This is a genomic window from Paenibacillus sp. GYB004 (assembly GCF_036577605.1).
In the GTDB taxonomy this organism is placed as follows: Bacteria; Bacillota; Bacilli; order Paenibacillales; family NBRC-103111; genus Paenibacillus_AB; species Paenibacillus_AB oceani.
Genome location: NZ_JARBDB010000040.1, coordinates 346,030 through 403,700, shown reverse-complemented (window position 1 = coordinate 403,700; position 57,671 = coordinate 346,030). Strand labels below are relative to the sequence as shown.

The 57,671-nt window shown below is 52.3% G+C and carries 45 protein-coding genes and 2 pseudogenes (2 of these 47 only partly in view); 34 read left to right on the top strand and 13 right to left on the bottom strand.

The annotated features are described in order from the left end of the window. The 3 genes from PV433_RS17940 to rlmD form a co-directional block, all read left to right on the top strand. Positions 1-697 carry the 3' portion of a sirohydrochlorin chelatase gene (locus PV433_RS17940; RefSeq protein ID WP_332073461.1) on the top strand. It extends 92 nt beyond the left edge of the window, so only the last 697 of its 789 coding nucleotides appear in the window; its start codon lies off the left edge, out of view; its stop codon occupies positions 695-697. 93 nt (positions 698-790) lie between these two features. Continuing rightward, positions 791-1,699, top strand: a complete 909-nt coding sequence (locus tag PV433_RS17935; RefSeq protein WP_332073429.1) for a diacylglycerol kinase — start codon at positions 791-793, stop codon at positions 1,697-1,699. Between the two features lie 22 nt (positions 1,700-1,721). Further along, positions 1,722-3,302 (top strand): 23S rRNA (uracil(1939)-C(5))-methyltransferase RlmD, encoded by a 1,581-nt coding sequence (gene rlmD / locus PV433_RS17930; protein ID WP_442951540.1) that lies wholly within the window; start codon positions 1,722-1,724, stop codon positions 3,300-3,302. A gap of 7 nt (positions 3,303-3,309) precedes the next feature. On the opposite strand, the gene PV433_RS17925 is transcribed toward rlmD, so the two are convergent. Further along, on the bottom strand, positions 3,310-4,845 hold the full coding sequence (locus PV433_RS17925; RefSeq protein WP_332073427.1) for a recombinase family protein: 1,536 nt from the start codon (positions 4,843-4,845) through the stop codon (positions 3,310-3,312). Then, the gene (locus PV433_RS17920; protein ID WP_332073426.1) at positions 4,845-4,997 is read right to left on the bottom strand and encodes a hypothetical protein; all 153 of its coding nucleotides are present in this window, start codon (positions 4,995-4,997) and stop codon (positions 4,845-4,847) included. The genes PV433_RS17925 and PV433_RS17920 overlap by 1 nt, the downstream gene beginning before the upstream one ends. A gap of 123 nt (positions 4,998-5,120) precedes the next feature. Between PV433_RS17920 and PV433_RS17915 the strand changes: the two genes are divergently transcribed. The 3 genes from PV433_RS17915 (at position 5,121) to PV433_RS17905 (ending at position 6,789) form a co-directional block, all read left to right on the top strand. After that, entirely contained in the window at positions 5,121-5,429 is a 309-nt protein-coding gene (locus PV433_RS17915; RefSeq protein ID WP_332073425.1) for a MazG nucleotide pyrophosphohydrolase domain-containing protein, read from the top strand. Positions 5,430-5,614: 185 nt separating this feature from the next. Further along, positions 5,615-5,905 carry a transposase gene (locus tag PV433_RS17910; protein ID WP_332073424.1) on the top strand — a complete coding sequence of 97 codons (291 nt, stop codon included), beginning with the start codon at positions 5,615-5,617 and terminating at the stop codon, positions 5,903-5,905. Between the two features lie 23 nt (positions 5,906-5,928). Continuing rightward, the gene (locus tag PV433_RS17905) at positions 5,929-6,789 is read left to right on the top strand and encodes an IS3 family transposase (RefSeq protein ID WP_332073459.1); all 861 of its coding nucleotides are present in this window, start codon (positions 5,929-5,931) and stop codon (positions 6,787-6,789) included. Positions 6,790-7,261: 472 nt separating this feature from the next. Here the strand turns inward: PV433_RS17905 and PV433_RS17900 are convergent, their stop codons facing one another. Further along, a complete protein-coding gene (locus PV433_RS17900; RefSeq protein ID WP_332073423.1) occupies positions 7,262-7,501 on the bottom strand; it encodes a hypothetical protein in 240 nt (79 codons plus the stop codon). Then, positions 7,494-7,697 (bottom strand): helix-turn-helix domain-containing protein, encoded by a 204-nt coding sequence (locus tag PV433_RS17895; protein ID WP_332073422.1) that lies wholly within the window; start codon positions 7,695-7,697, stop codon positions 7,494-7,496. Before PV433_RS17895 ends, PV433_RS17900 begins: the two co-directional genes overlap by 8 nt. A 405-nt stretch (positions 7,698-8,102) precedes the next feature. Between PV433_RS17895 and PV433_RS17890 the strand changes: the two genes are divergently transcribed. From PV433_RS17890 to PV433_RS17800, 19 genes are all read left to right on the top strand, one after another. Further along, complete coding sequence (locus PV433_RS17890) at positions 8,103-8,984, top strand: aminoglycoside 6-adenylyltransferase (protein ID WP_332073421.1); 882 nt, start codon at positions 8,103-8,105, stop codon at positions 8,982-8,984. 468 nt (positions 8,985-9,452) lie between these two features. Next, the gene (locus PV433_RS17885; RefSeq protein ID WP_332073420.1) at positions 9,453-9,599 is read left to right on the top strand and encodes a hypothetical protein; all 147 of its coding nucleotides are present in this window, start codon (positions 9,453-9,455) and stop codon (positions 9,597-9,599) included. Further along, a complete protein-coding gene (locus PV433_RS17880) occupies positions 9,596-10,663 on the top strand; it encodes a Gfo/Idh/MocA family protein (RefSeq protein WP_332073419.1) in 1,068 nt (355 codons plus the stop codon). The genes PV433_RS17885 and PV433_RS17880 overlap by 4 nt, the downstream gene beginning before the upstream one ends. Positions 10,664-11,071: 408 nt before the next feature. Further along, positions 11,072-11,740, top strand: a complete 669-nt coding sequence (locus PV433_RS17875; protein ID WP_332073418.1) for a GntR family transcriptional regulator — start codon at positions 11,072-11,074, stop codon at positions 11,738-11,740. Between the two features lie 157 nt (positions 11,741-11,897). Continuing rightward, on the top strand, positions 11,898-13,010 hold the full coding sequence (gene menC / locus PV433_RS17870; protein ID WP_332073417.1) for an o-succinylbenzoate synthase: 1,113 nt from the start codon (positions 11,898-11,900) through the stop codon (positions 13,008-13,010). 33 nt (positions 13,011-13,043) lie between these two features. Further along, the gene (locus PV433_RS17865) at positions 13,044-14,168 is read left to right on the top strand and encodes a M20 family metallopeptidase (RefSeq protein WP_332073416.1); all 1,125 of its coding nucleotides are present in this window, start codon (positions 13,044-13,046) and stop codon (positions 14,166-14,168) included. 69 nt (positions 14,169-14,237) lie between these two features. Further along, positions 14,238-15,521, top strand: coding sequence for a hypothetical protein (locus tag PV433_RS17860; RefSeq protein WP_332073415.1), 1,284 nt, complete (start codon positions 14,238-14,240; stop codon positions 15,519-15,521). Positions 15,522-15,786: 265 nt separating this feature from the next. Continuing rightward, positions 15,787-17,220: a hypothetical protein gene (locus PV433_RS17855; RefSeq protein ID WP_332073414.1), complete on the top strand. Its 1,434-nt coding sequence runs from the start codon at positions 15,787-15,789 to the stop codon at positions 17,218-17,220. Positions 17,221-17,273: 53 nt separating this feature from the next. Continuing rightward, positions 17,274-19,622: an AraC family transcriptional regulator gene (locus PV433_RS17850; RefSeq protein ID WP_332073413.1), complete on the top strand. Its 2,349-nt coding sequence runs from the start codon at positions 17,274-17,276 to the stop codon at positions 19,620-19,622. Positions 19,623-19,844: 222 nt separating this feature from the next. Further along, on the top strand, positions 19,845-21,149 hold the full coding sequence (locus PV433_RS17845; protein WP_332073412.1) for an ABC transporter substrate-binding protein: 1,305 nt from the start codon (positions 19,845-19,847) through the stop codon (positions 21,147-21,149). Positions 21,150-21,370: 221 nt separating this feature from the next. Continuing rightward, positions 21,371-26,584: a carboxypeptidase regulatory-like domain-containing protein gene (locus tag PV433_RS17840; protein ID WP_332073411.1), complete on the top strand. Its 5,214-nt coding sequence runs from the start codon at positions 21,371-21,373 to the stop codon at positions 26,582-26,584. A gap of 313 nt (positions 26,585-26,897) precedes the next feature. After that, on the top strand, positions 26,898-27,401 hold the full coding sequence (locus PV433_RS17835) for a MaoC family dehydratase (RefSeq protein ID WP_332073410.1): 504 nt from the start codon (positions 26,898-26,900) through the stop codon (positions 27,399-27,401). A gap of 20 nt (positions 27,402-27,421) precedes the next feature. Then, on the top strand, positions 27,422-28,609 hold the full coding sequence (locus PV433_RS17830; protein ID WP_332073409.1) for a CaiB/BaiF CoA transferase family protein: 1,188 nt from the start codon (positions 27,422-27,424) through the stop codon (positions 28,607-28,609). A 60-nt stretch (positions 28,610-28,669) separates the two neighbouring features. Then, positions 28,670-29,788: a citrate synthase gene (mmgD, locus tag PV433_RS17825; protein WP_332073408.1), complete on the top strand. Its 1,119-nt coding sequence runs from the start codon at positions 28,670-28,672 to the stop codon at positions 29,786-29,788. Positions 29,789-29,938: 150 nt separating this feature from the next. Then, the gene (locus tag PV433_RS17820; protein WP_332073407.1) at positions 29,939-31,384 is read left to right on the top strand and encodes a bifunctional 2-methylcitrate dehydratase/aconitate hydratase; all 1,446 of its coding nucleotides are present in this window, start codon (positions 29,939-29,941) and stop codon (positions 31,382-31,384) included. 67 nt (positions 31,385-31,451) lie between these two features. Then, complete coding sequence (prpB, locus tag PV433_RS17815) at positions 31,452-32,375, top strand: methylisocitrate lyase (RefSeq protein WP_332073406.1); 924 nt, start codon at positions 31,452-31,454, stop codon at positions 32,373-32,375. Positions 32,376-32,475: 100 nt separating this feature from the next. Then, the gene (locus PV433_RS17810; protein WP_332073405.1) at positions 32,476-33,348 is read left to right on the top strand and encodes an HpcH/HpaI aldolase/citrate lyase family protein; all 873 of its coding nucleotides are present in this window, start codon (positions 32,476-32,478) and stop codon (positions 33,346-33,348) included. Between the two features lie 866 nt (positions 33,349-34,214). Then, positions 34,215-34,802 (top strand): TetR/AcrR family transcriptional regulator, encoded by a 588-nt coding sequence (locus tag PV433_RS17805; protein ID WP_332073404.1) that lies wholly within the window; start codon positions 34,215-34,217, stop codon positions 34,800-34,802. A 55-nt stretch (positions 34,803-34,857) separates the two neighbouring features. After that, positions 34,858-35,292, top strand: a complete 435-nt coding sequence (locus tag PV433_RS17800) for an SRPBCC family protein (RefSeq protein ID WP_332073403.1) — start codon at positions 34,858-34,860, stop codon at positions 35,290-35,292. A gap of 446 nt (positions 35,293-35,738) precedes the next feature. Here the strand turns inward: PV433_RS17800 and PV433_RS17795 are convergent, their stop codons facing one another. The 3 genes from PV433_RS17795 to PV433_RS17785 form a co-directional block, all read right to left on the bottom strand. Beyond that, on the bottom strand, positions 35,739-36,134 hold the full coding sequence (locus PV433_RS17795; RefSeq protein WP_332073402.1) for a RidA family protein: 396 nt from the start codon (positions 36,132-36,134) through the stop codon (positions 35,739-35,741). 620 nt (positions 36,135-36,754) lie between these two features. Further along, positions 36,755-37,882 (bottom strand): response regulator, encoded by a 1,128-nt coding sequence (locus tag PV433_RS17790; protein WP_332073401.1) that lies wholly within the window; start codon positions 37,880-37,882, stop codon positions 36,755-36,757. Then, complete coding sequence (locus PV433_RS17785) at positions 37,863-39,623, bottom strand: sensor histidine kinase (protein WP_332073400.1); 1,761 nt, start codon at positions 39,621-39,623, stop codon at positions 37,863-37,865. Before PV433_RS17785 ends, PV433_RS17790 begins: the two co-directional genes overlap by 20 nt. A gap of 30 nt (positions 39,624-39,653) precedes the next feature. Here PV433_RS17785 and PV433_RS34150 point away from each other — a divergent pair. The 9 genes and pseudogenes from PV433_RS34150 to PV433_RS17745 all read left to right on the top strand — a co-directional run. Next, positions 39,654-40,862: pseudogene (locus tag PV433_RS34150) on the top strand (RCC1 domain-containing protein); the annotation flags it as partial. A gap of 90 nt (positions 40,863-40,952) precedes the next feature. After that, positions 40,953-46,367: a DUF5018 domain-containing protein gene (locus tag PV433_RS17780; protein ID WP_332073399.1), complete on the top strand. Its 5,415-nt coding sequence runs from the start codon at positions 40,953-40,955 to the stop codon at positions 46,365-46,367. 209 nt (positions 46,368-46,576) lie between these two features. Then, a complete protein-coding gene (locus PV433_RS17775) occupies positions 46,577-47,125 on the top strand; it encodes a hypothetical protein (protein WP_332073398.1) in 549 nt (182 codons plus the stop codon). Positions 47,126-47,230: 105 nt separating this feature from the next. Beyond that, complete coding sequence (locus PV433_RS17770; protein ID WP_332073397.1) at positions 47,231-47,809, top strand: DUF4256 domain-containing protein; 579 nt, start codon at positions 47,231-47,233, stop codon at positions 47,807-47,809. Between the two features lie 258 nt (positions 47,810-48,067). Then, a complete protein-coding gene (locus PV433_RS17765) occupies positions 48,068-48,388 on the top strand; it encodes an ATP-binding domain-containing protein (protein ID WP_442951539.1) in 321 nt (106 codons plus the stop codon). A 152-nt stretch (positions 48,389-48,540) separates the two neighbouring features. Continuing rightward, entirely contained in the window at positions 48,541-48,771 is a 231-nt protein-coding gene (locus PV433_RS17760) for an AbrB/MazE/SpoVT family DNA-binding domain-containing protein (protein WP_332073396.1), read from the top strand. After that, positions 48,765-49,106, top strand: coding sequence for an endoribonuclease MazF (gene mazF, locus PV433_RS17755; protein ID WP_332073395.1), 342 nt, complete (start codon positions 48,765-48,767; stop codon positions 49,104-49,106). Before PV433_RS17760 ends, mazF begins: the two co-directional genes overlap by 7 nt. Positions 49,107-49,196: 90 nt before the next feature. Beyond that, positions 49,197-49,741: pseudogene (locus PV433_RS17750) on the top strand (histidine phosphatase family protein). Positions 49,742-50,103: 362 nt separating this feature from the next. Next, positions 50,104-51,390, top strand: a complete 1,287-nt coding sequence (locus tag PV433_RS17745; protein ID WP_332073394.1) for a leucine-rich repeat domain-containing protein — start codon at positions 50,104-50,106, stop codon at positions 51,388-51,390. Between the two features lie 55 nt (positions 51,391-51,445). On the opposite strand, the gene cntE is transcribed toward PV433_RS17745, so the two are convergent. The 6 genes in view from cntE to cntA are tightly spaced (at most 54 nt apart) and all read right to left on the bottom strand, a layout consistent with a single transcriptional unit that may run on beyond the window. Further along, the gene (gene cntE, locus PV433_RS17740; protein WP_332073393.1) at positions 51,446-52,657 is read right to left on the bottom strand and encodes a staphylopine family metallophore export MFS transporter CntE; all 1,212 of its coding nucleotides are present in this window, start codon (positions 52,655-52,657) and stop codon (positions 51,446-51,448) included. 40 nt (positions 52,658-52,697) lie between these two features. Beyond that, complete coding sequence (locus PV433_RS17735) at positions 52,698-53,453, bottom strand: ABC transporter ATP-binding protein (RefSeq protein ID WP_332073392.1); 756 nt, start codon at positions 53,451-53,453, stop codon at positions 52,698-52,700. Then, on the bottom strand, positions 53,440-54,261 hold the full coding sequence (cntD, locus tag PV433_RS17730) for a staphylopine uptake ABC transporter ATP-binding protein CntD (protein WP_332073391.1): 822 nt from the start codon (positions 54,259-54,261) through the stop codon (positions 53,440-53,442). The genes PV433_RS17735 and cntD overlap by 14 nt, the downstream gene beginning before the upstream one ends. Beyond that, entirely contained in the window at positions 54,261-55,154 is an 894-nt protein-coding gene (cntC, locus tag PV433_RS17725; RefSeq protein WP_332073390.1) for a staphylopine uptake ABC transporter permease subunit CntC, read from the bottom strand. The genes cntD and cntC overlap by 1 nt, the downstream gene beginning before the upstream one ends. Next, on the bottom strand, positions 55,155-56,087 hold the full coding sequence (gene opp1B, locus PV433_RS17720; protein ID WP_332073389.1) for a nickel/cobalt ABC transporter permease: 933 nt from the start codon (positions 56,085-56,087) through the stop codon (positions 55,155-55,157). Positions 56,088-56,141: 54 nt separating this feature from the next. Continuing rightward, positions 56,142-57,671: the 3' portion of a staphylopine-dependent metal ABC transporter substrate-binding lipoprotein gene (gene cntA / locus PV433_RS17715; protein WP_332073388.1), read on the bottom strand. It continues 78 nt past the right edge of the window; the window shows 1,530 of its 1,608 coding nt (coding positions 79-1,608); its start codon lies off the right edge, out of view — the gene reads right to left on this strand; its stop codon occupies positions 56,142-56,144.

Below are 57,671 nucleotides of genomic sequence, written 5' to 3'. Positions count from 1 at the left end.
TGTCGGATGGACCGGAGCGGTACCGGTTGTCTCTTCGTTTCTGGAGATTGTGGAGGGCCGGCTTATTCAGGACGGGATCGATACCCTGGAAGCGCAGGGCGTTACCGATCTGATCGTCATACCGCTATTCGTCTCGTACGGGAGCACGCATGTGGACGAGATTCGCTGGGCTCTGGGCGATTTGCCCCGGCCATCCTCGGAGACCGATCTGCAGCCTTTTCGTCTGAACGCCCGGGTGTGGGTATGTCCTCCGCTGGATGACGACCCGGTGGTCGCTGAGATTATGTATGAACATATACGGGACTTGTCGGTTCGTCCGGAACGGGAAGCGGTTCTGCTGATCGGACATGGCAGCGGGCTGTCTTATTTTTATAAGAGGTGGAAGCGCGGCATGGAGCGGGTGGCGGCCGATCTGAAGGAGCTGGGAGGCTTTGCAGAGGTGCGGAGCGCCTTGCTGCTGCCGGATGAGACGGCGGACGTGCTGCACAGCTGGAAGCGGGAAATGCCGGAGCGGGACGTGATTGCGGCTCCGCTGTTTTTGAGTGAAGGCTACTTTACAGAGCGGGTCATCCCGGACAGGCTGGGAGGCCGCGGCTGCCGGTACAACGGACGAGCCCTGCTGCCGCATCGTGGAATCTCCCACTGGATGGAGCGGCAAATCGCCGAGATGATGGACAAGGCGGGTTTGCGGGTGTGACGCTCGTGGGCTCCGTATAAGGAACGGCTGGAATGAAGCATAAGAACGACTTTGATCATAGAACGATATAACGGAAAATGGGGGAATGGGTCAATGGCCAAACGTGCCAGACTGATCTACAACCCGACGTCCGGTCGGGAAGAGATGAAGCGAAGGCTGCCCGAAATCTTGCAGCGGCTGGAGAGAGGCGGACTGGAGACGTCCACCCACGCTACGATCGGAGAAGGGGACGCAGCTATTGCCGCGGCGGAGGCGGTGGAGCGCGGGTTCGACGTCGTGATCGCCGCAGGCGGGGACGGCACGCTGTATGAGGTGATCAACGGCATGGCCGAGAAGCCGAACCGGCCGCCGCTCGGCATCTTGCCGCTCGGTACGACGAACGATTTCGCGCGGGCGCTCGGGATTCCGAAAAATTGGGAGTTTGCGGTCGATCTGATCTTGCAGCAGCATACCCGGAATATCGATGTCGGCCGGGTGAACAAGCGGTATTTCATCAATATCGCGGGTGGCGGCTCGATGACCGAGCTGACCTACGAGGTGCCGAGCAAGCTGAAGACGGTGATCGGACAGCTCGCGTATTATATGAAGGGACTCGAGAAGCTGCCCCGGCTTCGTCCGACCGAGCTGTGCTTCCGCTGGGAGGATCAGATCGTCCACGAGGAAGTGATGATGTTCCTGATCTGCAACAGCAACTCAGTCGGCGGCTTCGAGAAGCTCGCTCCGGAGGCGAGCCTGAGCGACGGGTTGCTGGACGTGTTTATTTTGCGCAAATGCAATCTGGCGGAATTCATCCGCATCGTCTCGGCGGCGCTGCGCGGCGAGCATATGAACGATCCGCATCTGATTTATTTCCAGACGCAGAGCATTCAGGTGACGTCGCCCGACTACGTGCAGCTGAACCTGGACGGGGAGTTTGGCGGTACGCTGCCTTGTACGATTTCGGTGCTTCCGGATCATCTGCAAATTTTCGTCGACGAGTCCGGCAATTCGACATACAAATAAGTCAGGTTGGAGTGAACGTCTAGTGGCAAAAGGAACAGGCCGGGGCGGCCGATCGAAACGAAGCGGCGCGTCCGGCGGGCGGGGAAGAAACGGTGCACCGTCCGCAAAAGCGCAGGCTGTGGCCAAGGATACGGCCAAGGCGCCGGTGACGCTGCAGGAAACGTATATCGCCGATTGTATCGGGATCGGGCACGAAGGGGAAGGGGTAAGCCGGGTGAACGGCTTTACCCTTTTTGTTCATGGAGCGCTGCCGGGAGAGAAGGTCAAGGTACGGGTGACCGGGCTGAAGAAGCAGTACGGGTTCGCCGAGCTGCTTGAGGTCGTGGAGCCGAGCCCGGACCGTATCCAGGCGCCTTGTCCGGTCTATGCGGAGTGCGGCGGCTGTCAGCTCCAGCATCTCGATTATGCGGCTCAGCTGCGGCTGAAGCGGCGAATGGTCGCCGACAATCTCGAGCGGATCGGGAAAATCCGCGTGGCCGGGTATGACGCGGCAGGCGGAGATGGGGCTGAAGCCGGAGCCGGTGCTGATGCCGGTTCGCTGGGGAGCGGTGAAGCGGAGGACGGCGGGGTTGTCGTTCATCCGACGATCGGGATGGACGAGCCGTGGCAGTATCGCAACAAGGTGCAGGTGCCGGTCGGGGAGCAGGAGGGCGGGCTTGTCGCCGGCTTTTATGCGGGCGGCAGCCACCGGATCATCGATGCGGAGCGATGCCTGATCCGCAGCGAAGACGCCGACGGGATCGTGCAGGCGGTCAAGAGCGCCGCCCGCGAGCTTGGCATACCGGCGTATAACGCCGAGAAGCGCGAGGGCGTGCTGCGCCATGTGATAATTAAGTCCGGCTACCGCACCGGCGAGACGATGATCGTTCTGGTTACGGCGGGGCCGGAGCTGCCGCATGGACCGGAGCTGGCGGAGCGGATCGCACAGACCTTGCCCGGCGTGGAGAGCGTGTGCCACAACGTCAACGACGGTGCGCCGGGCAGCGTCATGGGCCCGCGCACGAACGTGCTGTGGGGACGCGACCGGATCTACGATGCGATCGGCGACATCCGGTTCGCGATCTCCGCGCACTCGTTCTACCAGGTCAACCCGCTGCAAACCGAGGCTTTGTACCGCAAAGCGCTCGACTATGCCGGGTTGACCGGCAGCGAGACCGTGATCGACGCCTATTGCGGCGTCGGCACGATCTCGTTGTTTCTCGCGCGGCGCGCGAAGCGGGTGTACGGCGTCGAGATCGTCCCCGAAGCCGTCGAAGACGCCCGCCGCAACGCGGAGATGAACGGCTTGGCGAACGCGGAATTCACGGTCGGCAAGGCCGAGGACGTGCTCCCCTCATGGCGGGAGCAGGGCATCCGCGCCGACGTCATCGTCGTCGACCCGCCGCGCAAAGGCTGCGATGCCGCCTTGCTCGAGACGATCGTCGCGATGCGCCCGCAGCGCGTCGTCTACGTCTCGTGCAACCCCTCGACGCTCGCGCGCGACCTGCGCGTGCTCGAGGATGGCGGCTTCCGCACCGTCGAGGTGCAGCCGGTGGATATGTTTCCTTGGACGGCGCATGTGGAGGTTACAGTGAGACTTGAAAGAAAAGATACAGTCCAATAAACTGTACCTAATTTGAGGGGAGAGGGGCGGAGAGATTATAGTGAATCTTAATCTTTCCTCCCTCGAATACTTCGATTTTGTGGATGAGCCTTTGTAGAACTTGCTTCATGACCTGTTCATCGTCAATGTCAAGGTTCGTGAAGCGTTCTACTTCATTCCTAAAGGCTTGTAGTTGTTCGTTGAGGTCTTTCTTGGCATCTAGTGATGATTGTAATTCAGCTTTCTTATTTGCTAGTTCTTGTTGTTGTTGAGTAATACGCTCATTTTGTTGTTTGAATTGCTCCGTAAAGATAGCCCCTTCAAGGTGAAGACCCAATAGTCTGTCAAAGCGTTTGTCAAGTTGGGCTAACTCTCTGTCAAGTCGCTTTAGTTCTTTTGTGGTAGAGGATTGTAATGCCTTCGCTTTTTCCTCCGCTAATCCGTAAAGATGCTCTATCTTTACCCTGTCCTGTATCAACGCTTTTAGGTCATTCTTTACGGTCTGTAACAGGACTTGTTCCTCAATAATATGGGAGGAACAGTAGGAGGATGTAAATTTCACATAGCCGCCGCATACATACGCCCCATTGCGTCTATCAGGTTTGAAGTGCATACCGCTTCCGCAATCAGGGCATTTCACGATATAGGAAAACAGACTTTCCTTGCCGTTGCTCTTATGTTTGCCTTTCTTTTTCATGAGTTCCTGAACAGCGTTATAATCATCATCTGAGACGATAGCAGGGTGGGAGTTCTCAATGACAATTTGCTTCTCATTTTCTACATCTCGTCTTATCTTGTAGAGTTCAGACTCGGCTAGAGTCCCTGTAGTTTCTTCCCGATGGAATACGAGTTTGCCTGTATAAACAGGATTGTTAAGGATACCTTTGATAGAGTTTTGATGCCATTTTGTTCCTGCATTTGCCGCCCCTGTTGTGGCTCTTGGTGTAGGAATACCTCTTTGCATGAATAGGTTACAAATTTTGAACATCCCCCTACCTTCATGCAAATACAGTCTGAAAATCTCTCTTACGATGGAAGCGGCTGTCTCGTCAATCTCTAGCTTTTTAGTGACTGGATTTACAGCATAACCGTAAGGCGGTAAGGATACTCTACGTTTCCCTTGTTTAGCACTAGAGCGTAAGCCAAGTTTAATCCGTTCAGAGAGTTTGGCATTTTCTTCCTCGGCTAAAATAGCCTTTAGATTAAACATAAACCTGCTGTTGCTCGTTTCAGTGTCATAGTTATCTTCGGGCAAGATTAGCCGAACAGGTATTCTTTCGAGTTGGTCAGCCATTTCCATACTATTTCGTGGATTCCGTCCAAGACGTGAAACAGACTTTGCGATAATCACATCGAACTTCTTCTTTTTAGCGTCCTCTACCATCTGTAAAATCTCAGAACGGTTTCTTATACCTGCACCGCTTATTCCATTGTCAATGTACCGTGCAACCACTGTAAAGCCTTGTTCCCTCGCTATGCTTTCAGCTAGGGCAATTTGATTTTGTAGACTGTTCTGTTGTTCTTCTCTTCTCGTACTGACACGAGCATAGATAGCACATTTCATTATTCCGCCACTCCTTCCGAATCAGAAGGAATGACATTTGCTCTATCATCATCGTACTGATTGACTTTAATACTGTCAAATTGGTGACTCAGAATGGAGGATAAAATGTCCTCAAGGCTTGCTGTTCCTATAAATGTACGCTCTACTTGCATTGTTAACTTCCCCCTCTCGGGCTAACCATCGTTGCAAGGTGGGGGATAGTTGTGATGAAAATATCTACATAATATGGAAAAGACTTTATGATACATATAGTTTAGGTAAATGGAGGGCAAGGAATGAAGGAGAGTATGTCGTTAAAGGCTCTTCAGGCCTACATCAAGCAAAAAGATTTTCATCCGGAACATAGACAAGCTTATTTCTTTAAGTTAGTAGAAGAGGTGGGGGAACTTTCAGAGGTAATTCGTAAGGATTTACGAATGGATGAAAGTCAGAATATTAAGGGTACTATTGAAGAAGAACTTTATGATGTTCTTTATTACACTATTACTTTGGCTAATCTATATGATATTGATTTAGAACAATGTCACTATCTTAAGGATGAACTTAATCTTAAGAAGTACGGTTCTAATAGTGCTAAAAGCTAAACCAATTGTCATTTCCCCACCCCTTCGGGGTGGGTTACTGTCTTCTAGTGGTCGCTCCGCTTCGCTCCGCTTCGCTTCGCTCGGGGCTGTCGCCCTGATTTTCAGATGGAGTGCTACGATAAAAATGCAGTCGAAAAACACCCTCGTATGAAATAAAATGAAAGGTAACGAGGGAGCAAACGACAATGAATAAGTACGACAAAGCATTCAAAGAGGAAGCAGTACGGTTGAGCGATGAGGTTGGGCCCAAGAAAGCGGCCGAGCAGTTAGGCGTAGCCTACTACACCTTGCAGGAATGGAGAAAACGAAGAACCCTGCACGGTGACGGAGCGCATATCGGGAGCGGACGCGCTTACGCGTCTGCTGACAAGACTGCGCGTGAAATCGAATTAGAAAGAGAAATAGGTGAGTTGCGCCGCGCGAATGAAATTCTCAAGGACGCACTCGGTTTTTTCGCAAAAGACCGGAAGCGGTAAAGGCATGCCAGCTCTACGCTTACATCCGTGAACGACGGGATGGATGGACCGTCAAGGAGATGTGCAAAGTACTTGCAGTCAGCGAATCGGGCTATTACCGTAGCTTGAAGCCCACACCCAAACAAGAGCGGCAGCAACGCCTTCTGGTCAAAATCAAAGACATCATCGGAGCGCATGAAGACAACAGTAATTACGGCGTCCAGCGTATCGTGCTGGCGCTGGCGCAAATAGAGATTCCGGTCAGCTACAGCACCGTCTATCGCATCATGAAGCAGCACGGACTGCTGAAGAAGCCCAGGCGTCATCCGAACGGCATTACACGCGAGGACGCCACTGCACACAAGAGCGAGAACCTAATTCGAAGAGACTTCAAGTCTTCAGCCCCCAACAAGAAGTGGCTATCGGATATCACCGAAGTCCCTTGTTCGGATGGCAAACTGTATCTGTCCGCGGTAATGGATTGTTTCAACGGAGAGATCGTCGGCATTGCCATGGACGACAACATGCGCAAGGAGCTCTGCATCGAAGCTTTTGAGAACGCCTGTAAAGCAAGAAAGGCTCGCAGCATGATCTATCACAGCGATCGAGGCAGCCAATTCACGAGCCATGCTTTCCGGAAAAGTCTGGCTAAACGTGGTGCCGTTCAAAGCATGAGCGGCACGGGGCGCTGCTATGATAACGCGAGGATTGAAAGCTTTTTTGCTACGCTGAAGAAAGAAAAGCTGTACAAGATCCGCACAGAGCAATATCCGATGGCTTATATAAAATCGGTCATCTTCAGGTACATCATGGTTTACTACAACAGGCGGCGGGTCTACACCTCGAATCCAGGGGGATGGCCCCCAGCTATTTATCGCGAAAGAATGCTGTCTCAAGCTGCGTAGAAACGGAATTTCTGCATGAGTGTGTTTTCAAACTGCACTTTTCTTGACAACTCCAAGATTACTATTTATTTTGGAAACACAGGTGGGTAAGGAAACATTATTCCCCCTAGTGGGGTGGGGGAAGGAAAACACATGTGGGTTTAGGTTTCCTACATGACATCTGACGTGCTCAGGTACGGCTTTACCACGTGCATGATAAACATGCTCTGTCATGAATCCCTCGCCTTTGGGCGACCGTGACGGGGCTACAAATGATTGTAGTATCTGAGGATGAAGCACAACTTCAAAATAAACTACCTATCCATCTAACGGAGCAACACCTACTTGTGAACGCAGGGGCATTTTTTTACGTGTTCTTCTGCGACCACGTGTAATGCTACATGTGAAGTTTTCTCCATAATATTAATCGTTACAATTAGCAAATAAGTTTCGTTGTTGCCCCCACCAACTAAAGTGGGGGCTTCTTCGCTTTCTACTGAGATGTAGGAAAGAGGGAAACGACATCAAATCCCTTTTCACGTAATACATCAATAAGGTGGGATTCTTCTACCACATAAGGATATTTGCCGTATCCTCGCTCATTGTAGGGGATTCTTTGAACCTGTAATTGACCAGTTTTAACCCATTGATAAACAGAGTCTTCAGATACAAACCGACCACGGTTGGAAGCCGACAGCTTCCGGGCGATAGTTGCCAAAGTGTAATTAGCCACGTTGTATTCCTCCAATTCGATTTTGTCGTTTCCTTGCATAGTTCATCACTTCATCAGGCTCAAGCCGCCATAGACTTCCCACCTTTAACGCCGCTAGTTCGTTGTCGTGAATCTTGCGGTAAAGCGTTCGTGGTGACAAGTTTAGGAAGTATGCCGCTTCTTCAAGAGTCAGCAGTCTGTCACTCTTAATGACCATGTTCTTCTCACCCCCTCGTATTTCATGATAAGGAGGGGGTGTCATGCTTTAACATGAACATGGTAACGATGTCTTAAGTAGACTTACAGAAGCCTCATGAATCTGTAAATAACGGGAGAAAACGAAAGTAACCTTTTCACGCTTTGTAATGGTAGGAACTGGGGATTTTGGGGTGGAAGATTAGAATGGAATTTTGAGAATTAGGTTATAAAATTGAACTCATTAAATTACAGGGGGAGTATTTTGGAAAAAAATTTTCACGGAGCAAACAAGGGTAAACTTTATTGAGCAAATAAGTTGCCTTACACTAGGCACTGGGGTATACCTATCTGAGAAGATGCAAGTAAAAATATCCCAGTTATGCTATGCTATGTTTAGTATGTTTGAAGATTTGGAGGGGAATACATGAGAACTGAAAAAGAAATGTTTGATTTAATACTTGGGGTTGCTCAAAAGGATGAACGAATCCGTGCTGTATACATTAATGGTTCACGTACCAATCCTAACGCTTCCAAGGATATTTTTCAGGATTATGATATTGTTTACGTAGTAACTGAAACTTCATCTTTTATAAAAGACGAGACATGGGTAAATGTATTTGGTGAATTGCTTATGATTCAAGAACCTGATAAAAATAACCAGTCTATGGGTATAGATATGGATTTTACTCGGTCTTACGCATATTTAATGCTATTTACAGATGGAAATCGTATAGACCTTCAAATAGAAACTAAAGTAGCTATGCTTGAAGGATATGTTAGTGATAAATTGACAGTTCCTCTATTAGATAAGGATAACTGCCTGCCAATCATTCCTGCCCCCACGGATATCGACTATCATGTAAAAAAGCCTACGGAGCAATTGTTTTTGGGTTCTTGTAATAATTTTTGGTGGTGCCTGCAAAATGTTGCTAAAGGAATTTGGCGTGATGAATTACCTTATGCGAATCAAATGTTTGAGCATGTCATCAGACCTCACTTGGATGAGATGATTTCATGGTGGGTGGGCACCAAAAATGATTTTCAAGTTTCTACAGGGAAAATGGGAAAATACATGAAAAAGTATCTTCCCGAATCATATTGGGAAATGTATAAGGCTACTTATTCGGATAGCAACTATGAGAATATGTGGAACTCGGTATTCACAGCTTGTGAATTGTTTAGGATTCTAGCAAAAGATGTTGCCGAGTATTTTCAATATACTTACAATGTTAAAGATGATACCAATATGACTAAGTATCTTAAGCATGTTAGGGTATTGCCTATTAATGCAAAAGGTATTTATTGAATGTCATTGAGCAAATGCCATTCCTTCGATTAAGTACATTTGTACTCCCTGTCACCTCGTCACATGTGGAGTGTTGTGTGTCGCTTGCATGTAATAAATAGCATTTACAGAGCAGCCGGATACAACGAATTTGAACATTTAGTTGTTCATCTACAACAAGGATCAAACTGGGCCATTTATTTATTGATAGCTCACTTTTATCTATTAGTTTGGTGGGTTTTGTTCTTTGTCAAAAGGAGAAATTAAAATAACATTGAGTTGATCTCACAAGCTTAGAAACGGTAAAAGAAACGCTGAAAAAGTGTTATTTATAAATAAGTCAATAAGTCCGACATCGGTTGTGGACATCGACTTTTTCCTTTCCAATATGTATACAAATATGTATACTGAACATCGAAATCGAAACGCTCCAGGCACCTTTATGCCAAAGGGAACTTTGCGGGCGAATTAGCGAAGGGGAGACTTGCGATGATAATCAAGCAAGTAGAGTTTAGAAGACTGTTTGTACTGCTGAAGGCGTCGTTCGAAACTAGGCACGATATGCCCGCTACGTTGCACGGCATTATTGCCAAAACGCTTCTTCCATGGAAGGAAGGGGTGGCAACGAAGCTGTGAAACAAAAGTTGAATGTCGGATATGTCGGCTGCGGGGTAATGGGCCAAGTATATTTGCAGGCGGCACAATCGATTCCGTGTATTCATTCCGTCGCGGTAGCGGATGCGGTAGAGGACAGCGTCAAGAAAGCGGCGGAGACGTTCGGCATCCCCGCCGTCTATACGGATGCGGAGGCGATGTTCGCCGATCCGAACATCGATGCCGTGGTTTTGGCGCTGCCGGCCATCGCGCGAACCGAGCTTGCGGTCCAGGCTTTTCGCGCCGGCAAGCATGTGCTGACCGAGAAGCCGGTGGCCCGCAATTCCGACGAGGTCCGCAGACTCATCCGAGAAAAAGGCAGCCTGATCGCGGGATGCGCTTCCTCCAGAACCAGGCTGCTCGATTCTGCAGCGGTAGTGGCGGATACACTCGCGCAAGGGAAGCTCGGCACGCTTCGGATTATGCGCTGCCGCTGGCATACGAGCGCCAAGCCCAAGCCGGAAGTGATGCCGCCGTTATGGCGTTTCTCCAAGAATGTTAATGGCGGAGGCAACCTGGCCAATCTCGGTACGTATATGCTCGACTATTTCCTTGGCATTAATGGGTGGGGGCTCGAACCGGACACGATCCTAGCCCGAACGTGGACGATCGCGGATTCGTTCGCCGACCGCGTGCCTGCAGGCTCGGACGGTGAAACGTTGACCTCCGCGCTGATCAGCTTCAAGAACGGCCCGGTGCTGATGATCGAACAAGGCGAACATTACGTCGGAGATCGGATTCATGAGTGCCAACTGATCGGTACGGATGGTACTTTGACATTTTCAGTCGTGCCGTCGAATTCCCGTGTCGTGCTGAATCAATACGCGGACGGAGGCATAACCGAGCGGGTGCTGTGGGAAGGACAGGAAAGCTTCAACACGGCCCACCGACGGGTATTTGCAGACTTTGCCGAAGCCGTACTGGAAGGACGTCAGCCGAGCACGAGCTTGGAGCAAGCACTTATCGTGCAGAACATTATCGACGGCATATATGAATCGGCGGAGCGAGGGGAAGCGGTGCGTCTCGATTCGTCTTGCTATGGGTGAAGCCCGACCGTTCGGAGAGGGATAATCTAGAAATTCGAGTATATTGTGACGTCTGCAAAATAAAATCATGATCGGCACATGCACAGCGGTAGATTCACAGCGGGAGATTAATTGCCGTCTAAGGCGGTGCACGTATCACGGTTCGGCTTAAACACGTGATACAAGCAACTGACGCTGGGAATATAATCATCATGAGTGAATAAGAGCGGACTTTCGTTCGAGTTCGATGAACTCGAACGGAGGTCTGCTTTGCATTTGTACAACAACGAGATGAAAAGCGGGCCTGAGATTGACGAGGTGACTTTTTCAACTTAAAATGTAAAAAAACAATATTGTACACAAAGCCTATACGGATCAAACAACACGGTGTTCAGACAGACCTTAGCTGGATAAAGGAGCGATTGGAGATTGGAGCAGACAAAACGCAGAAAAGCAAGCGATGCTATATATACCGAGATTAAGCGAAAAATCATAGAATTCGAATATGAGCCGAACGAACACCTTAGTGAGGAGCTGTTGGCCAAATCGCTGGAGGTAAGCCGTACGCCGCTGCGCGAAGCGTTTCACAGACTGGAGCTAGAGAAGCTAGTTACGAAGCTGCCTACCGGACGAATCGTAGTTGCGAAACTGACGATCGCCGAAGCGGAGGAGTTGTTTCAGGTAAGAGCTGTTCTGGAAGGACTGCTGACCCGGCATGCGACTCGGAATATGAACGACATGATCCTAGAAAAGCTGGAGGAAGTGATGCAGCATATGGAAGCCGCTGCCAGTTCCCAACAGCATGTCGAAGTTGTGCGCCTCGGGAGCGCGTTCCACAACTTGCTTTACCAGTTATCGCAGATTGAAACGGCAAGCGGTTTCCTGGAGCAGCTCAAAAGCCGGATTGAACGATATAGACGAATCGGAGGATACAGGCACCCGCATTATACGGCCAACCTTCCGGTCGAGGAGCACCGGACAATATTGACCTATGTTCGTTCAGGTGACGCCGATGGAGCCGAGCGTGCGATGGTGGCTCATGTCAGCAGAAGCCTGGAAATGGTAAAAGAAACGCTGCAAATGTATTTTATAAAATAAGTAAGTTTGTCAGACATCGGTTGTGGATGTCGACTTTTTTCTTCCATAATTGTATACAAAGATGTATACTGAATATCGAGATGAAAACGCACGCTTCAGGAACCCTTTGATACAAAGGGTTCCTGAAGCGTGCGAAATAGCGAAGGGGAGACTTGCGATGAAAATCGAGCAAGTAGAGCTTAGAAGACTGCATGTACCGTTGAAGGCGCCTTTCGAAACAAGCTTTGGCCGGTTTACGTTCCGGGATTGCATCCTCGTCGGCGTATCGAGCGAAGGGGAGACAGGTTACGCGGAAAGCGTTGCCATGCCGACTCCCTACTATAATGAAGAGATGACCGATACCGTCATCTATTTACTAAAGCATTTTCTCATTCCGCAATTGGTTGGCCAGCACATTGATAAACCGGAGCAAACGGCAGAGCTGTTCGCATCGGTTCGCCGCAACTATATGGCCATATCCGCACTGGAAGGAGCGGTGTGGGATTTGTTATGCAAGGCGCAGGGCATCTCGTTGTCCGCTGCGCTGGGCGGAACGCGCTCGGAAATCGATGTCGGCGTAAGCATCGGAATCGAATCATCAGTCGATCACGTTTTGCGCAATGTCACGCGTTTTTTGGAGGAAGGGTATAAAAAAATCAAAGTGAAAATTAAGCCGGGCTTCGATATTGAGCTGATCGATGCGATCCGGACTCGATTCGGGGCTGACGTTCCGTTGATGGCGGATGCCAATTCGGCCTACACGCTTGAGCACATTCCGTTGTTAAAGCAATTAGACCAATACGGCTTAATGATGATTGAACAGCCGCTTGCCCACGACGACATCGTTGATCATGCGACGCTGCAGCGTGAGCTTTCTACGCCGATCTGTCTGGACGAAAGCATACACTCCGTTGAAGATGCGCGCAAAGCGATCGAACTGGGCAGCTGCCGGATTATTAACTTAAAGATTGGCCGAGTAGGAGGACTGACGCATACGAAAAACATTCACGACCTATGCGCGCGGCATGGCATTCCCGTCTGGTGCGGCGGCATGTTCGAGATGGGAGTTGGACGCGCGCACAATATCGCCATCGCATCGATGCCCAACTTTACGATTCCCGGAGACACATCTACATCCAAACGTCATTTCGAGGAAGATATCGTTGAGCCGGCGGTCGATTTTAGCAAACCGGGAACACTCGCGGTACCGACAAAGCCGGGCATCGGTTACGATCTGAATCGGAAAGCGGTGGAGAAGTATACCGTTAGCAAGGAAATTTTTAAGCCATGAGTTCAAATTTATTCCATGTTGGGAGTGTTTGAGATGGATCCCGTTTGGGGCTATTTGCAAGCAAATCGAAGTGACATCGAGGTGGATCTGGAGCGTTTGGTCAAAGCGGAATCGCCGTCGCTCGACAAACGGCTGTCGGACCTGTGTGGGGAAGAACTTAAGAAATTGTTCCGGGATCGTCTCGGGCTCGAAGCAGTCATGTTTCCACAGACGGTCGTTGGCGACAATATGCGGTTTACATATGGAGAAGGCGATTCGCAACTGCTCATTCTCTCCCATTTCGATACGGTATGGCAAGCTGGCCGTCTAACGTATCGGGTTGAAGGCAACAGGGCTTACGGGCCCGGTATTTTGGATATGAAGGGCGGAATCGTACAGTCGATATGGGCGGTGAAAGCGCTGAAAGAATCCGGGTTGATGCCTGCTAAGAAAATTGTGTTTTTATGCACGAGCGACGAGGAGATTGGCAGCAACTACTCTCGGGAACTGATCGAGCAGGAATCGAAGAGAAGCGAAGCCGTGCTTGTTCCCGAACCGTCAATCGCTCGAACGGGAGCACTGAAGACGTCGCGTAAAAGCATGAGCAGATATTTTATTCGTATACGTGGTAAAGCCGCCCATTCCGGCAATCATCATGAGGACGGGATAAGCGCGTTGGAAGAAATGGCGCGTCAGATCGTCTATTTGCACTCGCTGACCGATTATTCCAAAGGAACGACGATCAACGTTGGAGTTGCCGGCGGCGGAACGTGCTACAATGTAGTGGCTGAGCTTGCGGAGCTGGATGTCGACGTGCGCACTGTTAACTATGAAGAGGCGGAACGGATCTATAAGCTGATGATGGGCCTCTCGCCTGTCTTGCCCGGGATACAGTTGCAAGTGGAAGGGGGCATCACCCGACCTCCGATGGAACGGACTGCGCATACAGAGAGACTGTTCCAGCTGGCCGCACAATGCGGGGCGGAACTTGGACTATCGCTGAAGGAAGGCTCCGCCGGCGGCGGGAGCGACGGCAATTTTGCAGCGGCTCTCGGCATCCCGACGTTGGACGGCTTGGGCGCTGTCGGAGAAGGGCCCCACGCCGAATATGAGCATGTAGAGCTCGATGGGCTGCCGGTCCGGGCCGCATTGCTCGCCAAACTGTTGACCCGTCTGTAACGATCGTGGGATGGAGAAGAAGGGTCAATCGATAACATCCGGAATAGGGATGAGTGAAAAGGTGATTTTATGATATACTGCGGAATGAAGGAAGTAGTCATCACACCTTCTCCAGGCAGCGTTATGCCCGGATATTTTAAGGAGCGGCGGCTGACTGCACTAAAAGACGACTTATACGTGAAAGCGCTTGCGATAGAATCGGACGGAGCCGTTGTCGTTTTTGTCGTCATTGATGCTTTGTTCATACTTAGCCGTGAGGTGGAGCTTATTCGGGAACGGATTCGCCGGACAGTGAACATCCCGCCGGAACGTATTCTCGTATCCGCAACACATACGCATACCGGGCCTCCGATCTGGCCCGGTTTGGATGATGCGTATTTGGCTCGTCTTGCGGAACAAGCCGCGGACACGGCGATCGACGCGTACAGGAACCGCCGTCCCGCCCGCATTGGCTTCGGTAGCGGAAGCGAGAATGAAATCGCCTTTAATCGCCGGTTTTGGATGGCGGACGGCACGGTCCGTACAAACCCGGGTTTTGTTCATCCCGAGACGGTCCGCCCCACCGGACCGGTCGATCCGGAGGTGCTTGTAGTCCGGATCGACGACGAGCACGGTCAGCCGATCGGCGTATTGACGAACTTTGCCTGCCATCCCGATACCGTGGGAGGGACTGAGGCTTGCGCCGATTATCCCGGAGAGCTGAGCCGAACGCTGAAACAATTATTAGGTCGTGATGTGGTCAGTTTGTTCATCCAAGGCGCGAGCGGGAATATTAACCATTGCGATTATACAAAGCCGAAGGCGGTCGCCCCGGACCACTATCGAAAGATGGGGCGAATATTGGCTGGAGAAGTAATGAAGGTACGAGAGAAAATACGACTTTCGGAAGATTATGATGAGTCGGTTCCGATCGAAGCGGTAAACAGTCTGTTCTCAGTCGAGCTGCGCAAGCCGACGGCGCTAGAGGTGGAGAAGGCGAGAGATTCGCTCGCTTCTCCAACTGCAACGGAAATGGAACGCCATTTGGCCGTCCGTTTGCTGCAAGTGCTGGATAATCCCGAGAGTATGGCTCGGATGGAGGTCCAGGTCGTTCGCATCGGCCAGCTTGTGGTGATCGGCTTACCTGGCGAAATTTTCTCCGAGTTCGGGCTGCAGCTCAAACGCGAATCCGGTTTCAAACATACGATCATCAACACACTGTGTAACGGAACGAATACGGGCTATGTTTGTACACGCGAGGCGTATGACCAAGGCGGATACGAGCCGACGCTGCGTAATTTAAGCCGGAATACGCCGGAGACTGGAGAGCTTTTTGTGCAGCAAGTCCAGAAGTTGCTGCTTAAGCTGGCATAGGCTTTAGCCGTGTCGGCGTATTAAAGTCTTTCCTGCCGTCAAGGCGGGAAAGACTTTGTATTTGCAGTAAACGAGGGAGACGGTAGGCGCATCGAATTGTAAGCGTTTATAAATTGTTGTTCTTAAATCGGGAGTGGAACCTATGAACCGATATGTAAGAGCTGTCGGCGTTGCGCTGACTAGCATCATGCTCACATCATGCTCAGTCATTTGCAGTATGGACGCTAAACGGCAGTCAAATAAAAGTCAGGCAAATGGTGAACGAATGTCGCTGACATGGCTCATTCCAGGGGTTGCGGATATCCAGCTTCCGAGTGAAGAAAACGATTTTGTTTTACGCACGATCGAGAGCAAGTTTCAGGTCGACTTAACTCTGAATATATCTACCTTCGATTACGTCAATAAGCAAAACGCAATGCTCGCTTTCTCGCCACCGGACATGTGGTACGACAAAACTAGCGACGGCGGCCAGCAATATGCGAGGGACGGGCTGCTAGCCGATATGTCCCCGTTAATCAACAGCGATACGATGCCGAACTATTTAAAGTATTGGGTCAGCAATGACCAGTTGATGGCATACGGCATTCTGGAAGGGAAATTCGTACGAGCTCCGATTCCGTACGATCGAATGTCGTACCGTGCGTATTATATTCGGCGCGATTGGCTGAACCGGCTTGGCTTGTCAATTCCCGACTCTTACGAGGAGTATTTGAACGTTCTGCGAGCGTTCCGCAATGACGACCCCGATGGTAACGGCAAAAAGGATACGTACGGATTCTCTCTCTCCGCCGGTGGAAATTCTATCGGGTTCGATTGGCCGGAATATGTCAAAAACGGCTTTCCGTACGGCGGCCATGTCGGGTACGGTCGATGGATCGAAAGCGGGTTAAGCCTGGAGATGGGACACGTCATTGACGATATAAGGCATGTGCTGAATGAAGATTTGATCGATCCGGACTGGTTTCTGAATCGAGGGACGCAGCATATCGAAAAGGCGATCCAAGGGAAAATAGGTATCCTATTGCAATCTTCGCTCGAAGCCGTACTCGATTCCAACTCCAATGGCCTGCAACAGCGAACCCGGCAGCTAAATCCAAACGCGGTCTGGGTTCCGTTCACGATGTTTCCCGGGAAGCCGCTGCGAAGTGAACCGAGCCCGGGCAGTCCGTTTTTATTCGCAAAAACGACAGCTGAGCAAAACCCGGAGAAGGCGAAAAAATCGATTCAAATACTGGATTGGCTAGCAGGAGAAGAAGGTTTCCTGCTGACGCACTACGGCTTGGAGGGAACGCATTATACGCGTGATGGCAACCAAATTATGCTCATTCGCAATAGCTTAAATGACGACGACAAGCTGGACTTTTTGCGGATATGGAGTTTTTTTACGCCTAATACGCCGGATCTGCTCGGACTGACGGTTGTAGACCCGCTGGAGACGGATCGCGATAAAGAGATCAAATCGATTTTGCGGTCTTTACCGCTGCTCCCGAATATAGGAACCCCGTTAATCGCTCCTCCCGCATTCGATCTTGTCGATTTCCGAAACCGGCAGCAGCAATTTTTAATTAAAGCATTGTTAGAAGACAAATCCAGTGCGAACTGGGCGCAATATTTGCACGATATTTTATACAAGTACAAGGGCATGGAATTGAACAAGACGTATGAGGAACAGATTCGGTCCGCAGGAATGATCAAATAGCCCATCTTCGGTTTAAGTTGTTGATGCAATATTTTTTGTGGAGGAGGGGGCCGATGAACAACCGATGGAGACGATGGCGGCAGCCGCTATATCGATTTACATTTAAAAGGAAACTGCTGCTCTACTTGCTTCTTTTGGGGGTCCTCCCGGTTTTTGTAGTCGGGTCGATTGCATCCGGGTTTATGACGAAAAATATTCAGGACGAAGTCAACAACAATCATCGTATTATATTGCGCCATCTGGGTGAGCAAATAGACGATATGCTGCTCGGATTCGATCGGACGATCGTGCAGCTTGCCGGCTCCCGGGCAATCCAGCAATCGCTGATAAACGGAATGGGGGCCGACCAGCTGCAGTTGTCGCAGAGCATGATCGATACGATGATGGGGGCGCTGGCGCATGAGCAGATCCCGCTGAAAATGTCATTGTACTATACGCGTTACAGTGCGATGTATTCCACGCAACACGGAATAGTACGGGATATCGACTATCCCTATAGCGCGATCGTTCGCGCGGCACAAGTGGCATATGGCGGTTCATTTTATATTTCTCCGAATACATACCCGAATGTGGAGGATATGTTTTTTGTACGGGCCGTTCCGCTTCATTCAACGGATCCGCTTGGCTTTCTGATCGCTCAGCTGAACAAAGACGGCCTTCGTCAGTTTCTGGACAAATTGGAATTGGGCGAGGGCCGGAAGGTGATGATCGTTGACGATAAAGGCGAGATTGTGGCGAAACAGCACGTACCCGGTGTTGGAGAGCGGCTGCAGCGGGCGGGTGAGTTATACCCGTTCTGGGAAGGGGGCCAGCCTTATACCGGTACGATCAAGATCGACTCCGTATCGTATAATGTAACGACAATTCCGTCATTGGTGATGGACTGGACTTTTATTGCGCTTACCCCGGTATCTGAGCTGTCGGCGAAAGCGAACAACATTTTGCTTCTGACCCGTACGATCATCGTCGGTATACTTCTCGTATGGACGATCGCGGCTGCCATCGTCTCCAGAAGTTTATATCGTCCCATTCAACTGCTAGCGGAGAAGTTCTCGTCCGCTTCCCAAGGGAAGGATAAGGACATACTGCGGGTGCTCGACACGATGATGGAAAGCATGAAGAATCGCAACGAGCGGCTTCAACTGGAATTGAACGACCATAAGCCATACAGGAAAGAGCTGATTTTGCAGCATTTGTTGATTGGCGCCACAACGCGCGAGGAGACGAATATTGCAGCGAAAGAGTTTGAACTGTTTATGGAAGAACGGTGGTTTTATATTGCCGTGGCGCAGTTCGAGCATGAACCATTTTTTGCTATGACGGGGACCGACAAAGAACGTGCCCAATATATGCGGAAGCTTTACCGATTTGCGGAACGATCGTGCGAATCGTTGGAAAACCAGGCATATGCCGTTGCAATGCCCGGTCATGTCGCGATGTTGTTTGGCGTTCCCGAGCTGGGTGGCAAGCTATTTACCGACTTTTTGGAGATCTGCGACAACGTTCGAACGTTTGCGAGCACCACTTTACAAGTTCCGGTTTCTGTCGCGGTGAGCAATCCCCGTTACACCTGTTCCGGCATTTCCGAATGTTATCAGGAGGCGGTCGGATTCCTAAAATACAGGTGGACGTTAGGTTACCGGACGACGATCAACTCTTCCTTCTTAGCACGGTCGGAGCCCAAATCGCTTCGCATGCTGGCCAGATGGAAAACGTCGGTAGTAATAAGTCTTATGCAAAACGACGTAGCTGGGGCGACGGAGCATTTATCCCGCCTGGTTGAGTCGCTTCCGGACTCCTTGCGTCAATCGGATGCGGCTGCGGGTGTATTTTCGATGATTGCATCTGAAATCGGCCAGTCCTTGAAGGAACGGGGGGACGAAATAGATGAACTGTTCGAATACGATATATCGGAGTATATTTGCCGGCTGCGAACCCGCGAGGAAATGATGGAGTGGTTCGAGAAAGAACTGTTTCCGACCGTTGCCTCGTGCTTAACCGAGCTCCCTGCCGAAGGGCGGCGTACTGTTATGCCTACCGTATTGGCGTATATACATGCCCATTACGAATCCGATATTTCTCTGCAAAGGCTGGCAGATATCGGGCAAGTTTCAACGACGTCGCTCAGCCGTATGTTCAAGGAAGAAATGGGTATCAATTATTTGGAATATGTGATCCATTTGCGGATGAATAAGGCCAAGGAATGGCTCGCCGATACGGAGCTGTCGATCAATGAAATTGCTCAAAGGTTGCAGTATACAACCGTCCAAAACTTTAATCGGATATTCAAACAGACGACCGGCGTTACGCCGGGAATGTTTCGAAAGCTAGCGGGGGAGGCGACCGGCAAAAACTTAACGCCGGACGACTCGCCTTCGCGACGCCGGTCAAAAACCATATAATCAAACGAAGACCTTTATTCCGCTCTCCTACCGGATGAAGGTCTTTTTTTTATTAATCGAAGCGATGTTCTTTTTTTGCGTTTTATCTTTTTTTTCAGATAAGCATGCTGCACAGAATGAACATTGCCGGTCAAACGAATAGGCCATTACGATAAGTAAGGGCTGCAATCCCGTTAACATACAGACAGGGTGTCATAAGTAAACGACAAGGAGGATTTCAAGATGAACAGAAAAGGCATCACATGTATGCTGGCACTGACAGTATTGGTACTGTCCGCTTGCGGCAAAACGGACACGGAAGTTTCGTCGAAGGAGGCGACTGCGGAAAAACCGAAGGAACCTTTTACGATGGTCATTCACGGGGGAAATTTCAATGAAGATTTTGGTGTAAGATTCGGCAAGATGCTGGCTGAGAAATTTCCGCACATTAAGTTCGAGTTTATAAAAGGGGAGAAAGGGGAAACGATTCAAGATTTGGCGCTGGCCGGCAAAATACCCGATTTGATTCGCAACGATCCGCCTGTAATGAAGGCCAATTATTTCGACTTGCATCTAGAGTACGATTTGCGCGAACTGATCAAAACGAACAAGTACGACTTGAAGCGCTTCAACTCAGCGTTCATCAATGAGATAACTGATATCGGCGGCAATACGGGCGCCATTTACGGATTGCCGGTATCCCCTTATTTGCCAACCGTGCTGTATTACAATAAAGATTTGTTTGAGAAATTCGGGGTGCCGTACCCGAAGGATGGAATGAGCTGGGATGAGCTGTACGAATTGGCGAAAAAAATGACACGTGTCGATGGCGGTCAAGTATACAGAGGCTTCAGCGCAAGTATCGCCAATGTCACCCGGGACAATCCATATTCGCTGCCGATCGTTGATTCTAAAGTAGACGGTCTGTCCGCCCCAGAGGTGTGGACGAAAATATTTAACAATCTAAAGCGCTTCTATGATATCCCGAGCAATACGATCGGCGAAAACGGGGTTAAGGAACGAGACGCCTTTGCGGCTGGAAACGTCGCCATGCAAATCAATCAAATCAACGTATATTTGAACTTGCCGGAAAATGTGAAATGGGACATCGTCTCCGTTCCGTACATGCCGGATGCGCCAAAGAAAATGCCGATCCGAGGACCCTCGTACTGGTCCATCACGCAGCAAAGCAAGCATAAGGAGGAGGCGTTCCAGGTCATAGCGGCAATGTTGTCCGACGAGGTGCAAATGCGCGATTCTCGGAACGGAATGCCGACGACATTGAATAACAAGGAGATTCAAGATGCGCTAGGCAAAGACAATCCGATGTTTCAAAATAAAAACATGAATGCGGTTAACTATTATCCTCCGGCTGATCTTCCTCCGCGCCGGGCCAGTGGCCTTGTCAACATTTCCGAGAGCAGTCAGGCGACGATCATATCCGAGCAGTTGCAAAAGGTGGCCCGCAATCAAGCCGATGTGAATACATCTTTGCGCGAAGCGGATGAACGGATTCGGAAGCTGATCGAACAGGAGAAGAGTAAGTAAGCAAGTCGGCATGATGGAATGCGGTGCTTATCGCAATGGGAAGTTGTCGCATTACGCTTCTTTACCTGGTAAATGGAAGACAGCCTGTATATGGAGGGAGAATGACACGCATGCGCAGATGGATATCAAAGGTGACCGCCTGGGTTTTGCTGCTATCGAGTTTCTCGTTTCCCGTTTCCGTACAAGCGGAGTCTATATCGCCTTTTCAGGAGGAAGGTCCTGTGCACGCCAATACAAACAAGCTGATTGTCCTGCCAGAATGGAGTCAGGCTCCCGCCCTGGACGGAGAGTTGAACGATGCTGCCTGGAACGATGCAGCGACGCTCGACGATTTTCGGACCGCCTATTCCTACGAGCCGGCCTCGGGTGATATCGCTTACAAAATGGCCTACGACGATACGAATCTGTATATCGGAGGCACTGTTTCGCTGGAGGAAATACAATCGCTTTCAAGAGTGGAGATCGTTTTGAGCCCAGGCTCCTCGGGCACACTCCACTACGTAGCCGGCATACCGATCCAACCGAACCGGGCACTGACGACCGAATGGTACCGGACAATCCATATGCCGGAAACGCCGCAGCGAATTGACCTGACCAGCTTCGCGAGCGAAACATTCGCGGACGCTGGAGCTGGAACATTTTCGCTTGAGGCAGCAATCCCGTTTTCATCGTTCGGCCCGCCCTCTGTATCCGTCGGCGATGAGTGGAGAATAAATATTATTCATATCCACAATTTCAATACAAAGCCGATGTCGTCCTGGATCCCGATTCGCAATTCCCGCTTCATGGACAGATCGGGCGATACGATTGCATACTCGGCCAACGTAGTCGACCAGGGGAGGCTCGGCAGTGTCTTTTTCAAGAAAGCTCCGCAAGGCGATTTGTGGAAGCCGGATGGCTGGGAACTAAATTTTACCGACTTTGCGCAAAAACGGTTGACCTTTGCACAGCCTGTATCGCCTCGGAATGATTTTGTACTCGAATGGAAAGAACCGAATGCAGATTGGCAACTGCTGAACGAACTTGACGCCATGGTGAACAGTTCGCTAGTTTCTTTGACATTCGAGCACCCGGAGCCGCTGCGGGACGGAATGTACCAGTTGCGCCTTACCGCAAGCTCCGGCAACCCGAACGACAACCTGCTGGCGATTTTTACGTTTGATCGGGAGCAACTGATCGAAGCAGGGACAGCCGCGTTAGACTATACAATTCCGACCGGCGGAGGCCCGACCGAGGTAACGTATGCGCCGGCTTCCGCGGAAGTGGAAGCGGTGATGACTCTCATCCCGGATCAACCCGGATTTCGCTATGTCGGACTGCCGGAAATGCCGCAATTAACACCGGACGGACAGTACACGCTGTCGGCAGACGGCCAGAGAATCATTTCCAAGCGTACTGGAATGTCCTATCCGAGTGGAGCATATCCGGAGACGAACTCCTTAACCGTCATCGGCCGCAATGGGACTGCTGTTAATTATCCATATTACGAGGACGGACAGGGGAAACGTTATTTTTTGAGCGCCCATCTCTGGTATTTGCAGCGTCAGAGTGCGCTGACGAAGACGGAGACTATCTCCCGAAGAGACCCGCTGGGAGCCGCCCGTCTGCTGTACCGGTTCGCGCAGGCATACGATACCTATATGCCGACGACGGATGAAGCCTGGTACACGATCCCGATGAATATAACGAGCGGTCCGCCGTATAATTATTGGGGCGGTATGTGGGAACGCTGGAATTTAAATGATCTGTCCAATTTGCGGCCGCTGCTGCAAGCTTACAACAGAGTAAAGCAAACCGACGCGCTGCAAGTGCTCGGAGCGGAAATCGGAATTGATGTGGAGAAGAAGCTGATCGAAGACATGTTCCTCCCTTCCATGGATTACGTGTTCAGCTTTCCGATAACGCTCGGCAATATGGATGCCTCGACTTGGCAAGGGCTGATTGAGGCAGGGCGAGCGCTTGGGCAGCCGGAATACATTCATAAAGCTGTGGAATGGATGAACGACTATGCCGGGCAACGATTTTTGTCGGACGGTTCCTGGTACGAGGTAACGACCTCCTATCATGATCAGGCTATCTCGGGGCTCATAAGCGCTATTAACTTGCTGCAAGGCTACAGCGATCCGGTTGGATATGTATCACCGCGAACAGGCAGGCGGTTCGACAACCTGGATTTGTACAGCGAATTTCCGATTCTTGAGAAAGCGCGGCAATTTTCCAAGAATTTGGCCTATCCGAACGGCAAGGCGGTGCCGATCCAGGATACGTGGGCATCGGGGTCGGTAGCGCAGCCAATTCCGGAAGCAGGTCCGCTGCTGCTGCCATCGGCAGGCATAGGGCGTCTCACGTCAGACGAAAACGCCGATCAGACGCAGCTGTATATGCAATTTACGCCGAAATACGGGCACAATCATTACGATCCGTTAAGTCTGAATGTATTTGCGGAAGGCCAGGAGTTATTGCCCGACTTGGGCTATACCCATTCGAAATACCGATATTTCACCGTCTCGACGATCGGACATAATACGGTTGTCGTAAATAGCCGGAATATGACGATCGACAGCGAGTCGAAGCATGGCGGACGAATCGAGCAATTTGCTCAGGCTGATAGCGGCTCGTTTCAGGTCATGCGGGCAGAAGAGAAGCGCGCTTATCCGGAGACGACCGAGTATAGCCGAGAACCGTGGCTGATTTCGTTTCCCGATGACAGCGGAAAAGGTTATGTTCTTGACTTGTTCCGAGTATCCGGAGGGGATCGGCACGAATATACGCTGCAGGGCGACGCCAATGTCGATTCCTATTTTCGTACCGACATGACGCTTGCCGATTACGGACCGCGCTTGCTACCGCCTGGGGTTGAGGCGTCGGAAGCGACAGACCAAGGTGATAGCGGCAGCGCAGAAGGACATTATCCCGGCTATATTTACATTAAAGACGTGAAGCAAGCGGTGCTGTCGGGAGACAAGTACAATGTAACGCTGGATACGTACGACGGTATCGGGGAAAAGGCGAAGCTGAACGTAATCGGTTTACTGGAGAGCGGCTCGAACGAACTGTATTTGGGACGATCGCCATCGATCCGCTCAACCCGCTTGAACGGCAGTTCGAAGGACGACAATGTCGATGTTTCGCTCCACGATATGCCGAAACTTGTGCTGCGCCGGGACGGAAACGATGTGACAAGCACGTTTGTTACGCTGTTGGAGCCGTATGGCGCGACCGCAACAACCCGCGTCGAGGCGGTCGATCGGCTTGTGCCGGATCAGTCGCCAGCAGGGGCGGTCATCATTCAGATCGCTTACGGGAACACGACCGATATTGTCTTGAGCAACCCGCGTCATCCGGGGGGCCTGCTCACGGTCGGCGATATCGCGATGCGCGGCGAGTTGGGCTTTATCCGACTTGTGGATGGCGCGCTGACAGAAATGCAACTGACCGGCGGCACATCTTTAAAGAAAGGAAATGTGGAAATTACCGGACAGGGTATCGTTACTGGAACGATCACAGGCACAAAAAGGAGCGTTAGTGGGGATACGTACGATGCGCTTGTCACGGAAACGGAGGTCGGCAATGATGTTGTCGGCAGCTATGTGATCGTCACTCATCCCGACGAAAGCACACGCGGGTTCAAGGTCAGTGATACTCGGCAAGTCGGCGGCAAGACAGAGATCGTACTGGCGGATCAGGACCCGGGCTTCGAAATTCGCGAAGACGGAAGCTCGAGGCAAAACTATTACCCGGCTAAGGAGTGGACGGGCTTGCATACGTTCCGCATCGCCGGAACGGCGGCTTATGATGGTGAACCCGTGCCGGATACGGGTCCAACTGGCAACGTTACCGGCACGGTATATGACCCGTATGGGGCACCGCTCAGTGGAGCGGCCGTAAACGTGAGCGGTTACGCATCGATCGCAACTCATACGGATCCTAATGGACAATTCATCTTGTCTAATGTGCCGAAAGGAGTCCGTCATGTAAAAGCGAAGAAGGCGGAATACGCACAGGGCGTGTCCGATGCCGTATATGTCCAAGCGGGTCAAACTATGTCTGTCTCTATAGTGCTGCCGAAAGAATTGCCACCGGTGTTGTCGGAAGTAACGGAAATAGCAGGTGCCGGCGATCCTGTCCGGGCGACCAGCTCAAAGGACGGCAATATGTACCTTGTTCCGGCCGGGACCTTGCCGAATCCGGCCAATATCGAAACAATTGCCGCGACTGTCGGCACCGCCGTCTACGGAATCGCCGCCGGAATTCCGGTTTTGCTGGACACGACGGGCTTATCGCCGGGACGATACCACGTCTTCTCGATCGATGCGCACGACGGCGTATCATCCAGCGCTTCCATACAGTTGATCCCGATCGATAAGTCTATATTGGAAGATGGGGATGAAGATATTGTTTATACGGGGGCCTGGACGCAATATTCCAACAGCGCCTATTCCGGCGGCACGGTAAAACGGGCTGGCACGGCAGGCTCCCAGGCGCGAGTTTCCTTTTACGGCAGTAAGGCGAAAGTGATCGGAACGACAAGTACAAGCAACGGATACGCTGATATATTCGTGGACGGAGTGTTCCAGACGAAAATCGATACATACAGCTCCTCGACCCGCTATCAGCAAGTCCTCTATGAAACCGACACTTTGGCTGAAGGCGTTCATACGATTGTGATCGAAGCGACCGGAGAGAAACGGAGCGCCGCAGCGAATGCTTATGTGACATTAGATGCAGTGCAAATCTTACACGAGGATGAACTGCCTTACCAGCTGACCGGTATAACAAACGGCCCATTGATCGCAGGACAAACGGTTGCAGCGACGAGCCCTAGAGATGGTGCGCTTTATCTTGTGCCTTCGGCGACTGAAGCAACGAAACCGGCGATCGAGGCGGGCGCAGCGTCTTCCAATGGGCGCTCGGCCGTTGTGACGGCAAACGTATATGGCATGCTGGATACGACCGGGCTGGCTACGGATCGGTATCGTGTGTATGCGATCGATACGATGGGGTATGTATCCGAAGGCTCGAGTGGTATCTCGATATTAGATCCGGCAATGGTATCCGTGGATGATGATGAAGCGATCGTGGCCTATACAGGCGATTGGAAAAGCTTTGACAACACCGCTTACTGGGGAGGCACCGTACGCCGCGCACAGTCAGCCGGTAGCTATGCGGATATTCCGTTTTACGGGACCAAGGCGGTTCTACTCGGCAGCCGCAGCTTTAATAACGGGAAAGCGCATATTTATATCGACGGCGTCTACCAGACGACGATTGATACGTACAATCCAACCGTCCAATATCAGCAAGAGCTGTTCGTGTCCGATTCTTTGGAGGAGGGACTGCATATGATCCGGGTGGAGGCAGCTTGGACGCGAAATCCCGCTTCGTCGAACTATTACGTTAGCATCGACGCACTGCAGTTGAATGTAGCCGATTAGCGGAAGCCTAATTCAGCAATGAAGCCGAACGTTTTCGTTACTGCAAGAACTTCGGCTTCTTGCCTTGCTGAAGGCGACCATGGCTGATCGTCGGGATTCAAAAATAAATATATCCAAGTATGCAAAAAGATCTAATTTAATGTATACAATATTGTGTTCATTATTTAAAAGTGATGGAAAATAAGGGCTAGTTGATCGGGGTATGGATGACCGCAACCAGATGGCGAGCTGCATTGCTCAGAGTTGCGGGCATAGTTGACGCTGCGAAGCTTATTTAAGCATACAGGATAAGCAAGACGGGAGGAGAATACGAATGGCAGAACTACATACGCCATACGGAAGGGTATTCGAAGATTTCGAATCTGGAGATATCATCTATCACTGGCCGGGCCGCACGATCACTCAGTCGGACGATTTACTGTTCAGTTTGCTCAGCCTGAACCAGCATCCGCTGCACATCGATACGCATTATGCCTCACAGACGAGTTTCGGGAAAAACGTCGTCAATGGAACGCTCGTCTTCTCAATCGGCGTCGGCTTGACGGTCAACGATATAAGCGGGGCGGCAATCGCCAACCTCGAATACGAGAACGTGACGCATCTGCTTCCTACGTTTCATGGGGATACACTGTATGCGAGAACAGAAATATTGGGCAAATCGGAGTCGAAAAGCAAGGAGGATCGCGGAGTCGTCTACGTCGAGACGATCATAAGCAACCAGCGGAACGAAGATGTGTTGCGCTTTCGCAGGAAATTGATGGTGCCGAAACGGACATTTGCGATTCGTCCGCATACGCATATCCGTCCGACGTGTTGACTGAGAAAGGGGATAAAGGCATGAAACCGTTGGAAGGCATTCGTGTGTTGTCCATCTCTCAATACGGCGCTGGACCTTACGCGACATTGCATCTGGCCGACCTTGGCGCGGAAGTGATCAAGATTGAGGACCCGCATACGGGCGGCGACGTATCGCGTTCGGTCATCCCCTATGCGGAGCAGGGCGACAGCTTATATTTTCAGGCATTGAATAGGAACAAGAAAAGCGTCACGCTCGATCTGAAATCGGAGACCGGGCGAGCGCTGTTTCGGCAGTTGGCGGCCAAGTCCGACGCCGTGTTCAACAATTTGCGAGGCGATGTGCCGGCAAAGCTGGGGCTTACGTACGAGCAGTTGAAAGACGTCAACCCGCGCATTGTGACATGCTCTCTGTCCGGATTCGGCACAACCGGCTCGATGAGAGCGGAGCCTGCCTATGATTATTTGCTTCAGGCAATGCTCGGTCATATGTCACTTACCGGCGAACCGTCCGGCCCTCCAGAGAAGTACGGCGTTTCAATGATCGATTTTTCTACCGGCATGATGGCCGCGCTCGGACTAATGGTCGGCTTGTTCCGGGCGAAGTCGCAGGGCGAAGGCTGCGATATGGATGTGAGCTTGTTTGATACGGCGGCGTCGGTGCTTAATTATTTGGCCATCTGGAATTTGAACAAAGGATACGTTCCGCAAAAGACGGCGCACTCCGCTCATCCGAGCCTCGTTCCGTCCCAATTGTTTCCGACGAAAGACGGACACATCGTCATTATGTGCAACAAAGAAAAGTTTTTCCCGGCGTTGAGCCAAGCGATCGGCGCCCCGCATCTGGCGGAGGATGCGAGATATGTCAACTTCGAGTCCCGATTCGCGCACAAAGATTCGCTCGTGGCCGAGTTGATCGCCATCTTCGCCCGGGAAAAGACGGCATATTGGCTGGAAAAACTGCAGGGCGTAGTGCCCGCCGCCCCGGTGAACACTGTCGATGAGGCGTTGAAGCATCCTCTGCTGCGGGAGCGGGACATGATAGTTAACGTAGCCCATCCCGGCTTTGGGGACGTGAGTATGATCGGGACACCGATCAAAATAACGGGTGAGAAGCCGAATTACCTCGCTGCGCCTGCTCTCGGCGCGAACAATGAGGAAATATTCGGCGGCTTGCTTGGTCTGTCCCGCAGTGAGCTTGAAAGGCTGACTGCGGAGCGGGTTGTGTAAAAAAGGCAGTCACTTCGGCTTATGCCGTTAATCGAAAAAAATAACGAGGAGTGAAGGTCGATGACTGAAAAATTTCGCCCCGGACTTGAGGGCATTATTGCCAGTGAAACTACCATTTCGTATCTGGATGTGGCGGCCGAGCAAATCGTCATCCGCGGTTACGATCTGATCGAGTTAGCGCGGACCGTTACCTATGTCGATGTCGTCGGACTGCTGTTGGACGGGACTCTGCCCGATTCGGCACAGCGGTCGAAGCTGGAGGCGGAGCTGGCCGCGGAAGCGGAGCTGCCGGACGAAATATGGCCAATCGTCAGTTTCCCGGCGCCGCACAAGGAAGCGATGGATATTTTGCGGACGGGCATATCCGCTCTCGCTGCCTTCGACGAGGAACTAGGTGTCCGGTCGCCGGAGGCAAACCGCCGCAAAGCATTACGCTTGCTGGCCAAAGTGCCAAACCTTGTGGCTAACGGGTACCGGCTGCAGACGGGTAAAGCTCCGATCGAGCCGAAAAAGGAGTTGTCCTACAGCGCCAACTTCCTGTACATGCTAACAGGAAAGCTGCCTGATGAGCGGGAAGCGCGTGCGTTCGACCAGTCGCTAATCGTGTACAGCGAGCACGAGATGCCGAACTCGACGTTCGTCGCCCGAGTGATCGCCTCAACGCATTCCGATCTATACGGAGCGCTGACCGGCGCCGTTGCTTCGCTCAAAGGAACGCTACATGGCGGGGCGAATGAAGCGGTCATGTACATGCTGCAGGAAGCGAAAACGCCGGAAGGGTTGGAGAAGCTAATGAAGGGCAAGCTTGCCGCCAAGGAACGGATAATGGGCTTCGGTCATCGTGTATACATGAAGAAAATGGACCCGCGCGCGCTGATGATGAAGGAAGCGCTTGCCGTTCTGTCCGAGCAGCGTGGCAGTCGCGAGCTGTACGAGATGTGCGATCTGGGCGAACGGATCATGCGGGAGGAGAAGGGGTTGTATCCGAACCTGGACTATTACGCCGCGCCAGTCTATTACATGCTCGGCATCCCGATCGACCTGTATACGCCCATATTCATGGCCTCGCGAACGGTCGGAATCGGCGCTCATGTCATGGAGCAGCATGCGAATAACCGGCTGTTTCGTCCGCGTGTGTTGTATAGCGGTCCGCGGGGATTGCGTCCAACTATACAATGAAGCGGCAATTGTTTGAACGTCGCCATGCAACGCCACACCGCGCGCCATGAGGTGTGCGGTGTGTGAAAGTGCGGATATGAACGGGTCTACGCTGACGATACGGCTGGCCCGGTATCGAGAATCAGTTACTATGGAAGGAGCATGTTGCACATGCATCATGAATTTGCGAAGCAATTCCGCGGAACGCCGGATGAACTGCTAGTCCGGCTCGCCGATTACGTCCTCGATAAACGGATAAAGAGCTCAGAAGCTTACAATACCGCGCGTTATGTGTTGATGGATACGCTCGCCTGCGGTTTCTTGGCGTTGCGTTATCCCGAATGTGCCAAGCACCTCGGACCGATCGTTCCGGGTACCGTCGTTCCGAACGGGGCGCGCGTTCCCGGGACGCAGTATGTGCTGGATCCGATCCATGCGGCGTTCAATATCGGGTGCATGATCCGCTGGCTCGATTACAACGATACGTGGCTGGCGGCGGAATGGGGGCACCCGTCGGATAACCTCGGCAGTATTCTCGCGGTATCCGACTATATCAGCCGTCAGCGTGCTGCCCGGGGAGAAGCGCCGCTTACCGTGCGGGATGTGCTTACGGCCACGATCAAGGCTCACGAAATTCAAGGCGTGCTCGCGCTCGAGAACAGCATGAACCGGGTCGGTCTCGATCACGTTCTGTTTGTGAAAATTGCGTCGACCGCCGTTGTAACCGCTCTGCTGGGCGGAACCCGGGAAGAGGTCATCAACGCGCTATCCAATGCCTGGATCGACAATGCCAGCCTGCGCACGTACCGGCATGCCCCCAATACGGGCTCGCGGAAATCGTGGGCGGCGGGCGACGCTACGAGCCGAGCGGTGCGGCTCGCGCTCATGGCGCTGAAGGGCGAGATGGGGTATCCGAGCGCGCTGACCGCGAAAGGCTGGGGCTTCCAGGATGTGCTGTTCAAGGGCAATACGCTGACGCTTGCCCGCGAGATGGACGCTTACGTCATGGAGCGCGTACTGTTCAAAATTTCTTTCCCGGCTGAGTTCCATGCGCAGACGGCCGTCGAGTGCGCCTTCCGCTTACATAGGGAAGTGAAGGACCGACTGGATCTTATTGACAGAATCGAGATGACGACACACGAGTCGGCGATCCGAATCATCGACAAGAAAGGGCCGCTGCACAATCCGGCGGACCGCGATCACTGCCTGCAATATATGGTCGCGATCGGCTTATTGTTCGGCAATTTGACCGCCGACCATTATGAGGACGAGATCGCCGCAGATCCGCGTATCGACGCGATTCGCGAGAAGATGGTCGTCAGCGAGAACCCGCAATACAGCCGCGACTACCTCGATCCGGATAAACGGTCGATCGCCAATGCGGTGCAAGTATTTTTCCGGGATGGGACGTGTACGGAAAAAGTCGAGTGCGAATATCCGATTGGCCATCGGGAACGGCGGGTAGAAGGCATGCCGAAGCTGGTGGAAAAATTCGAAAGCGCCATTGCCACCCGATTCCCGAAAAAGCAGCAGCAGGACATCATTCGAATGTTTGCCGATACGGAGAGACTGGATGCGATGCCGGCGCATCATTTCATGGAACAATTCGTAATATGATCGCAAAGGAAGACGGAGGGTGCGGACATATTCCGTCACGCCCGTCTTTCCTCAGGAGGGATACGACTTGACTTGGTTTATGGAACGAGACGTAACGCAGCGGGAACTGGCCGAGCGTTTCATGGCGCTCATACAAGGTCCCGCGGCATTGAAGCTGCCGGGCGCTCACGACGGGTTGGCGGCGCGGATGGCACAGCTCTCCGGATTTGAGGCGTTGTATTTGTCCGGGGCGGCGTACACAGCCAGCCGCGCATTACCGGATCTTGGCGTCGTCGGTTCGGCGGAGCTGGCGGACAGGGCGCGTGAGCTTGTTCGCGCTACTGGCCTGCCGCTTCTTGTGGATATCGATACGGGATTCGGCGGTGTATTGAATGCGGCGCGTACCGCGAAGGAAATGGTTGAGGCGAATGTGGCCGCTGTGCAGCTAGAGGATCAGGATTTGCCAAAAAAGTGCGGACACTTGAACGGAAAGAAGCTGGTGACGCCGGAAGAAATGATTCAAAAAATACGTGTCATCAAAGAGGTGTGCCCGTCCCTAATTGTCGTCGCCCGCACCGATGCAAAGGATGTGGAAGGGATGGACGCGGCGATCTCACGGGCGCAGCGATACGTCGCTGCAGGAGCGGACGCGATATTCCCCGAGGCGCTTGCGACGGAAGAGGAATTCCGCCGGTTCAGCGCCGCGATTCATGTACCGTTGCTGGCCAATATGACTGAATTCGGTCGTACTCCGTACTATACGGTGCAGCAGTTCGAAGCGTGGGGATACCGGATGGTGCTGTTTCCGGTTACATCGCTGCGTGTGGCAGCCAAAGCTTACGAGCTTGTGTTTCGCGAAATTATGGAGCTGGGAACCCAGGCGGGGGCACTCGAGCGGATGATGACCCGCAAGGAGTTATATGAAGCGATCCGATATTACGATTACGAGAAGTTGGACGCGAGTATCGCGGCTACCATCCTGCCTGGCTCGACAGAGGAGCCGGAACGGTAGCTCAAACGGTAGTTGACTATAACGCTGCTCCATAATCAGCAAGCCCCCCCTATTTCCCATTGAATCGGCTTTCTAAACGGTTCGTCAAGGAGTGCTTGTCATGAGTTTGGTTTATTTGTTCACACCCGGCGACAGCCGGATTAAGCTGGAGAAAGCGGCAGGCAGTGATACGGATGTTGTCATCATCGATCTGGAGGACGGGGTATCCGCTGCCGACAAGACTTTCGCCCGTCAGCAGACTTACGCCTTCCTAGAGGAGAAGCGGAGAGAAGCCAGCCGGAACAAGCCGTTCGTCATTCGCTGCAATCCGGCGAATAGTCCGCATTTTGCCGAGGATATGCGGCTTGTTCGCGAGTGTGGCGTGGTCGGAGTGATGATTCCGAAGTGCGAAGGTGCGGAAGAGCTGCGGGCGGCGAACGAAGCGGCCCCGCTTGCAGAGCTCATCCCGCTCATCGAGTCGGCCCGAGGCGTGCAGCAGATGGAAGAAATCGGCACCGCTAGTGATCGCATCGGCAAGGTCGCCTTCGGCGCGGTTGATTTCGCACTCGATATCGGGGCGGGATGGAGTGAAAGCGGCGAAGAGCGGCTGTATGCGATGGGCCGAATCGTACTGCTGTCGCGGGTAGCGGGACTAGAGCCGCCGATCGACGCTGTATTTCCGCTGCTTGACGCCAAGGAATCGTTCATAAAGGATGCGAAGCTTGGCAAGCAGGTCGGCTTTTATGGGAAAATGATCATTCATCCGCGACATATTGAATGGGTCCGGGATGCCTACCAGATACCGAAGGAGGAACTAGAGTGGTGTCGCAATGCGGTCCGTTTGTACGAAAGCATGCCTTCGGGCGGATCGGTTAAACTGGACGGCAAGCTGATCGACATGCCGGTATATGTGAACGCGAAGCGCAGGTTGGGCGCCCTGACCGTACAGCAGGAGGGCGGGACCGTTGGCGAGGTAAGCCCGGAAGGAAAATGACCGTAGATACTCGCCGTGGAGAATGATTCCGCGTGTTAAGTGAAGTATTTTGAGACCGCTCATATGAGCGGTTTTATAATGAGTAATGAAAATATAAGTTTTCAGCGAAGCTGATACTTCTGCTCGTAAGTAAAACTACCTCTTACGCAGGGTCATTCGTCGTGGAAAAGAGATATGCGGCATGTGGAGCCGTCCTGGATTCTTGCTGAAGAAGGAGTGCGAAGAGAAATGGTGCCTAGCATGGGATTGATTGACCAAATGAAGAAAAGTAGTTTCCCAATAATCGGATTTAGGTATTTGAAACCCAAAGTAAATTGTTATTTATTGGGTTAAAGGGCGAAAGTTCAACTTCCAAAATTAGTATGTCCAAATAAAGGTAAGGAGAATGAAATCAATAAAATGGAGACCTTTCATCCACAAAAAATTGCAATCAAAGTGTGGAACAATGTACTAAAGTTCTTGTCATTTATGTATCAAAGTTCTTGTCATCCGACAACATACAAAGTCATACATAGAATGGGATAAATCTGATTTGAAGACATATGTACAAAATACTAATTTATTTTTATACATATATAAGAAAATCGAAAATTCCCTTCATTCGACAGTAAGTACCAACAATCGTGATTTTTGATATTGACTTGAGTTATTCCGCCGAATCTGGTTGACATGATTATCCCTTCAATTATGCCGGACATACAGAAAAATGGAGCTGTCCAGAAAGTCAACCATTACTGACTTCCTGGACAGCCCCTTTTAAAGTTGCTTTTGAAGATATTGACATTACAGCCGAATAACCTTATTATAAAAAAAGAATGTTAGTTAGTGCTAACTATTATATATTGAATCGAGTTGGGAAGATACTTATGGAGAATAAGGTGGTCTTGGACACAAGAACCAAATTGATGAACGCGGCCATAGACCTGATGGCTGTCAAAGGCTATAAAGGCGTATCTACGAAGGAGATTGCAGCAACGGCAGGCGTGAGCGAGATGACCTTGTTCCGTAATTTCGGCAGCAAGCAAAACCTGCTGGAGAAAGCAGTTGACCACTATCATTATTCGATTGAGATGACCCACATTTTTAACGAGAACGTGATCGGGGACCTGAGATCGGACTTGCTGATGATTAGCCAAATGTATCATGAATTGATGGAGCGGAACCGAAAGTTGTTCCTTATTGTATTGAGCGATCATGAATTGGTTGAAATCCGCGAAAAGGCGCAGAAGCATCCTCGGAAACTGTTGGAGTTGTTGACGAATTATTTCAAGGACATGGAGAGAAAGAACAAACTTGTTTCAACCGATGCGGAGATGCAAGCGATCACTTTCATGTGGATGAATTACGGGGCTTTCCTTTCGCAGTTATTTGTCAAATCTGAGCTTACTGCCAAATCCAAGCAAGATTTTATGAGATCCAGTGTTGAGTTGTTCGTGAGGGCGTTAAGCCCTTAATTTTTCATAATCAATGATAGTTAGCGGTAACTAACCATTTTGAGGAGGTGCCCCTATGAAACATCAGAATATGGAATCGCGCAAGCTTGTCGGTCAAACGGTATCTACCGGTTTTCAAGTCGGTGTCAGGAGGACGTTTCCCATCTCGCCAGAACAGGCGTGGACGTTTCTTACCTCTCCTGAAGGAATGAAATTGTGGCTTGGCAACGTACCCCCTCTTGCAATTACGAAGGGAGAGAGTTTTACCTCCGATGAGGGAATCTCGGGTCAGCTCAGGATCGTAAAGCCTCTCAGCCAGCTTCGCTTAAAGTGGGGCAAGAAGGAGTGGGAGAAACCGTCCACGCTGCAAATCCGGATCTTGTCTAATCGCCCTGACAGAACAACGATTAGCTTCCATCAAGAAAATTTGGATCATCCGAACACGCGGGAAGAGATGAAGCTGTATTGGGAAAACGTTCTGAATATCGTCGGGCAGCAAACAAGCACGTAACTGATGAAGAGGAGATGGATCATTATGAGTAGATTTAGTCATATCGACCTGAGAGTAAACGATTTGGAAAGGCCTTAATTACAAACCATAGAATCTCAGCAGGCAATCGGCATATCTTCTATCAGTGCTACCCAGCTACCCAAAAAGAACAACAAGTTGGATCCGGAAGTGCTGCAAACCATCTTACGCGATCTGATGGTAAACCCGAGCATGAAAGTCGCTTCCGATCCGCTGTTGCCGGCCGGCTATTGATAGTTGTCCTGTGTCGTACCCCCAGTGCTTAACGAAATAGGTATTGCATCTGAGCCGACGGTAAGGGTTGCCGCAAAATAAAGGAGCGTGTCTTCGCCATTCGGGACTTGATATCGCCTAAGCTGGTCGCAATAACAAAAACCATGAACTTTGCAAGGTTCATGGTTGGGATGAAGTGTGCGGATGGGACATTGTTATACTTTAGCAGCCCATATTTCGATTTCAATTTTAATCTCAGGCAAGCCTAATTCTGTAATATAGCCAATTGTCATCGCAGGATATTCTTTCCCGAATAATTTGTCCCACTCTACGTCAAAGAAATCCCAATCGATCTGTTCAGTGGCCCAAATATTCACTTTGATAATATGTTCACTACTCAAATTTTCCGATTCCAGAACGGTCTTAATGTTAGCAAACGTATGAACCACCTGCTCATTCAAAACAGTTGGTATCTCCCCCTGAGCGTTTACTCCGATTTGTCCCGATGTAACAAACAGTTCTGCACCTCTTGGAATTTTTGTGATGTGCGTGTAATTCCCAACCGGCGCTGGCATAGTTACGGGATTTGTTCTGGTAATTTTTCCGTTCATTTTAGCGACACCTCGTCATTTTGGATTGATTGCTGTATTCATTTTGGGAGCCACTTGGATACACTTCACCCGTAATACATGACTCCTAGAAAAAAACAGCAATGGAGTATCCATAACCGGATGATAAGCTTTTACGCGCTCTCTTTTTCATCTTCGGATGCTCCCTCCCTCTCAAAATGATAAAGTTTTTCTATAGTATACTAGATCATAGGGTATAGTCAAAACAGTCAGCACTTACCGTCAGTATCAGTATATTATACTCGACAAACCTCATCCCGCCTATACCGACGAGACCTTTTGGACATCTTCTTCCTAGATGAACAGAAAGATCGGCTTGAACTGGTTTTTCTGCCGCCTTGCAGCTCGTCCTATACCTTCCTTCCAACACTGGATATTGGAAAGGGGGGATTGTTGTTCAGCCATGTTTCTATTGCGAGCACAACACAGCGGGCATCCCTATCAGAAAACAAGCTGGACATCCATACCGCAGCTCCTACCCTAATTGAAAGGTGGGGGCTGTTTGCCGCTTACTTTAAAGAAGAAGAAATACGCTTATGGGCGGTGCAACAAAAAGGAAAGCTTTTTGTCCAGGATCTTGACAGAGGTTCCAAGTCACTTCGTTATACCTCACTAGCCAACAATCGATCGTACCACTCGGCCAGCTCTGCCGAAGGCTGGATATGGAGTTCTTGCTTCAACAGCGCTTCATACTGCTTGTATTGCAAGTGGAGGGACCGCCTGTCCTTCAAAGCGGCAAACCCGTGCATAAGCAGCCTGTTCGCTTCTTCATCCAATTCGTTGCGGCGCACCAGCTTTTTGGCAATCTGAACAGCCTGATGAAGCTGATTATTTTCGAGCAGCCATTGGGCCAGACGTTTGGCAAACGCCTCATACACATCGCTGAGCCGCTCGCGCTCGGCAAGCGCCCACCCGTACGGTTTGTCTTCGTACAAATCGCCGGTATACATGCTCTCGACGGCAATTGCGGCCTCTGCATTGGACTCATCGACGGTAGGCAGACTGGACACTCGCTCTTCGAATTGGATAAAATCGACCTTGATCTGTTCCAGACTCATCTGATATTGTTCGCGATCGGAGACGAGGATTGCCTTCATCCCCTGCGTAGACAGCGTTCGGCGCAACTGGTACAACGCCGTATTGAGATACAACTCCGAATTTTTCTCTTCTCTATCGTGGAAAATCTCTTCCATGATGCGGACTTTGGCCGTACGATTCCCGCGACAGAGCAACAAATACGCGAACAGCTCCTGACTTTTGCGGGACATCCACTTCAACGTTTCTCCTTGCTCGCCGCTGATCTGCAAACCTCCAAAGCCTGCAACCGATAACCGATTCGGCGTGTCCATGTTACCGGTATAGGATTTCCCCATCCGGCCTCTCGCCGCTCTCGCAACGGTTTCCTCCAAACGCTTCCGGGAAACGGGCTTTACGATATAATCCAACGGATACGCATCAAATGCATCCAGCGCAAACTCTTTATGCGAAGTCACGAACACAATATCCAGGTCGGCGTTCCTCTTCCGCAATTCAAGGGCTAATGTCAGTCCGTTGTCCTCGGCGATCATGATATCGATAAAGGCAAGGTCCACAGCCTGCTGGGAAGCCAACTCAACCGCCTCTGCACGACTGCGTACCATTCCGACGATGACCACGCCTTCTATACGCGACAAAAGCTGGCTCATTGCCGTCAACATCGCCTGTTCGTCATCAATAAGCAATACGTTCATCGTTGTCCCTTTCCGAGCCTGCAGTGTCCAGCGAAAAGTAAAAAACAGTTTTCTGGCGCGGCACGCTCTCCACCCAAATCTGTCCGCCGCTCATCCGCACGAATTGTTGGCAGACTTGCAATCCTAGTCCGGTTCCTCTCTCCCCCGCAGTCCCTGTTGTGGACACGAGTCTCAGCGGATCGAACAATTCCCGAACCCGTTCCGCCTCTATACCCACACCGTTGTCGCTAACCGAAACGACTACCTGCCCGGCAGCCGTTTCAGCGCGAACCCCAACTTTACCGCCCCGCTCGGAAAATTTGATCGCATTCGTCATCAGATTGCGAACGATCAAATTGACCGCTTCCCGATCCGCATATACTTCCATGTCGCTGTTGATCTCGGTATGTATCGCAATTTGTTTGGCTTCGCTTTTAATTCGCAGCGTGCGGCCCACTTCCTCGACCACATCGGCCAGTCGTAATCGCTGGGGGTGCAGCAGCATGCCTTCCTTTTGACTGCGAAACCATTCCAGCAAATTTTCGATCATCCCGAACGTATTTTGAATTTGACCGCTTAATGCGTCGATTACTTCCTGATGATTGCGGGCAAACATCGTTTTATCCGCTTCCAGCACTTCAATTAAGCTGGCCTGGACCGCTAACGGATTCCGGATATCGTGGGAAACGATTGCGAACAAATGGTCTTTTAGCTGATTAAGCTTCACGATCTGCTCCATCTGTCTTTGCTTTTCGGTAATATCGAACAATACGGATACGGTTCCTTGCCCAGCCCTTTCCCGGGAAGCCAGCGGATACACCTTGACCGAATAAACCCGGAGTTCTCCATTCACTCGTGCGTCGATCTCCATATCGCTCGCTTCCATGCGCTCGCAGGCGCGCAGCCATCCCGGCCACTTGGCCAACAATCGGTCTATCTGCCGCCCCGCAATCGAAGTTTCTCCCGAATCTGCAAATAAAGGCGCCACGTACGCGTTGCTATCGATGACGCTGCCTCTGTGATTAACAATGAGAATTCCTTCCTCCATCGTCTCCACCACCACATTCCTGGCAAGCGGCACGACCGAGAACATCCGGTAACGGATCACAATCCACAGCATGGCCATTCCCAAAAATCCGCAATACACCGAGACCGGGAGCAGCCATGGCGTGAAGCCGGAATACAAGGACTTGACCACTTCCGTCGAAGCGGGGATACAGCCGCACAGTACCAGCCAGATGCCGGGCTTGCGAAGCTCGGGACGAACGCGCCGGAGATAGACAAACAAATAAAAGACACAAACCGCGATAATCAGATAACAGATGATAGTAAATGCAATCGCATACACGGTTTTGCTTATTTCCAAATGCCCTCGGTCCAGCTCTATATTCCAGAAAAGCAGTTGGTGGTACGGATTCGTCCAGATCAGCAAGGACCAAAGCACGAAAATCGAAAGAATCTGCAGCCTCCGAAGCGGACGTAAATATTTGTCTTTCCCGAACAAGGCCATCACAAAAAACAAAACCATAGGCACTACAAACAACAAGCTGGTTTGTTCTATATTTCGAAACAGCATTTTTGCAGATAAGCTTTCGCTGTTGAGCTCCATGATCACACTTCCGGCATAAATCACGCGGCAAACCATAACCCAGGCAAAATACCGGATTCCCCGTTCCCGGCTGTACAGAAAGGCGTAATATAAAAACGCGATCATTAAAAAAAAGGAAACCAGCATGATCACATTGGATAGCGTTATACTCATCGCTGCAAAATTCTCCTTGAAAAAGGGGGGATGTGGAAATGTCGAAAGATGATCGGGGCGTCCCGCCGTCGCGAGTTTCCCTCCGGCAAGCTCCCTCTACGATTGATCATATACTATATGTGGAAATCTTTCACTATAACTAGCCGACAGCGATTCTTTTATAGTTCTTTCATAGTTCTTTCGCAGTTCTTTTATAGCCGTTTGTTATACTGGTTTTTGCCAAAAAGCCAGGCTAATTTTGAGTTGGGTTATAGGGAAGGAAGGGAGAACAGGATGAGAGAATCAACTTTAATCGTGAAAAAATTAATGATTGGTCTACTGGCGTTTATCCTTATCGCAAGTCCGTTATTTATTCCGGGGGACGCCCGTGCTGCACCAGATGACCCCGTTTTTGTTTCTGTTACTTCCGAAGATCCGACTTCATTTGCGTTGGATCAGGAGGGGCAGATTTGGGCATGGGGGGAGTATAGCAACCAATTTGGTCAATATGGTGACGGAACAACAGTATCTTCCGTACTCCCCAAACAAGTTCAAGTGATGAACGGCAGTACCTTGGTTAAATTTAAAAAAGTACAGCCGGGGAGTAATCACTCCGTTGCATTGGACGTAAACGGGAATATCTGGACGACTGGACACGATGAGCACGGACAATTAGGCAACGGGCCTTCAGGCAGTTCTCTTACATGGGAAAAATTATCTGTCCCAGGTAAAACCTTTATAGATATAGCAGTAAAAAGCGATGCTTCTTACGCTTTGGACAGCAACGGTTTCCTATGGGCATGGGGGGCTAATACAACATCAACGCCCCAAGTACCAACCCTACAGAATGTGGTGAAGGATGGAACTACTTATACATTTAAATCCATTCATGGGAATATTCAAATCATTATGGCGATTGATTCAGAGGATCAGTTATGGTACATAAATGAAACACATTTTGATCCTAAAAGATATCCGCCGATAGCAGGCGTCGATTACAAATCTGTTTCTATTGGCTCCGGATCAAGTGAAGGGGGGCCTTTTGGTTTGGTCCTCGATATATACGGTAACGTGTGGGGCTTTGGAACCAATGACAAAGGGCAACTTGGACACGGGCTTTCTCCAGATTTCAAATATAATCAAGTCCCGATTCCGATTAAGAACGGCAGCAATCCGATTAAATTTGCTCAAATTTCCGCAGGGTATACTCACTCGCTGGGGATAGATGTAAATGGGAAAATGTGGGTTTGGGGAGTAAATGACAAGGGACAACTGGGCGACGGTTCAACCACGAGTACGTCATATGCAAAGACATATAGTGTCTCATCTTTCGAGGGAGGCGTTCTTCGTTTGATAGGCTTTACATCTTTGGAGGGGGGATTTGGCAGATCGTATGCCCTGGATCAAGATGGGAAGCTGTGGCACTGGGGAAACGGAATATTGGAGCCCAAAAAGCTCGGTTTGGCAGTAAGTGCGGCGCAGGAAATTACCGGCTTCAGCTTCACTACTCCGGCAGCTATTGGAACAGTGAATGAGGCGAGTCGTACGATAAGCGTAACGGTGCCGTATGGAACGGACGTCACATCGCTGACGCCGACGATAACGCACACGGGAGCGAGCATCTCGCCGAACAGCGGGGTGTCGCGGAATTTTACCAATCCAGTGACGTATACAGTTTCCGCAGCGGATGGAAGTACAAAGAGCTACACGGTAACGGTGAATGTGGCCGCGAGTCCTACGAAGGAAATCACCGGCTTCAACTTCACTACTCCGGCAGCTATTGGAACAGTGAACGAGGCGAGTCGTACGATAAGCGTAACGGTGCCGTATGGAACGGACGTTACGTCGCTGACGCCGACGATTGTGCACACGGGAGCGAGCATTTCGCCGAACAGCGGGGTGTCGCGGAATTTTACCAATCCGGTGACGTATACAGTTTCCGCAGCGGATGGAAGCACGAAGAGCTACACGGTAACGGTGAATGTGGCCGCTAGCCCTACGAAGGAAATCACCGACTTCAGCTTCGCAAGCCCTGCAGCTATTGGAACGGTGAACGAGGCGAGTCGTACGATTGCTGTAACAGTGCCGTACGGCACAGACGTCACTGCACTGACGCCGACGATAACGCATACGGGCGCGAGCATTTCGCCGAACAGCGGCGTGTCGCGGAACTTCACCAACCCGGTGTCGTATACAGTTTCCGCAGCGGACGGAAGCACGAAGAGCTACACGGTAACGGTGAATGTGGCCGCTAGCCCTACGAAGGAAATCACCGACTTCAGCTTCGCAAGCCCTGCAGCTATTGGAACGGTGAACGAGGCGAGTCGCACGATAAGCGTAACCGTACCGTATGGAACAAACGTGACGACCTTAACGCCGACGATAACGCACACGGGCGCAAGCATCTCGCCGAACAGCGGCTCGCCGCGGAACTTCACCAATCCGGTGATGTATACGGTGAGCGCAGCGGATGGAAGTACAAAGAGCTACACGGTAACGGTAAATGTAGCCGTTAGCCCGACGAAGGAAATCACCGGCTTCAGCTTTGCAACCCCGGCAGTTACGGGAACGGTGAACGAGGCGAGTCGTACGATTGCTGTAACCGTGCCGTACGGCACAGACGTCACTGCACTGACGCCGACGATAACGCATACGGGCGCGAGCATCTCGCCGACCAGCGGAGTGCCGCAGAACTTCATCAGCCCGGTGACGTATACGGTGAGCGCAGCGGACGGAAGTACGAAGAGCTACACGGTAACGGTGAGTGTGGCCGCGAGTCCTACGAAGGAAATAACCGGCTTCAACTTCACTACTCCGGCAGCTATTGGAACAGTGAACGAGGCGAGTCGCACGTTAAGCGTAACGGTGCCGTATGGAACGGACGTTACGTCGCTGACGCCGACGATTGTGCACACGGGAGCGAGCATTTCGCCGAACAGCGGGGTGCCGCGGAACTTCACCAACCCGGTGTCATATACGGTGAGCGCAGCGGATGGAAGTACGAAGAGCTATACGGTAACGGTGAATGTGGCCGCGAGTCCTACGAAGGAAATTACTAGTTTCAGCTTCGTGAGCCCGGCAGTTGTTGGAACGGTAAACGAGGCGAGTCGCACGATAAGCGTAACGGTGCCGTATGGAACGGACGTCACATCGCTGACGCCGATGATAACGCACACGGGCGCAAGCATCTCGCCGAACAGCGGGGTGTCGCGGAATTTCACCAATCCGGTGATGTATACGGTGAGCGCAGCGGACGGAAGCACGAAAAGCTACACCGTAACGGTGAATGTAGCCGCTAGCCCGACAAAGGAAATTACCGGCTTCAGCTTTGTTACTCCGGCAGCTATTGGTACGGTGAACGAGGCGTCCCGTACGATAAGCGTCACGGTGCCGTATGGCACGAACGTAACGGCCTTGACGCCGACGATAACGCACACAGGCGCGAGCATCTCGCCGAACAGCGGTGCGTCGCAGAACTTCACCAGCCCGGTGACGTATACGGTGAGCGCAGCGGACGGAAGTACGAAGAGCTATACCGTCACGGTAAATGTGGCCGCTAGCTCGACGAAGGAAATCACCGGCTTTAGCTTCGCAAGCCCGGCTGTGACGGGAACGGTGTACGAGGCGTCCCGTACGATAAGCGTCACGGTGCCGTATGGCACGAACGTAACGGCCTTGACGCCGACGATAACGCACACAGGCGCGAGCATCTCGCCGAACAGCGGTGCGTCGCGGAATTTTACCAATCCGGTGACGTATACAGTTTCCGCAGCGGATGGAAGCACGAAGAGCTACACGGTAACGGTGAATGTGGCCGCTAGCCCTACGAAGGAAATCACCGACTTCAGCTTCGCAAGCCCGGCAGTGGCGGGAACGGTAAACGAGGCGAGTCGCGCGATAAGCGTAACGGTGCCGTATGGAACGGACGTCACATCGCTGACGCCGACGATAACGCATACGGGCGCGAGCATTTCGCCGAACAGCGGCGTGTCGCGGAACTTCACCAACCCGGTGTCGTATACGGTGAGCGCAGCGGACGGAAGTACGAAGAGCTATACCGTCACGGTAAATGTGGCCGCTAGCTCGACGAAGGAAATCACCGGCTTTAGCTTCGCAAGCCCGGCTGTGACGGGAACGGTGTACGAGGCGTCCCGTACGATAAGCGTCACGGTGCCGTATGGCACGAACGTAACGGCCTTGACGCCGACGATAACGCACACAGGCGCGAGCATCTCGCCGAACAGCGGTGCGTCGCAGAACTTCACCAACCCGGTGTCGTATACAGTTTCCGCAGCGGACGGAAGTACGAAGAGCTATACGGTAACGGTGAATGTGGCCGCGAGTCCGGCGAAGGAAATCACCGGCTTCAGCTTTGCAACCCCGGCAGTTACGGGAACGGTGAACGAGGCGTCCCGCACGATAAGCGTCACGGTGCCGTATGGCACGAACGTTACATCGCTGACGCCGACGATAGCTCACACGGGAGCAAGCATCTCGCCGACCAGCGGAGTGCCGCAGAACTTCACCAGCCCGGTGACGTATACGGTGAGCGCAGCGGACGGAAGTACGAAGAGCTATACCGTCACGGTAAATGTGGCCGCTAGCTCGACGAAGGAAATCACCGGCTTTAGCTTCGCTGCCCCGGCTGTAACCGGAACGGTGTACGAGGCGAGCCATACCATCGCTGTAACCGTGCCGTTCGGCACGGACGTCACGTCGCTGACGCCGACGATAACGCACACGGGCGCAAGCATCTCGCCGAACAGCGGCGTGTCGCAGAACTTCACCAGCCCGGTGTCGTATACGGTGAGCGCAGCGGATGGCACTACACAGGATTACGTGGTGACCGTAACCGAAGGTGTGCAACCGGCTCCGGCAGCTCCGCAGCTTTTGACCGCGGATGGAGCGGACAGCCAAGTCGCTTTAAACTGGGATACGGTAACGGGCGCAACCTATTACAGGGTGTACCTGTCAACCGTTCAAGGCGTGTTTCCTGAACCGGCATCCGCTACCGTAACGGGTGTGACGTACAACATGAGCGGGCTAACGAACGGCACGACGTATTATTTTATCGTAAAAGCGGGCAATTCCGGAGGCTTGAGTGCAGCGTCGAATGAAGCGGCGGCCACACCTGCCGCCGCACCTGCCGCACCTGCCGCACCTACACAAGTGACAGCTGTTGCCGGGGATAGGCAGGCGACGATTTCTTTTACGCCGCCAACCGATAATGGAGGCTCCGCCATCACCAGCTATGAAGTGACCGCATCGTCAGGTGGCGTCGTGCAAAGCGGAGCCTCCAGCCCGATCACGGTCACCGGTCTGACCAATGGCGTAAGTTACACCTTTACTGTCAAAGCGATCAATCGGGCCGGAAGCAGTCAGGATTCGGATGTGTCCAACGCAGTTGTCCCGAGTTCTCCGTCAAGCGGCGAAGGCGGCAGTGACGATAACGACGATAACAGCGATAACAGCGGGAATAGTGACACCAGCGGGACTGTAAGCGAAGCTGCAGTTTCATTGGCGGACATCCTTCTGAACCGTCAAGCGGTCCATGGGGGAGCGGCAGCCACAACGGATCACAATCGTACCCTGCTGACGATAACCGCCGATCGGACCAAGCTGGAGAATCGGCTTGCCGCGGAGGCGCAAGGCGCGGTCATCACCTATCGGGCGAACGCAAGCTTCGACAGGGTTGTGGCCGAGATGGACGGTCAATGGGTCAAAAGCATGGCCCAAAAGCAAGCGGTCCTCGCTCTCGAAACCGGCCAGGCCACTTATGTGCTGCCCGCACAGCAAATCGACATCGAAGCTTTAGCCGGGAAGTTTGGCGAATCGGTCGCCTTGCAGGACCTCAAGCTAAACATAGAGATCGGTACACGGGTCGCACAGGACACGGATCGAACGATCAAAGACGCCGTATCCGAAGGTTTGTTCACCCTCCTCGCGCCGCCGGTTGAATTTAGTATCCGTGCGACCTACGGAGATGCAACAATCGAGGTTTCGAAGTTTAACACCTTCCTGGAACATTGGATCGCGGTTCCGGACAACGTGAACCCGGATTCGGTGACAACAGCCGTTGTCGTTGAACCGGACGGTATCCTCCGCTATGTTCCGCTCCAGGTCATGGCGAAGGAGAACCGGCATTATGCAAAAGCGAGCAGCTTGACCAACGGCTCGTTCGCCCTTGTATCTCATTCTGCGGAATTCAAAGATATGACGGGTCACTGGGCCGAACAGGCCACCCGCGAAATGGGGGCGCGGATGATCGTGATGGGGACGGGAGACAACTCATACGAGCCGGATCGAGAGGTTACCCGCGCCGAGTTTGCCGCCATTCTCGTTCGCGGATTGGGACTGCCCCTGGAGAGAGGGACCGCTCCATTCTCGGATATACCCCAGTCGGCTTGGTTCAACGACGTCGTGGCTACAGCGTATACGCATCGCTTGCTTAACGGCTTTGAAGACGGAACGTTTCATCCGGAGGAGACGATCACCCGCGAGCAAGCGATAATCATGTTGTCCAGAGCGATGACGCTCACCGGACTGACAGCGCAGCTGCCCGGCCAAGCGGCTGAAGAAGTGCTTCGTCCCTATACGGATGCGGCGGCTGTGTCCGACTGGGCGCTGGACGGCATGGCAGCTAGTATTCAAGCGGGGGTCATGCAGGGGAAAAGCAGCGCAACGCTTGCACCGCAGGACTTCTTGACGAGAGCCGAGGCTGCCACCATCATACAACGTCTGCTTCAGCTCTCCGATCTGATCTGATATTCGCTAACCTGAGGTTATCCCGCACGTCTTAGTGGCGTGCAGGATAACCTTATTTTCTGTTGGGTACCCGGGAAGGTTGACATAAGCTCATCAGGGGCGACATGATATAATAGAGGCGACAAACAGCCGTAAAACTACCGCGAACAATCGGGATAAAAAACAACGATTCATCACACTTCGAGGAAGCGAAAGGAACCGATATAAACATGAAAGAGCCATCTGAACAGCTCATTGAATGGCTAGGCCACCCGTACAATCCCAAGGATGTACAAGCTTTGCTGCAATCATTCGGCGTCAAGCGAATGCCGCCCGCGAACAGCTATTTCAACGACGATATCATCTGGTCTGTGAAATCATCGATCCGCATCGATCTTTATCGCGCACCTAAAATAAATGATCTTACCGGGCTCCCATATACAAACCAGGATGGATGGATCATAGGTGCCATTCATTTTCTTGCACCCGGGTCGGATGACAGAATTAAAGCTCCGTTTGCCGGGACCCTTCCCCTGGGTATTACCATGAGCTCAACACCGAATGAGTCGATCAAGGCATACGGTCAGCCTCAACTTGATGAAGAATGTGAATGGCCCGGTTATTCCGGTCGACTGTTGGCATGGCGCAAGCCGGGCATAAATATCGTGATCGAATATGCGTACACGGAGACCGATTGCGTGATGAGAAGCTGCACGGCCTGTTTGATCGGCTGTATAGGCGCCTGGCGCAACGATCATCCGGACGTCTTTGCTCCTTGACGGGAGGTTCCCCTCGCTCCAGTGTGGGAAGAATAAAGGGTATCCGTTATGAAATGCGATGCGCCGCTTATCCGGACGCAGCTTATTTGAAGGGAGACTATGAAGATGACAACAAGCTCCAGCAGCAGTAAGAAAGAGTTATCGCCGGAACAACGGGAAGGACTGCTCCGAACATTAAAAGTCCGTTTTGAGAAAAATAAGAACCGCCATCAGGACCTGGAATGGGCTAACGTTCAAGCAAGGCTCGAAGCTCATCCTGACAAGCTGTGGTCGCTCCATGAAATGGAGGAGACTGGCGGCGAGCCGGATGTCGTCGGTTATGACCCGAAGACGGGCGAATACCTGCTTTGCGATTGTTCCGCGGAAAGTCCCAAGGGGCGCCGAAGTATTTGTTACGACCGTGAAGCGCTGGAGTCGAGGAAAGAACATAAGCCGAACAATACGGCGATCGATATGGCAGCTGAGATAGGCATTGAGCTTTTAACGGAAGAACAATACCGGGAGCTGCAGAAGCTTGGGAAATTCGATTTGAAAACGTCAAGCTGGGTGCAAACGCCCGCTGCTATTCGGAAGCTCGGCGGGGCCCTCTTCTGCGATCGCCGTTACGACACGGTCTTCGTATACCACAACGGAGCGGATTCCTACTATGCCGCTAGAGGATTCAGAGGCTCGCTAAAGGTTTAAAGATGCAGTAGGTGTCCATTACGGACAAGCCGGCCAGCGGAGGTTGGAGTTAGACGGAAAAACCAGAAAAACCAAGCCCTGAGATTCAGGGACTTGGTTTTTTATGTAATATCAGATAGATAACTGGTACATATTGTATGCCGATTTTTGGACCCACAATTAAAATATAATACCACAAACGGAATTATAAGTCTATATTTTTTTGAAGGTTTCTCTATACTTTGGGGTATTCTCATAAGGAAAAGAGGGACGACTATCGTGAACCGAGCGGAAGCGGAGGAAAGAGAATATCTCGGCAACATGGTGCGCAGGTTGCAAGAGGCGATTCAGCTCCTGGAAAACCAAATTAGCTCCACCCGTCGCAGCGACCAATTTCACGAGGGGATCATGGTAACTTCCGCCCATATGGCGAAGGGTCTGGAATTCGATCAAGTCATCGTGCCGTCTGTCGACGCATCGAATTATCGGACGGAGCTGGACAGAAGTCTGCTGTACATTGCGTGCACGAGAGCCATGCATGCGCTGACGCTAACTTTCCATGGAGTTCCGTCCTTGTTTATTGCGGAGACCGAAGTGTAAAGGGATGTTCATTTCTTCATCTAAGGCCAGAACATAATCTTAAGCGCTTTGCTAAGCATAACAAAGAAAACAGTAAGAAATCCGCAATCGCAAGTTGACTTTTTTTAACTAATAAGTTTATACTTTGTATATACTTACTGGGAGGTGGTTTTATGTTTCAAGTTCAGAAATGGGGGAACAGCTTGGGCATTCGCATCCCGAAGTCCCTTGCTATAAAGGTCGGCCTTGAGGAAGGCTCCGAGGTCGATCTCGACGTGGAAAATGGACACCTTGTCATTAAGCCGAAGTCTGCCACTCTGGAGGAGCTCCTTGCCCAGGTCACACCGGATAATCTGCATCAAGAGATATCGACCGGCAAGCCGCAAGGACGGGAGTCATGGTAACCAATCCCTATGTGCCGGACCGCGGCGACTTGGTGTGGCTGCAATTCAACCCTCAAGCAGGCCATGAGCAAGCTGGGAGGCGCCCTGCCTTGGTCATCTCTCCTGCCCTGTATAACGGGAAGGTCGGGCTCTCCCTGCTCTGTCCGATTACTTCCAAAATCAAGGGCTATCCGTTTGAGGTTATCATCCCTCAGGATTTACCTGTTGAGGGGGCAATCCTTTCCGATCAGGTGAAAAGTCTCGACTGGCAGTCCCGACAAGCGGCTTTTATTTGCAAAGTGCCGAATGAGACGCTGGCTGAGGTGATTTCTAAAATGGAGCTGTTGATATGCTAACAAATGTCTCGCCTTCCGGCTCGTGCAGGGAGGCCTTCTTGCTATAGGAAGACCTTTTCTAGTAATCGAAGTTCAAGAAAGGAGCGAATCATGACCCAAAATCTGTATATCGTGCGGCATTGCAAAGCCGAAGGGCAGGCGCCGGATGCCACGCTCACCGACCTGGGGAGGCAGCAAGCCGAGAAGCTTGCCGATTTCCTCATCGACAAAGAGATCGACTATATCGTTTCAAGCCCCTATGAGAGGGCTTACCGGACAATAGCTCCATTGGCGGAGCGGCTGGGGATCGAAGTGGTTTTGGATGACCGATTGACGGAGCGGGTCTTATCCGGGAAAAACAATGCGGATTGGCGGGACATGCTTCGTAAGACATACGAGAATTTGGATCTATCTATGAGGGCGGGGAATCCAGCAGCACCGCTATGAGCCGCGCCGTTAGCGCGGTGAAGGAAGTGGTGAGCGGCGGGTACCGGAACGCCGTCGTCGTTTCGCACGGTAACCTGATCTCTCTGCTATTGAAGCATTATGATAGCCGGATCGGGTTCGAAGAGTGGGAAGCGTTGTCCAATCCGGACGTGTATCAACTTTCCTTCGCGGAGGATCAGCCTGGCTTGTATCGGATCTGGCCGGAATGATTAGGAGGGCGAATAGTTGAGGGGCTTAACAAATTGAGCCTATATCCCCATAATCGCCCAAGCAAGCAGGCACAAAGTCCGCTGACCTTTTGCTCACAACAGCCTATAATGAGAGTTATTACGGAAGGACAGCAGACGTGCATCGTTAATATCATAAAGGCCTTCTGTACTCCGACAAAAAACGATGAATCGGGCCTGCGAGCCTTATCCGACGAAGCAGGAAGCGGTCAGCCGTCTGAACGTATCATTGAGCCGATCATTACGGAGCGTTACCGGGACTGGACAAACCGCAGACAATCGGGAGGACGTTGACGGTTTCGCCCATTCGTATATAGCCGTGTAAGATCGGCAGGAGGAGCGCCATGGATATTACCCAAGATTTTATAGATGAACGTTTCAAAGCTTTCGTGCTGGAGAACTTTTGCGGCAATGGCGAATCGATTCGGACGGGCGATGTGGAGCGGATCGTATCGCTGAAGCTGGCGAACCAGAACTATTCAAGCCTGAAGGGGATCGAACATTTCTCGTCTCTGGAGGAGCTGGATTGCTCGTACAATCAGCTGACGGAGCTCGATGTCAGCAAGAATGTAAAGCTGCGAGCTTTGGAATGCAGAGTGAACAAGCTAACCGTTCTGGATACGGGGAACCAACCGAATTTGGAAAGGCTGATCTGCTCCTACAACAAACTGATCCATCTGGATGTCAGCCGCAATCCGTTGTTGAAAGAGCTGGACTGCAACAAAAACGAGATTCATTCGCTAGAGTTGGCGAATAACGCCAAGCTGGAGATGTTGGACTGCGGGTTTAACCGGATTCGGGATCTGGACGTCAGCCGCAATGCCATGCTCGCCAAGCTGGATTGTTATTGGAACCTCTTATCGGAACTGCAGGTAGACCGGAATGTGAATTTGGAAAAGCTGAACTGCGGCTACAATTCCATGTTCCAGTTGAATGTGGAGCACAACAGTCGGCTAACGCATCTCGATTGCGGAAACAATCATTTGATCGGGTTGGATATGGCTGGCTGCCCGAACTTGGTTGAACTCCGCTGCAATCATAATCATCTAACGAAGTTGGACGTAACCGGCAACCCGGCTTTGCAAAGCCTACGGTGCTTCAACAACCACATTACCGGATTGGATCTTAGCCGTAATTCCCAATTGACTGAGCTTTACTGCTCGGAGAACAAACTCACGAAGCTGGACACGAGCTGCAATCCGAAGCTGGGACGGGTGGATTATGCGAATAATTGCATCGTGGAGCCGGATCATACGGTCCAGGGAGTCGGGACATTTCAGTACGATGTCTCGTCGTCTACCTACAGCGCGGTGCTTGGCCACAAGGGGAAGGAGCTGCCGGTTACGACGGATGCGTCTGCCAAGGCGGATATGAAGCGTCTGTCGCCTCTGATCAGGAAGGCGTGGGAGCGGTTGGACGAGCTTGCCGAGCAAGCGCTGGGTCTGATTGCCGAAGCGCATCCGGACGAAGACGTGACCGAGTTGGTATTGTCCGAGTTGGGATTTGACCGGGACGGCACCTTTCGACTGGGTTACGATGCGGGAGAGACCCCGGCCGGGCAGCTGTATATTTTCGTGGAATTTGATAAGAAGCTGGGGATACACGGCGAACTCGTTTATGAAACGTATTAGCAGCTGAATAGGCCAATCAACCGGGAAAGGCGCTCGTTCCTCTGACATGGAACGATTAGCGCCTTTTTTTGGTTGGCTTAACCTGACTCGGATAGCGGCCGCCTGCGCCTCCGTACGCGAACAAAATCATTAACGCGCCTAAGATTGCGCACAGCCTATACATGAACGAATACGAAGAAAAATCCGCGATCGGCCCCATCACCATCCCGCCCAGAGACACCCCCAAGTCGGCCGTAGCGATGAACAGCCCGACCAGCACGTTGCGGCTCGCCTGCGGCAGCACAAAAGTCAAATAGGTCGTCAGCGTCGGATAGAGGAGCGCCTGGGCGACCCCCATCAATACCGCACCTGTATAGAAGAATAGCATTCCGCCAGTCATAGCAAAGCTTACGCAAAAAGCGGAGACGGAGAGCAGGAGCATGATGCCCATTACAAACAAAGAGTGCCATTTGCCGTCGGAAGGGATGCTTTTCCTGCAGAGAAACCGGGCCAACACGACAGTCGCGGCCTGAAGCATCAAATAAACGGCGGCATTGCCGCCTTGAACCAACGCGGCGTACAGCGGAATAAAGGTCGTTACCGCGCCGAAGACGAGAGAAGCGGCAAGCATCAGGACGCTGCATTTGAATAAATGCGGGTTTCGGACGAGCTGTCCGAACGAATTCATCATCGTCACGCCTTGTTTGGTTGAACCGGCAGCGGGCTCGGCCGTTTTTTTGTCCATTTTGGCGCTGTAGCCCACGGCTCCCGTCAGCACCGCGATGGCGATCATCGACGCTGTAAAAATGTGCAGATCGCCCGTCTGCCACATGCCCAAAGCGAGCAGGGGGCCGATGACGCCGGGCATCGAGGCGCAAAGGGAGTACATCGAGATGCCCTGCGAACGGTCCTCGTCCGGCAAGGCGTCAATAATGCCGAGTTGCAGAGCCATCGAGAAAAACGCGGTGCATACCCCTTGCAGCATGCGGGCGATGAAATATCCTTCCAGTCCGGTAAACGTATATAGAAGCAGCGCCAAGCCGTTGACCGCAAGAATCGTGCGCAGCACCCGGATGGGGCCGTATTTCTGGATCAGCAGACCCGCCCACGGGCGAAACAGCATCGTGGTGAACAGATACGCGCCCATGATGATGCCGATCGTCGCGTTGGTCGCCCCCAGAGATTGTCCCTGCAAAGGGAGGATCACGTTCAGGATCGCATTCGCGCTAAAGTAGAGAAGCGTCAATCCGTATAATCGCAGGAAAGGCCATGACAGCGCTCCTTTCAAAACGTCTGCTCCTTTCTAAGTTCGTTGATAGATCCGTGGGTCAAGCCAAAACCATGCGCAGCAGTTTTCGGGCATACGGAGACTGCACGTCCTTTAATTGACCGATCGGGACGATCTCTTCGATGCGGCCGTCGCGGATGATCATGATTCTGTCGCAGATGTAGGCGGCGGCCTGCAAATCGTGAGTGATGAAGATATAACCGACGTTGTATAGAGCTTTCAAGCTTTTCAGCAGGTCCAGCACCTGAAGCTGAACCGACCCGTCCAGCGAGCTGACGGCTTCGTCCAATAAGATGCACCGGGGTTCGGTCGAGACGGCTCTGGCGATGCATACCCGCTGGGCTTCCCCGCCGGACAGCTCGTGCGGATATTTGGTCCGGTAGGACGGGTCCAGTCCGACTTGATGCAGCAGGACGTCGATCTTGCAGTTATATTCGTCCCGAAGCTTGCCTTGCCGCTTTTTTTGAAGCAGCCAGGGTTCCATCAGCGCTTTCTCCACGGTATAAAACGGATGGATCGAGGACGTGTAATCCTGGAAGACGGCGCTTAAATTCCCCGATCGGGCCCGGCGGTTGTGCGCCCGTTCCCCCTCCCATATGATGGCGCCGCGATCCGGTTTCTCGATCCCGAGCAGCAGCCGTCCCAAGGTCGATTTGCCGCTGCCGCTCTCTCCGATGATGCCGAGACATTCTCCCTGCTTCCACTCGAAGCTGATGCCGGTCAGTACTTGCCGGCGCTCTCTGGAGAACAAGCCGCCGGTCCGGTACGACTTCTCGACCTGCTCAACCGTCAACAATGCCGGACCCTCCCATCACCAGCTGAAATTGGCTATTCAGCGCCTGCTTCGCCGATACGAGATAGCGGGTGTACGCATGACGGGCGCCTGTGAAAATGTCCCGGGTCGTGCCGCTTTCCACGATTTCCCCGTCCTTCATCACGAGAACCTCGTCCGAGAGCCGCCGGACAACGCCGAGGTCGTGGGATACGAAAATCATCGAGCAGCCGATCCGGCCCCGCAGCAAAGCGAACTGCTCGACCACCTCGTACTGCGATATGGCGTCCAGCGCGGTCGTCGGCTCATCGGCGATCACCACCTCCGGCTCGAGCGCGATCGCCAGCGCGATCATCACCCGCTGCAGCATGCCGCCCGACAGCTGGTGCGGATAACTGTTCATGACGGCGATCGGGTCTTTGAGCATGACGCTTTCCATCGCTTGTTTCATGTTGGCGGTAATCTCTTCGCGGTTCCAACCGAGATGCCTGCCCAGCGTTTCCTTGAAATGAACTCCGATCACGCAAGACGGATCGAAGGCGCGCATCCCGTTTTGCACGATCATGCACAGCTGCTTTCCCCGTCTTTTGCGCATTTCTTTCTCCGGCAGCTCGCTTAAGTTGACTCCGCCCAGTACGATATCTCCGGATTGACCGATCCCGGCTTTGTTCAATCTCATGACAGCCCGGCAGGTCACAGACTTGCCGCTGCCGCTCTCCCCGACGATGGCCAGGCAGCTTCCGGGCCTGACTTCAAACGAACTGCCCGGAATGAGCACGTTACCCGTCCGGCTGTCCCATACTTTCAAATTGGATACGTTCAGGGCCGTCATCACGCCACCTCTTTCCCTTGAAGCTTGGCCGCAGTGGCCGCCGCAGGCCCTTGTTGTCGTTGCCGGGAAGCTCGTAATTTCGGGTCCCAAGCCACTTGAAGCGCATCGGCCAAAAAGTTGACCGCCGACACGATGACGATAATCGCAATACCGGGAGCCAGCATCTGCTCCGGTCTGGAGAACATGACGGCCCGCGCTTCGTTCAGCATCATGCCCCATTCCGCATTCGGCGCTTGGATGCCCAGCCCGAGAAAGGAAAAGCCCGAGATCTGCAGGATCATGGAGCCGAACGAGCTGCTGGAGACGACGGCGATATCCGGGAGCGCAACCGGGACGATATGTCTCGTGATGATATGGAAATGGCCGGCGCCGACCGCTTTGGCGAATTTCACATAGTCGGATTCCGCGTACTGCATGACCGACGTCCGGACGATGCGGGCGAACCAGGCCCATTTCATCAGCACGAAGGCGAGCAGGATCGTTTCGAGGCCGACCCCCAGCACGCCGATGATCGCGAGCACCATCACATAACCGGGAAACGAAAGCATGCAGTCGCATATTCTCATCAGAACGGCATCCGTTTTGCCTCTGAAATACCCGGCAATCAGGCCGACCGCCGCCCCGAACCCTACGGAAGCGGCAAGCGTTGCCAGCACCCAAAGGACGCTCGGGCGGATACCGTACAGGAGGCGGGACAAGACGCACCTTCCGAGATGATCGTTGCCCAGCCAGTATTCCCCGGATGCCGCTGCAAAGCGAAGCTCCATATGGACCTCGTTAGGGTCGTGCGGAGCAAGCAGGGGGGCGAACATCCCGGCGGCCAATGTGCCCGCGACGATAAACAGGGACAGGGCGGCCAGCTTGTCGCTCCATAGTTGTTTCAGCAGGTTCATCTACAGATCATTCCTTAGCTTGGGGTTCGCCGCCGCTTGAACGATATCGGAGACGGCATTAAAGAAGACAAAGGCCGAAGCGAGCACAAACACGTACGCCTGGATGACCGGGAAATCCCGGCTCAGGACGGCCTGGACGCTAAGCGTCCCCAGTCCGGGCCATGCGAACAGATTTTCCACGACGACCGTGCTTCCCAGAAGGATCGGAATCGCCATGCCGAACATCGAGATGGCTACTTGCAGCGAGTTGCGGAGTACGTGCAGCGTGATCCTGGATTCCGGAAGACCGCATGCCCGGCCGTACAGCACATAGTCTTCGTTCAGGTTGCTAAGCATCGAGCTTCGGATCGGGCGGAAATAGATGCCGGCGAAGCCGATCGTGATTACTGCGACCGGTAAAATATAACTGGCATAGGAATCCATCCCGCTTGTCGGCAGCAGGTCCAGCTTGACGGAGAAATACCAGACCATCAGAGCGGCCAGCCAGTAGGGAGGCATGGAGGTCAGCAAAAAGGAGACGCCCCGGACCGACCGGTCCAGCGCGGTTCCTTCTCGGAGCGCGCATACGACTCCGAGCGTTACGGATACGATCAGAATCGCCGCTGCGGCAACGAGAGTGAGCTTTAGCGTATGGAGAAAGGCCGGTCCCAGCAGCGCCCATACGGGCTTGCCCGTGACGTACGAGGAACCGAATTCCAGCTGGAGGCAAGAGATAAGCCAGTCCAGATACCGGGTCAGGAACGGCCGGTCCATGCCGAGCGCGGCTGTCGTCTCGGCGATCAGTTCGTCCGTAATGCTCGGTACGCCTTGCGCGTGCAGCACAATCTCAACCGGGTCCGAGGCGGACAGGTAATTGAGGGCGAACGTGATTAAGGAAATCAGTACGAGCAGAGGAACCGAGATCAGCAGCCTTTTGGCGATATATCGTCCCATCGCATTTCCCTTCTTTCAAGCGAACCGGAGGGGGACGGAAATCCCCTCCGCTGCTTATTCGAAATACAAACGCTCAAACGGCAGCTCGAATTGCGTTTGCTTAAAGGAGACGCCCTGCAAACCTTTGGGAGCGACGACCGTGACACTGCCGTTCGTAATCGGGATGAACACGGCTTCGTCGTGTACGATCCGAAGGATGTCGGCGTACAGCGCCTTACGTGTTTTCTCTTCGGCGGATACGGTGACCGCGTCTATTTTACCGTACAGCTCGGACGCTTTCGCGATGCCGCGGGTCGCGTGGTAATATGCGGATTCGGAGGTGAAGGCAGCTACCGTGCTTTGCGGATCGTATGCCAGTCCCCAGGTTTGGTTGAACATCAGCTCATAATCACCCGACGATCTTCTCTGGGCGATGGAGGACGATTGTTCGCCGATCAGCTCCAGAGCGATCCCGATTTTTTTGGCGGTGCTTTGAATGAATTCGGCCTGCGTCTTCTGGGAATTGGAGTTGACGTCGTAGATCAGCTTCATCGTTAATTTGCTGCCTGCCTTGGAGCGAATTTCGCCGCCGCTTTCTGTCTTCCAGCCCGCTTGGTCCAATAGCTTCTTGGCGGTCTCCAGGTCGTAGTTCCGTTTCTTCAATTCGACATTGGCGTAGTTGACGTTGGAGGAGAATAATGTAAAGGCGGGTATCTCCGTACCGCTGAAAATTTGCTTGCCGATCGTCTCCCTGTCGACCGAATGCCAGAGCGCTTCACGGACAGCCGTCTCTTGTGCGGGACTGCCCGTCTTGCTGGTGTTGGCCACGATCAACTTCGTATTCATCGGTTCGCTCCGGATCAGCCGGTATTTGCCCGATTGCACCAGCTGATTCATCGCGTCCACATCGATGCTGTCCGCACCGCGGTCGTCCGTGAAGACGAAGTTCACCTCGCCTTTTTGCAGCGCTAGAAACGTCGTTTCGCCCGCCGGAAGCACTTTGGCCGTAATTTGCTTCAATTTCGGCGCGCCGCCCCAGTACGTCTCATTCGCGGTAAATGTGGCGTATTGATCGGTTTTATGTTCGGCGAGCTTGTAAGGCCCCGTACCGTTGTAGCTTTTGACGCCATCCTTGGTGCCGCCGCTTCCGAAATCTTTGGGGGACAGGAAGACGTAAGGGCGCGTCATCGACAATTCGAGCAAGGTCGGATCGTACGGTTCGGTCAGCACCAATCGGACGGTTAACTCATCGACGGCGGCGACGCTTGCGATCCGGGTCGACAGTTTGATCCAGGCATGCTTGCCGGCGTTGCTTTGGACCGCATCGATATTGGCCTTCACCGCTTCCGCGTTGAACGGTTCCCCGTCATGGAACGTTACGCCTTTTCGCAGGCGGAACGTGTACGTCTTCCCATCGGGAGAAATGTCCCAGGATTCGGCGAGCAGCGGCTTGATCCCGTCCTTCGTGTTCTCGACCAGCGATTCGTAGACCATCCCTTGCGCCGGCATCGAGCCTGTGTACAGATGAGGGTTCATGTCATTGATGTCTTTGGCCGTAGCATATACGAGCGATTGTGCCGGCTTTGGCGTCCCTGCGGTTTCCGC

Coding starts and splice junctions, on each gene's coding strand:
- cntD (WP_332073391.1), bottom strand. CDS start 54,261: ATGACGGCCCTGAACGTATCCAATTTGAAAGTATGGGACAGCCGGACG.
- opp1B (WP_332073389.1), bottom strand. CDS start 56,087: ATGGGACGATATATCGCCAAAAGGCTGCTGATCTCGGTTCCTCTGCTC.
- PV433_RS17790 (WP_332073401.1), bottom strand. CDS start 37,882: ATGAACGTATTGCTTATTGATGACGAACAGGCGATGTTGACGGCAATG.
- PV433_RS17835 (WP_332073410.1), top strand. CDS start 26,898: ATGGCAGAACTACATACGCCATACGGAAGGGTATTCGAAGATTTCGAA.
- PV433_RS17855 (WP_332073414.1), top strand. CDS start 15,787: ATGTCGCTGACATGGCTCATTCCAGGGGTTGCGGATATCCAGCTTCCG.
- PV433_RS17810 (WP_332073405.1), top strand. CDS start 32,476: ATGAGTTTGGTTTATTTGTTCACACCCGGCGACAGCCGGATTAAGCTG.
- PV433_RS17915 (WP_332073425.1), top strand. CDS start 5,121: ATGAAGGAGAGTATGTCGTTAAAGGCTCTTCAGGCCTACATCAAGCAA.
- PV433_RS17795 (WP_332073402.1), bottom strand. CDS start 36,134: ATGAACGGAAAAATTACCAGAACAAATCCCGTAACTATGCCAGCGCCG.
- PV433_RS17860 (WP_332073415.1), top strand. CDS start 14,238: ATGATATACTGCGGAATGAAGGAAGTAGTCATCACACCTTCTCCAGGC.
- PV433_RS17935 (WP_332073429.1), top strand. CDS start 791: ATGGCCAAACGTGCCAGACTGATCTACAACCCGACGTCCGGTCGGGAA.
- PV433_RS17925 (WP_332073427.1), bottom strand. CDS start 4,845: ATGAAATGTGCTATCTATGCTCGTGTCAGTACGAGAAGAGAAGAACAA.
- PV433_RS17775 (WP_332073398.1), top strand. CDS start 46,577: ATGAAAGAGCCATCTGAACAGCTCATTGAATGGCTAGGCCACCCGTAC.
- PV433_RS17920 (WP_332073426.1), bottom strand. CDS start 4,997: ATGCAAGTAGAGCGTACATTTATAGGAACAGCAAGCCTTGAGGACATT.
- PV433_RS17865 (WP_332073416.1), top strand. CDS start 13,044: ATGGATCCCGTTTGGGGCTATTTGCAAGCAAATCGAAGTGACATCGAG.
- PV433_RS17805 (WP_332073404.1), top strand. CDS start 34,215: ATGGAGAATAAGGTGGTCTTGGACACAAGAACCAAATTGATGAACGCG.
- PV433_RS17895 (WP_332073422.1), bottom strand. CDS start 7,697: ATGGTCATTAAGAGTGACAGACTGCTGACTCTTGAAGAAGCGGCATAC.
- mmgD (WP_332073408.1), top strand. CDS start 28,670: ATGACTGAAAAATTTCGCCCCGGACTTGAGGGCATTATTGCCAGTGAA.
- cntC (WP_332073390.1), bottom strand. CDS start 55,154: ATGAACCTGCTGAAACAACTATGGAGCGACAAGCTGGCCGCCCTGTCC.
- PV433_RS17770 (WP_332073397.1), top strand. CDS start 47,231: ATGACAACAAGCTCCAGCAGCAGTAAGAAAGAGTTATCGCCGGAACAA.
- PV433_RS17745 (WP_332073394.1), top strand. CDS start 50,104: ATGGATATTACCCAAGATTTTATAGATGAACGTTTCAAAGCTTTCGTG.
- mazF (WP_332073395.1), top strand. CDS start 48,765: ATGGTAACCAATCCCTATGTGCCGGACCGCGGCGACTTGGTGTGGCTG.
- PV433_RS17785 (WP_332073400.1), bottom strand. CDS start 39,623: ATGAGTATAACGCTATCCAATGTGATCATGCTGGTTTCCTTTTTTTTA.
- PV433_RS17890 (WP_332073421.1), top strand. CDS start 8,103: ATGAGAACTGAAAAAGAAATGTTTGATTTAATACTTGGGGTTGCTCAA.
- PV433_RS17910 (WP_332073424.1), top strand. CDS start 5,615: ATGAATAAGTACGACAAAGCATTCAAAGAGGAAGCAGTACGGTTGAGC.
- PV433_RS17800 (WP_332073403.1), top strand. CDS start 34,858: ATGAAACATCAGAATATGGAATCGCGCAAGCTTGTCGGTCAAACGGTA.
- PV433_RS17760 (WP_332073396.1), top strand. CDS start 48,541: ATGTTTCAAGTTCAGAAATGGGGGAACAGCTTGGGCATTCGCATCCCG.
- PV433_RS17850 (WP_332073413.1), top strand. CDS start 17,274: ATGAACAACCGATGGAGACGATGGCGGCAGCCGCTATATCGATTTACA.
- PV433_RS17845 (WP_332073412.1), top strand. CDS start 19,845: ATGAACAGAAAAGGCATCACATGTATGCTGGCACTGACAGTATTGGTA.
- PV433_RS17820 (WP_332073407.1), top strand. CDS start 29,939: ATGCATCATGAATTTGCGAAGCAATTCCGCGGAACGCCGGATGAACTG.
- menC (WP_332073417.1), top strand. CDS start 11,898: ATGAAAATCGAGCAAGTAGAGCTTAGAAGACTGCATGTACCGTTGAAG.
- PV433_RS17885 (WP_332073420.1), top strand. CDS start 9,453: ATGATAATCAAGCAAGTAGAGTTTAGAAGACTGTTTGTACTGCTGAAG.
- PV433_RS17830 (WP_332073409.1), top strand. CDS start 27,422: ATGAAACCGTTGGAAGGCATTCGTGTGTTGTCCATCTCTCAATACGGC.